Source organism: Candidatus Stygibacter australis, assembly GCA_030765845.1.
GTDB classification, from domain to species: domain Bacteria; phylum Cloacimonadota; class Cloacimonadia; order Cloacimonadales; family TCS61; genus Stygibacter; species Stygibacter australis.
The window spans coordinates 1-43,589 of the sequence record JAVCDJ010000179.1 but is presented as its reverse complement, the minus strand read 5'-3'; the positions used below and the strand labels follow the sequence as shown (position 1 = coordinate 43,589).

General features: G+C 40.1%; 36 protein-coding genes. 35 read left to right on the top strand and 1 reads right to left on the bottom strand.

Features of this window, described 5'->3' with window-relative positions; all coding sequences use genetic code 11:
• Positions 1-300: hypothetical protein (locus RAO94_09140; protein MDP8322501.1), on the bottom strand; the 300-nt coding region annotated here is incomplete at its 3' end.
• A 327-nt stretch (positions 301-627) separates the two neighbouring features.
• On the opposite strand from RAO94_09140, the gene RAO94_09135 reads away from it, so the two are divergent.
• The 35 genes from RAO94_09135 to RAO94_08965 all read left to right on the top strand — a co-directional run bounded on the left by RAO94_09135 (position 628) and on the right by RAO94_08965 (position 43,104).
• Positions 628-4,806 (top strand): carboxypeptidase regulatory-like domain-containing protein, encoded by a 4,179-nt coding sequence (locus RAO94_09135; GenBank protein MDP8322500.1) that lies wholly within the window; start codon positions 628-630, stop codon positions 4,804-4,806.
• A gap of 163 nt (positions 4,807-4,969) precedes the next feature.
• Positions 4,970-7,042 carry a PAS domain-containing sensor histidine kinase gene (locus RAO94_09130; protein MDP8322499.1) on the top strand — a complete coding sequence of 691 codons (2,073 nt, stop codon included), beginning with the start codon at positions 4,970-4,972 and terminating at the stop codon, positions 7,040-7,042.
• Between the two features lie 12 nt (positions 7,043-7,054).
• On the top strand, positions 7,055-9,040 hold the full coding sequence (uvrB, locus tag RAO94_09125) for an excinuclease ABC subunit UvrB (GenBank protein ID MDP8322498.1): 1,986 nt from the start codon (positions 7,055-7,057) through the stop codon (positions 9,038-9,040).
• Positions 9,041-9,235: 195 nt separating this feature from the next.
• Positions 9,236-9,535: a 4Fe-4S binding protein gene (locus RAO94_09120; protein MDP8322497.1), complete on the top strand. Its 300-nt coding sequence runs from the start codon at positions 9,236-9,238 to the stop codon at positions 9,533-9,535.
• A gap of 7 nt (positions 9,536-9,542) precedes the next feature.
• Positions 9,543-10,688 carry a 2-oxoacid:acceptor oxidoreductase subunit alpha gene (locus RAO94_09115; GenBank protein MDP8322496.1) on the top strand — a complete coding sequence of 382 codons (1,146 nt, stop codon included), beginning with the start codon at positions 9,543-9,545 and terminating at the stop codon, positions 10,686-10,688.
• Between the two features lies 1 nt (position 10,689).
• Positions 10,690-11,538, top strand: a complete 849-nt coding sequence (locus RAO94_09110) for a 2-oxoacid:ferredoxin oxidoreductase subunit beta (GenBank protein ID MDP8322495.1) — start codon at positions 10,690-10,692, stop codon at positions 11,536-11,538.
• A complete protein-coding gene (locus tag RAO94_09105) occupies positions 11,531-12,106 on the top strand; it encodes a 2-oxoacid:acceptor oxidoreductase family protein (GenBank protein MDP8322494.1) in 576 nt (191 codons plus the stop codon). The genes RAO94_09110 and RAO94_09105 overlap by 8 nt, the downstream gene beginning before the upstream one ends.
• Positions 12,103-12,510, top strand: a complete 408-nt coding sequence (mce, locus tag RAO94_09100) for a methylmalonyl-CoA epimerase (GenBank protein MDP8322493.1) — start codon at positions 12,103-12,105, stop codon at positions 12,508-12,510. Before RAO94_09105 ends, mce begins: the two co-directional genes overlap by 4 nt.
• Before the next feature lie 80 nt (positions 12,511-12,590).
• Entirely contained in the window at positions 12,591-14,141 is a 1,551-nt protein-coding gene (locus tag RAO94_09095) for an acyl-CoA carboxylase subunit beta (protein MDP8322492.1), read from the top strand.
• 12 nt (positions 14,142-14,153) lie between these two features.
• The gene (locus RAO94_09090) at positions 14,154-14,729 is read left to right on the top strand and encodes an OadG family protein (GenBank protein ID MDP8322491.1); all 576 of its coding nucleotides are present in this window, start codon (positions 14,154-14,156) and stop codon (positions 14,727-14,729) included.
• Positions 14,729-15,157 (top strand): biotin/lipoyl-containing protein, encoded by a 429-nt coding sequence (locus RAO94_09085; protein MDP8322490.1) that lies wholly within the window; start codon positions 14,729-14,731, stop codon positions 15,155-15,157. The genes RAO94_09090 and RAO94_09085 overlap by 1 nt, the downstream gene beginning before the upstream one ends.
• A gap of 16 nt (positions 15,158-15,173) precedes the next feature.
• Positions 15,174-16,331 carry a sodium ion-translocating decarboxylase subunit beta gene (locus tag RAO94_09080; protein ID MDP8322489.1) on the top strand — a complete coding sequence of 386 codons (1,158 nt, stop codon included), beginning with the start codon at positions 15,174-15,176 and terminating at the stop codon, positions 16,329-16,331.
• A 118-nt stretch (positions 16,332-16,449) separates the two neighbouring features.
• Entirely contained in the window at positions 16,450-17,202 is a 753-nt protein-coding gene (locus RAO94_09075) for an NYN domain-containing protein (protein ID MDP8322488.1), read from the top strand.
• A gap of 35 nt (positions 17,203-17,237) precedes the next feature.
• A complete protein-coding gene (locus RAO94_09070) occupies positions 17,238-18,056 on the top strand; it encodes a phosphodiester glycosidase family protein (protein ID MDP8322487.1) in 819 nt (272 codons plus the stop codon).
• A gap of 681 nt (positions 18,057-18,737) precedes the next feature.
• Positions 18,738-19,076, top strand: coding sequence for a metalloregulator ArsR/SmtB family transcription factor (locus RAO94_09065; protein ID MDP8322486.1), 339 nt, complete (start codon positions 18,738-18,740; stop codon positions 19,074-19,076).
• Positions 19,061-20,026, top strand: a complete 966-nt coding sequence (locus tag RAO94_09060) for a permease (GenBank protein ID MDP8322485.1) — start codon at positions 19,061-19,063, stop codon at positions 20,024-20,026. The genes RAO94_09065 and RAO94_09060 overlap by 16 nt, the downstream gene beginning before the upstream one ends.
• A 20-nt stretch (positions 20,027-20,046) precedes the next feature.
• Positions 20,047-20,283: a thioredoxin family protein gene (locus RAO94_09055; protein ID MDP8322484.1), complete on the top strand. Its 237-nt coding sequence runs from the start codon at positions 20,047-20,049 to the stop codon at positions 20,281-20,283.
• A gap of 2 nt (positions 20,284-20,285) precedes the next feature.
• Positions 20,286-20,981, top strand: a complete 696-nt coding sequence (locus RAO94_09050; GenBank protein MDP8322483.1) for a cytochrome c biogenesis protein CcdA — start codon at positions 20,286-20,288, stop codon at positions 20,979-20,981.
• 12 nt (positions 20,982-20,993) lie between these two features.
• Positions 20,994-21,395 carry a thioredoxin family protein gene (locus RAO94_09045; protein MDP8322482.1) on the top strand — a complete coding sequence of 134 codons (402 nt, stop codon included), beginning with the start codon at positions 20,994-20,996 and terminating at the stop codon, positions 21,393-21,395.
• Between the two features lie 119 nt (positions 21,396-21,514).
• Positions 21,515-24,844 (top strand): C25 family cysteine peptidase, encoded by a 3,330-nt coding sequence (locus tag RAO94_09040; protein MDP8322481.1) that lies wholly within the window; start codon positions 21,515-21,517, stop codon positions 24,842-24,844.
• Between the two features lie 407 nt (positions 24,845-25,251).
• Complete coding sequence (locus tag RAO94_09035) at positions 25,252-25,674, top strand: prepilin-type N-terminal cleavage/methylation domain-containing protein (protein ID MDP8322480.1); 423 nt, start codon at positions 25,252-25,254, stop codon at positions 25,672-25,674.
• Positions 25,675-25,687: 13 nt separating this feature from the next.
• The gene (locus RAO94_09030) at positions 25,688-26,743 is read left to right on the top strand and encodes a type IV pilus twitching motility protein PilT (GenBank protein MDP8322479.1); all 1,056 of its coding nucleotides are present in this window, start codon (positions 25,688-25,690) and stop codon (positions 26,741-26,743) included.
• Positions 26,744-27,217: a hypothetical protein gene (locus tag RAO94_09025; GenBank protein ID MDP8322478.1), complete on the top strand. Its 474-nt coding sequence runs from the start codon at positions 26,744-26,746 to the stop codon at positions 27,215-27,217. It abuts the gene before it with no gap.
• Positions 27,217-27,897: a hypothetical protein gene (locus RAO94_09020; GenBank protein MDP8322477.1), complete on the top strand. Its 681-nt coding sequence runs from the start codon at positions 27,217-27,219 to the stop codon at positions 27,895-27,897. The genes RAO94_09025 and RAO94_09020 overlap by 1 nt, the downstream gene beginning before the upstream one ends.
• Positions 27,898-27,912: 15 nt before the next feature.
• Positions 27,913-29,850, top strand: coding sequence for a hypothetical protein (locus RAO94_09015; protein ID MDP8322476.1), 1,938 nt, complete (start codon positions 27,913-27,915; stop codon positions 29,848-29,850).
• A 63-nt stretch (positions 29,851-29,913) separates the two neighbouring features.
• Positions 29,914-30,987, top strand: coding sequence for a type IV pilus assembly protein PilM (pilM, locus tag RAO94_09010; protein ID MDP8322475.1), 1,074 nt, complete (start codon positions 29,914-29,916; stop codon positions 30,985-30,987).
• A gap of 10 nt (positions 30,988-30,997) precedes the next feature.
• The gene (locus RAO94_09005; GenBank protein MDP8322474.1) at positions 30,998-31,597 is read left to right on the top strand and encodes a PilN domain-containing protein; all 600 of its coding nucleotides are present in this window, start codon (positions 30,998-31,000) and stop codon (positions 31,595-31,597) included.
• Positions 31,594-32,151, top strand: a complete 558-nt coding sequence (locus tag RAO94_09000; protein MDP8322473.1) for a hypothetical protein — start codon at positions 31,594-31,596, stop codon at positions 32,149-32,151. Before RAO94_09005 ends, RAO94_09000 begins: the two co-directional genes overlap by 4 nt.
• Before the next feature lies 1 nt (position 32,152).
• Positions 32,153-32,728 (top strand): hypothetical protein, encoded by a 576-nt coding sequence (locus RAO94_08995; GenBank protein ID MDP8322472.1) that lies wholly within the window; start codon positions 32,153-32,155, stop codon positions 32,726-32,728.
• 21 nt (positions 32,729-32,749) lie between these two features.
• Entirely contained in the window at positions 32,750-34,147 is a 1,398-nt protein-coding gene (locus RAO94_08990) for a secretin and TonB N-terminal domain-containing protein (protein ID MDP8322471.1), read from the top strand.
• Between the two features lie 2 nt (positions 34,148-34,149).
• Positions 34,150-36,645: a hypothetical protein gene (locus RAO94_08985; protein ID MDP8322470.1), complete on the top strand. Its 2,496-nt coding sequence runs from the start codon at positions 34,150-34,152 to the stop codon at positions 36,643-36,645.
• A 17-nt stretch (positions 36,646-36,662) separates the two neighbouring features.
• The gene (locus tag RAO94_08980; protein MDP8322469.1) at positions 36,663-38,369 is read left to right on the top strand and encodes an ATPase, T2SS/T4P/T4SS family; all 1,707 of its coding nucleotides are present in this window, start codon (positions 36,663-36,665) and stop codon (positions 38,367-38,369) included.
• Between the two features lie 33 nt (positions 38,370-38,402).
• The gene (locus tag RAO94_08975; GenBank protein MDP8322468.1) at positions 38,403-39,656 is read left to right on the top strand and encodes a type II secretion system F family protein; all 1,254 of its coding nucleotides are present in this window, start codon (positions 38,403-38,405) and stop codon (positions 39,654-39,656) included.
• A 71-nt stretch (positions 39,657-39,727) separates the two neighbouring features.
• Positions 39,728-40,492 (top strand): prepilin peptidase, encoded by a 765-nt coding sequence (locus RAO94_08970; protein ID MDP8322467.1) that lies wholly within the window; start codon positions 39,728-39,730, stop codon positions 40,490-40,492.
• Between the two features lie 164 nt (positions 40,493-40,656).
• A complete protein-coding gene (locus RAO94_08965; GenBank protein ID MDP8322466.1) occupies positions 40,657-43,104 on the top strand; it encodes a hypothetical protein in 2,448 nt (815 codons plus the stop codon).
• Positions 43,105-43,589: the final 485 nt, after the last annotated feature.

Below are 43,589 nucleotides of genomic sequence, written 5' to 3'. Positions count from 1 at the left end.
AAAAGCAACTATTATGCTGTCCATCACACCGCTGTAAGCCAGAGATACAGCGCCTAAATTGACTGCTATGGAATGTATTTCAAACTCTGAATTAAGCGGAAAATAACCAATTCCTCCTCCCATACCTTCTATGGCAAAAGTAAAGCCGTATTCCGAAATTCCCGGTAAATTTGTTTCCTGAATATCCATGACCCTGCCCTCAATTTCCGGATAGCTATCAACTACTATCATATCCTGCCCCCAGACCGATACTACGCTGCAAAATAACAATAAAATGATAAATAAAAATAAGTTTTTCATAATTTTATACCTCCATTAATAGATCAGAATCAATATGTTTGATAAACTAATAATTATTTATATTCAGGTCAACAAAAAAATACAATTTTATATAAGATCAATTAGTGAACTAAATAATCATGCTAAGCTGACGAGTTGTTGCGGGGGATAAGCGACATATAGATACTATAGGATTTATATGACCTATTAGAGGGATCGGGGATTATTTTGATTGACAATTATCTGGTGGGGGAAGCAATTTATTTCAAGTGGAATCCATGATAAATGAATTTTCAGTGAAAATGGAGAATCAAGGAATAAAATGACAAAAGATATTGAGGAGCAAGAATGAAGAAATTATTAATACTTTTTATTTTAATGAGTGGAATGATGTTATTTGCTGAATCTGCAAGAGGATTAACCTGCCGGGAACTATCAGAACCCAGCGATCCTGCCCTGGTAAATGCTGCAGCGTATCAGGGAGATGAAATAGAGATAACTCAAAGAATTGATGAAATTGACCGTGAGGGCTGGGAGCTGGCAGATTCAGTGAACATTAACACATTTTTACCTTCCGGAGAACATATAAGCGTGGAATACACGGGGATAACTCATGAGATGAACGTAAACGGATTGAGCAGTGAAGCGAGTGGAGTCGTGCTTGATGCAATTGATAGAGCACCTTTATGGATCCAGGCAGAGCTGGAGACCACGCTACTATCGCTTGATGAGGAATTGCAGGAATACTGGGCTAATGTGATCATTGACGTGGATGATCCCATCGTGGATGAGGTGGCGTTTTGTATAGCGACAGCTTCTACTGTGTATTTAAGCAGCGAGTGGGCATATCCGGAATTATATATCCAGAATGCGGAGATGATCTATGAATATGACCAGGAATTGAACTATGTGGAGGTTGTGGATTATGGTAATTCATTGATGGATGATGATTATTACAGCACAACGCGATACTGGACAAAGAGTAGTAATGGTGTTGTTCATCAGGTGGAAGTGCCCAGGGATATTTATTACTGGCATATAGTACATCCTAAGATAACAGATGAGATACCGGCATTTATTTCTCCTGACATAGTAGAGAGTAACGGGAGCCATACCACAAATATAGTGGGACCTGATGAGGGATATTTCTGGCGTGATTTTTTGTATAATTATGCTGATGATGATTATCCCTCACTGCGAAATTATCTGGTGCAGTGCGAATATGCCAATGATTTTACTACTGGGTATGATTCTGCAATAGGTGCCTGTACGAAATGGCTGGGACAGAGTCTGGTGTTTACGAGTAATTTTGAGCGACCTCATCAGCCGGTGCGGATATATCGCAAGCATATAGGCAGATGTGGAGAACATGCGGATATGCGGGTGGCAATCGGAAGAACAGCTCTGGTGCCTATGACCAGTATCGTATGCTTTACAGTTGATCATACCTGGAATGAATTCTGGGATGAAGAATGGATACATTGGGATGGTGGCAGTATTAATAATTTTTATATGTATGAGAATGGCTGGGGAAGTAATTTTGGTTCAGTGATCGATGTGCGATCTGATGGCGTGATGCGCAGTGTGACAGAAAAGTATGCTCCCAATTATGCACATATGATAGTTCATGCAACAGATAGCGCAGGTCAGTCTTTGGACGGAGCTCGTGTATTGATCGGATTGAGATTAAATGGTCAGGTTACGGGTGATATGGTGGGCTGGACAGGCAATGAAGGGGTATATGATTTTACGATTGGCGATGGACATGAATACTGGGTGCAGATGAGTACCGCCTGGGGCAGTGTGGAATATCAAATGGTTACGGAGAACACAGCAGGTGGAGATGTGTATGAAGTGGAGCTTCAGATCAATAATGAGATACCTCAGATAGCATATACAGAAATAGATATACCGGAAGATGATGAAGCGGATTATCGGCTGGTAGTGGAATATGAGGCAGACAGTCAAGCAATATATGGTAATATTGTGATGGATGACACCAGTGAAGATACCTGGTTTTATGACAGGCAGCAGCAGGGAGCAGTGAATTTTTTCATGTGTGATCTGGTGCAGTATTTCAGTTACGTGTCAAGCTTACCATTTGAGGGATTTAATACGATCAGCGAGAGTGATTTCGGGATATTCGCCTTTGATATGCCTTATCCTGATATGGGCAGCTGGTATGCAGTGCTTGATAATGGAAATAATATTGTCAACCCGCAATGGGTGACGGGCAGTGTGGCATTATACCGCTGGGAAGGTACCGGCGGAACAGGAACACTTACGGGTATTGTGAGTGATGCTGCAACCGGAGCAAATATTGCCGGGGCAGAAGTGATGGCCGGAGCATTTGTGACCGAGACTGGTGCTGATGGCAGTTACAATCTGGAAGTGTATCCTGGAGAATATACCGTGATCATGGATCATCCGCTGTATGAAAGAGTAAGATATGAGAATATTGAAGTGGTAGACGGTGAACAGGTTGCTTTGGATGGCAGCCTGGCAGATGATCCAATTGCGCCTTTAAACGTGGTGGTGAATGGAGATGATGAAACTGCAGCAGTAGTAAGCTGGGAAGCACCATCAAGTTTGATGAGCAGGTCGCTTACTGGTTACTGGGTATATCGTCTTCTAATCGAAGATGAATTCAATCAAGATAACTGGGTGCAATTGACCGGAGCACCAATTACTGAAACAAGTTTTATAGATGAAGAATGGCTTAGCCTGGAAGCTGGTGAATATCGCTACGCAGTGGCAGCACATTACTCTTCCTATAGTTCAGATTTTACGATCAGCCAGATATTACCTTTATATATGACCGCCCAGGTGAGTATAGATCTAACAACTAATTCAGGAGACAGTGCAGGCGGAGCAATGATAACGCTGCGAAATCTGGAGGGAGTGAACAGCCCTTATAATTATGAATTAAGCTATCCCGAGGAAGGCAATATCGTGCTTGATAATGTCTGGAAAGGCAATTATCAGATTTCTATTGCTTTGGAATTTTATGAGGGATTGACAAGTGAATTGGAGATATTGGCTGACAGCGAGTTGGCGTATGAATTAATCGAACTTCTGCCGGGAGTGCAGTTTGCCGGGGTATATGATTATTATCTGAGCTGGGATGCTGTGCCCCAGAATCGGGAATTTGAGAATTATGAGATATATCTGGATGGTGATACGGAACCGCTTGGGATAGTGGCTGAGCCGGGACTTGATCTTGCAGAAGCAGGAGTGGATGCTGGAGAGCACAGTATAGAGATAATAGCCAATTACAGTTCGGGTTTATCTGAGGCAGGGATGATACATTTTGAAGATGGCAGTTCACTGGAATATGAGCAACTGGCATATTTCCCCTTTGATGATGATTATAATGATATGATGAGTAACTGGCAAGGTTTGGGATGGTTAACAAGTATTGTGGAAACACCTTTTGGTAATGGTGTGGAATTTAATGGGGCGGGATATATCACAGTGTCAGCCAACGATGAACTCACCGAATCAGCTTTGCATTATACAACACTTTTCTGGATCAATGCAGATACTTTGAATACAGGCTGGAGAGGAATGATCGGGAGACCGGGACGCAATCAATGCGCGTGGTTGAATGCAGATGCAGACTATATTCATCACCGTTTTCATACTGAGTCAGGTGGCACAAATGATGGAGCTCCTAATACACCAAACGGGAGATTTCACTGGCAGGAATGGAACCAGGTGGCAATAGTAAATAATGGATTAACCGCAAAAACTTATATTAATGGTGAAGTATTGGCACAAGGTGCACTGGGCAGTGCCCTGATGGCTGACAGCACAGATATGTATATTGGCAAATCCCCTGACAGTCCGACTGCTGAAGGTTATTTATATGGAATAATGGATGAAGTGCGGATATGGAATAGAGGATTATCAGATCTGGAATTGCGGGAATTATATTTATCTGAAACCGAAGTTCTGGGCATGGGTACAATATCAGCTATGATCACAGATTCTGAAACAGGGGAAGGTGTTGATGGAGTAGTTGTGGAAATGGGGATATATTCAGCAGTTAGTGAGAATGGGGGAGTATTTGAGCTTGAATTGCCAGCCAGGACTTATGATATCAGACTGACAATGGGAGATTATCTGGAGCAGTGGGCAAATGATTTTATTGTGGAAGCTGATGTGATCAATGAATTTGATTTTGCCTTTGAGCTCACAGGAGAGACACCTGATGAGATAGCACCAGTAGAAATACTAAGTGTGAGGAATTATCCAAATCCCTTTATAAGCAGTTCTGCAAGAGCCAGTGGCACCACCTTTGAGATCCTATTCAATTACCAGGAAGATACTGAAATGGAACTGGGGATCTATAATATCAGGGGTCAGAAGGTCAAGAGCAGTGAATTAACTCTAATAGAAGGAATCAATAACTACTACTGGACTGGCAGAAATGATCAGGGAGAAAAATGTAGTGCCGGCATATATTTTTACCAATTAAAAGGCAGGGGTATGGAAGAAAGTGGTAAGTTATTAATATTAAGATAAGATAGGTACAATATTAGCGGGATAGCCCGTGCATGATAAACGGTGTAATCCGTTATATATTGGGAAGATACAGGTTTTATTAGTTAAAAGGCAGATAAGATAGAATGCTTGACAGAAAAAAATAGAATCAGGAATATGCGAGAAATAATTGCAGGGGAAGTGAATGTCTGAAGGCAGTAATTTTGTGAAGTACGATATAAATTTGAAAGAATGGATAAATAAGCTGTACGCAGATATTGATTCCATGCACAGCTTTTTAGAAAAGCACAGCTTCAATGTTACCCGAGCAGATTTAGATTTATCCTGTCATTTTGGAGAGAATAGTTTAGAAGAGCAAAACTATGACACCCTTGATCTTGAGCCAATCTTTAATGGTCATGACAAATGTACAGATTTTGCTATAATAAAATCAAGCCCGGGTTTGACGGAGAGAGAATTTTTTGCCGAGAAAGAAATAATTGGTAAACCCATCAGCAGCTTTATTGCTGATAATGATGATAAGTTACTGACATTTCTGAAAAACTCCTATCAATACAGAAAACCGATGATCAGTGAATATTTTCATCAGAGAAATAACAAATCCTACCGTATTATCACACAGCCGGGGAAAATATTAGTGGTGTTGCTCCAGGATATCACAATGGAACAGATCCATCAGCTGGGAGTGAAGCGGTATGAGAATCTGTTCAGCAAGGCACAAGAGATTTCCACAAGTGGATTTTTTCAATACAATACTTATAACCAGGAATTATATGTAACAGAAGGGGCATTGAATATATTTGAATGTCCAAGATCGATGAACGTTACGGAAAGGATCAAATTGAAGGATTATATTAGTTGCGTTCATGATGATGACAAAGAGCATGTTTTATCCGAGATATCAGATGAGAAGCTGACCTCAAATCTTGATTATGAGCATCGGATAAATCTGCGGGACAAAGTTAAATATGTCCATGTGCTGGGAGCAGCATTTTATGATCCAATTGAAGACAGTATTTCTCTGATCGGAACTGTGGAAGATATTACTCATCTGAAAGAAGTTAAACATGAGCTTAAAAGGGTAAAGGGAATCTTGAATGAGATAGAGAGAATCTCCGGGATAGCCTATTGGGAATATGATTTTTTAACTGATCAATTTACCGGTACTCCAGAAGCAGTTGAAATATTAGGGATAACTGAGAGTGATCTGCCAATCAGTTTTGGGGAATTTTTGAATCAGGTGCATAAAAAAGACCAGGAAGAATTTTATGAGGGATTTCATCAAAGTCTGGCAGAACAAAGGGACTGGGAAGGAGATTACCGGATAGTAGATAGATTTGGAGTGGAGAAAAAGGTTCATATAATCTGCCGGAATCGGTTTAGCTCAAAGCATAAGCCATTATCTTCCAAGGGATTTATATGCAATCAGACAGAATTGAAGAACTATAAGCATGATTCCCGGACATTGAAGCAGGTGAAAAAAGAGCTGAAGGAACTTAAGGAATTATTTAACGATAAGCTTAATGAGCAATTAACTGAAATCCGCAGTCAGGATAAATACCTGATCCAGAAATCAAAATATGCGGCGATCAATGACCTTTTATCTCATATATCGATCCAGTGGCTGGAAGTTTTAAATGCACTCAGCACTCAGATACATAACTGGGTGGAAGCCTATGAATGTGAAGAATTAACACCTGAGGGATTTCATCAGATACACCAGACTGTGGAAAATCAGATCAAGTATTTGAGGGATAAAGTACATTTTTTTAATCAATATCATAAAGCGGAGAGTTTAGCAAAAAAAGCTAATATTCACGATCTGATATCAGAATTGCAGACTGTCGTCCTGAAGGATGAAGAATCGAGCAATGTAAAGCTGAAAAATGAGGTTGAAAAAGATCTTGAGATCACAATTAACACAAATGAATTTAAGCAGGCATTACAGGAGATCATTAAAAATTCTTATGATGAATTTTTACTGAGAAAAATAGAAAAACCACAGATCAAGATCAAGTCAAAAATAATGGATAACAACTTGATAATCAGCATATTAGATAATGCGGGTGGGATTTCATTAGCTATAATGGACCGGATCTATGAACCATATTTCAGTTCACCAGATAAATCAGAAGCACCAGGTTTGGGATTATATATTAGTAAGATGATAATTGAAAAGGTACTAAAGGGATCAATCAAAGCCCGGAATCATAATTCTGGAGCATTATTTGAGATTTCTCTGCCGCTTGCAGAATAATTATATAATCTGATGGGTGAATTTAAGATAGTATCATCTTATCAGCCCAAAGGTGACCAGCCTGAGGCGATACGTGAATTGACCAGCGCAATTCTGGCTGGTGAAAGATATCAGACACTTCTGGGAGTGACAGGGTCCGGGAAAACATTCACCATTGCCCAGGTGATAGCTCAAGTTCAAAAACCTACCTTAGTAATTTCTCATAATAAGACACTGGCAGCCCAGCTATATGGAGAATTCATGCAATTATTTCCTGATAACGCAGTAGAATTCTTTATTTCATATTATGATTATTATCAACCAGAAGCCTATATCCCCGGTCGTGATATATATATAGAAAAAGATGCTGACATCAATAAGCAGATAGAGAAACTAAGATTACGGGCAACCATGTCACTGATGGAACGACGTGATGTGATCATAGTAGCCAGTGTAAGCTGTATATATGGATTAGGTACCCCTGAGAATTATCGGGAAGCACTTATTCGTCTGCGTAAGGGTGACGTGATCAAGCGGGATAAATTGCTGCGTCAACTGGTTAAAATACACTATGGTAGAAATGATGTAGCATTTGAACGGGGGACTTTTAGAGTTCGTGGTGATACTATAGAAATATATCCTGCTTATATGGAGCATTCCGTTCGGCTGGAATTTTTTGGTGATGAATTGGAGCAGATAACCCGCATAAATCCACTTGATAACAAAATCCTGGAAAATGTTGATGAATATCCAATTTATCCGGCAAATCATTTCATTACTACTTCCTCATCTTTGAACAGGGCAATAGGAACAATTAAAGAAGAGCTTAAACAGCGAGTGAATTATTTTGAAAACAATAATAAATTGATAGAAGCCCAACGGATTGAGCAGCGAACATTATTTGATATTGAGATGTTACAGGAATTAGGTTATTGTTCTGGAATAGAAAATTATTCACGTCATCTGGTGGGTACTAAGCCAGGTAATCCGCCCTATACACTTTTAGATTATTTCCCGGAAGATTTTCTGATGGTGATTGATGAATCTCATGCTAGCTTGCCGCAGATAAAAGCCATGTATAAAGGTGATTATTCCAGGAAAAAGAACCTGGTGGAATATGGATTCAGATTACCTTCCGCTTTTGATAACAGGCCTTTGAAGTGGGCAGAATTTGAGCAGAGAATGAAGCAGGTGATATTTGCTTCTGCCACACCTGCTGAATATGAGCTTGATAAATGTCAAGGGGTGATCGTGGAGCAGATCATCAGACCTACGGGTCTGCTTGATCCAGAGATAATAGTGCGACCAGTGGCAACGCAGGTGGACGATCTGATGGAAGAGATTCGACTGCGCAAACCTCTGCAGCAGAGAATACTGGTGACCACACTTACAAAAAGAATGTCAGAAGATCTTGCGACATACTTGAATAGGGCAAATATCAAAGCCCGTTATCTGCATAGTGAAATAAAGACAATGGAGAGATCAAATATTATCAGGGAATTAAGACTGGGTAAATTTGATGTTCTGATAGGAGTAAATTTATTGCGGGAAGGTCTGGATCTACCTGAGGTTTCTCTTGTAGCAATATTTGATGCAGATAAAACCGGATTTTTGCGATCAGTGCGTAGTTTGATCCAGACAGCAGGCAGGGCCGCTAGACATGTGGAAGGAAGGGTGATTTTTTATGCTGATAATATGACTGATGCAATTAAAACTGTATTGAATGAGACAAATCGCAGGCGAATCAAGCAACTTGCTTACAATCAAGAACATAACATCAAACCGGAATCTATCAAAAAAAATATTGACGAGATTATGACCTCCACAAGTGTGGCAGCCGGATACAGGGAAAAGAGTCCCAAAAAGGAAAAAGTAGATTTCAGAGAGTATCTGGAACTGAAATCAAAAGAGAATATTATCACCCTGTTGCGGAAGGAAATGAAAATAGCGGCTCGTGATCTTGATTTTGAACGGGCGGCAGAATTACGGGACAGGATAATCGAGCTTGAGGAAATTTAAGAACAGGAGTAAGAGGTTGATGGCATCTACAGATACTGAACCGCTGCTGTCCCCGACCAGAGGGGATTTTTTTTTAAACAGGAAAAGACCGGACAGGATCCGGGGCTTTTTTTTTGCACTACTGCTCCAATCTTAAATAACGCATTCAATTAACAACTATGAAATTAAATAATCCACGATAAATCGGAGGAAATCATGCCAGATAAGGTAGAAAAGAACCGCGATGGTCTTATCATCAAACAAGATGATACACCTTTGAAGATGCAGGTTGAAGTCAACGAAGTCAAATATGAAGGCGACTATCGCAAGACCCCAGTTTTCATTTTTCATGACTGGTGTAAGAAGTGCGGAATTTGTGTAGCATTTTGCCCCACGAAAACATTGGGTCGTAATCTTGACGGCTCACCATTTGTGGAGCATCCGGAAAAGTGTATTCACTGTGAAACCTGTGACAGACTATGTCCTGATTTTGCAATAACAGGAGCAAAAAGGTAAGGAAATTATGGAAAGAAACAAACCAGTATTAATGCAGGGAAATGAAGCTGTAGCACGGGGTGCCGTGGATGCAGGAATCAATTTTTTTGCAGGTTACCCGATTACTCCTTCAACCGAGATAACAGAATTCATGTCGCGGGAATTACCTCGCCGGGGTGGTGTATTTTTACAGATGGAAGATGAAATTGCCAGTATCTCAGCGATAATTGGTGCTTCATTAGCTGGTTCAAAAAGTATGACAGCGACCAGCGGTCCGGGAATTTCTTTGATGGCTGAGGGTATCGGCTATGCCAAAATGATTGAGCAACCATGTGTGGTTGTTAATGTAATGCGTGGCGGACCCAGTACAGGTTTACCAACTCAACCATCCCAGGCAGATATACAGCAGGCGCGCTGGTGTAACCATGGAGATGCTCCCGCAATCGCCCTTTATCCGCATTCTGTGCTGGAGTGTTATGAATTGACTATTCGGGCAGTAAACCTGGCTGAAAAATATCGTACCTGTGTGATGGTGCTATCTGATGCCATGCTGGGGCACATGCGTGAACCAGTATTATTACCTGATCTGGAAAAGGTGAAGATCATTGAACGCATCAAACCGACTATTCCTCCAGAATGGTATAAGCATTATCCTGATAATCCCAAATACAGGGCACCACTGGCATCATTTGGGGATGGTTATCGTTTTCATGTTACTGGTCTGGCACATGATGATCATGGTTTTCCCACAACACGACCAGATGAAGTTTCCGCAATGATGAATCGTTTAAAGAATAAAATTTCTCAAAATATAGATGATCTGGTACAGATAGAAGTATTTGGTGATGAAAGTGCCCGAGTGGCAATTTTTGCTGCAGGTATTACTGCCAGAGCAGCTAAGGCTGCCATAGAAATTGCCCATGATCATGGCAAAAAATTATTACTGGTGAGACCTCTCACAATCTGGCCCTTCCCGGATGAAGCAGTTCGCACATATCTAAGTGATAAAAAGCTGATCTTAATTCCAGAACTGAATCAGGGACAGCTTTCGATCGAGATCAAGCGAATATTAGGGAAATCGAAGAAAACTCGAAAAATAACGGAACTTCATAAGGTTACAGGGGAATTGATCACACCGGAAGAGATACTTACTGCCCTTAAGGAGGTGAATTAAAATGAAAAAAATACCTCAAAAAGAAATCCATAAATATTTACGGCATAATAAGAAATTTCCTCATGTCTGGTGTCCCGGATGTTCTGATGGCATAGTATTAGGTGCGACAATTAGAGCGATAGCAGAGATTGGCTGGGAAAAGGATGATTGTGCAATGGTTTCTGGTATCGGCTGTTCTTCACGGATGCCTGTTTATATAGATTTGAATACAGCTCATACTCTTCATGGCAGAGCATTAGCATATGCCACGGGTATCAAGATGGCAAAACCAGCTTTGAATGTAATCGTTGTTACAGGAGATGGAGATGCCAGTGCCATTGGTGGAAATCATCTGATACACGCCTGCCGGCGCAATATAAACCTTACTGTAATTTGCATAAATAACCATATTTATGGCATGACTGGCGGGCAGTATTCTCCCACTACACCCCATGGAGCCATAGCTACTACCATGCCCTTTGGCAACATTGACAATGAATTTGACCTCTGCAAACTCACGATTGGTGCCGGAGCCACTTTTGTAGCCCGTACAACAGCATATCATGCAATTGAGATGCAATCGATAATCAAAGCAGGATTTGAGCATAAAGGTTTTTCCTTTATAGAAGTAATGTGTGCCTGTCCAGTAATCTATGGCAAATTGAATAAACTGGGTAGTGCACCTCAGATGATGAAACAGTTAAGAGACAGCTATGTTCCGGTGAAGATATATGATAAATTGAATGATGATGAGAAAAATGACCAGTTGCCACGAGGAATTTTTAATAATGTAGAAGCCCCAGAATATTCCGAAAAATATGCTGAGCTGGTGAAATCGCTTCAACCTAAGCAAGGAGAGAGTGATGAGTAATCATAAAGGAACCATCAAGAAACAGGTAAGATTAAGTGGTAGTGGAGGACAGGGTTTATTAACAGCAGGTTTGATCCTCTCAGAAGCAGCGACCCTGCAAGGTTTAAATGTTACTCAAACTCAAAGTTATGGAGCTGCATCACGGGGTGGTTCTTCAAGATCAGATGTGGTTATCAGTAATGAGCCAATATTTTTTCCTGAAGCTACCCATTTTGATTCTCTGATAGCATTAACACAGGAATCCTGCGATAAGTTTTTTCCTAATTTGCGAGATGGAGGTGTACTGATCATTGATACGATTTTTGTGAAAAACTACACCATTACCGATCAGAAGATCTATGCACTGCCATTTACTCAAATTGCAATAGAAAAACTTGGTTCCAGTTTACCTACTAATATAATGGCTCTAAGTTTTCTTGTGAGAGTTACAAATATAGTAACTGAGAAGTACTTGAAGGAAGCTATAAAAGCGTTTAAACCTGAATTTAGTGAATCAAATCTTAAGGCTATGAAATTAGCATTTAAACTTGCTGATGAATATGGTGAATCCAATCAGGAAAAAGTATGATCAAAAAAGTCAGTCATATTGGAATAGCAGTAAAAAATCTGCAGGAAGCAATAGCAGTTTATCAAAAACTGGGACTGGAAGTAGAAGGAATTGAGACTGTGGAAAGCCAAAAAGTACGAGTGGCATTTCTACCGGTCGGTAAAGAAGTACGGATTGAATTATTGGAACCCACATCAGATGATAGTCCGATTGCCAAATTTATAGAGAAAAAGGGTCAAGGTATCCATCATATAGCATTGGCAACAGATAATATTGAGAATGAGCTGAAGATGGCAGAAGAGCAAGAACTGAGTCCATTGGATAAAGTACCCCGTCCTGGAGCGCATCATGCATCCATAGGATTTTTACATCCCAGAGCGATGAAGGGAGTCCTATTGGAATTATGTCAGGAAAAAGACGGTTAATATTCTCAAATAAAGACCAGTCTGATCAGCCTGGTCTTTTTTCTTAATTATAAATCAATTAGTGGATAATTGGAGGTAATATGGCAGTTGAAAATAAAATTGCCGACCTTAGAAGCCGGCGGGAAAAAGCAAAGCTTGGTGGAGGTGAAAAAAGGATCGAAGCCCAGCATGCAAAAGGAAAACTTACTGCCAGAGAGCGGATAGAAGTACTGGTGGATACTGACAGCTTCGAAGAATTTGATATGTTTATTGAACATACCAGCCATGATTTTGGGATGGAAAAGAAGAAATTTGCTGGTGATGGCGTTGTAACCGGCTGCGGAACAATAGATGAGCGAATAGTATTTATATTTGCTCAGGATTTTACGGTAACTGGTGGTTCTCTTTCCAAAACCCATGCCGAGAAAATCTGTAAAGTGATGGATATGGCAATGAAGATGGGAGCTCCCATGATCGGGTTGAATGATTCTGGTGGAGCGAGAGTGCAGGAAGGGGTAGATGCGCTTAGCGGATATGCATCCATATTTTATCGTAATGTACGCGCATCAGGAGTGATCCCTCAAATCTCAGCTATTATGGGTCCTTGTGCTGGTGGAGCAGTATATTCTCCAGCAATAACTGATTTCATTTTTATGAACCAGCAGACCAGCTACATGTTTGTAACTGGTCCTAAAGTAGTAAAAACTGTATTAAATGAGGAAGTTACAACAGATGCCCTGGGAGGGCCGGAAGTTCACAGTAGAAAAAGTGGCGTAGCCCATTTCGTCAGTGATACAGAAGAGGAAACCCTATTATTGATCAGGAAGTTGATCAGCTATATACCATCTAACAATATGGAAGAACCTCCCTATACCAAAACTCATGATCCGATAGACCGGAATTGTGATCAATTAGCCAGCATCATGCCTGAAAATGCCAATAAACCTTATAATATTCTGGATATTATTGAAACCATAGCAGATAATCATGAATTTCTGGAGGTTGCCCGTAATTTTGCCCAGAATATTGTAGTTGGTTTTGTTCGCATGAATGGACATTCTGTGGGAATAATAGCAAATCAGCCAAGAGTTCTTGCTGGAGTGCTGGATATTAATGCCTCTGTAAAAGCTGCCCGTTTTATTCGTTTTTGCGATGCCTTTAATATTCCACTGGTTGTCCTGGAGGACGTGCCGGGTTATCTACCGGGATCAAATCAGGAGCATAATGGGATAATCCGTCAGGGAGCTAAGATCCTCTATGCTTTTGCCGAAGCCACAGTGCCCCGTATTACAATTATTCTCAGGAAAGCATATGGTGGTGCATATTGTGTGATGAACAGTCGTGAGATGGGAGCTGATCTGGTTTATGCCTGGCCCACAGCAGAAATAGCTGTAATGGGACCTGCTGGTGCTGTGGAAATCGTTTTTCGTAAGGATGTTGCTGAAGCTGCTGATCCGGCAGGAATGAAAAAAGAGAAAGAAGATGAATATCGAGAGAAATTTGCAAATCCTTATGTTGCAGCCAGTAAAGGCTATATTGATGATGTTATAGAACCTTCCCAAACCAGATTCCGTATCATTCGTGCTATGGAAATGCTGGCTACCAAAAGAGGAAGTAATCCACCTAAGAAACATGGCAATATACCGCTATAGACAGGATAGTTTATGAAATGTAATAATTTTCTGATATTGTTAATGATATTGGTCATCTCACAATTTTTGCAGGCAGATGCTGAATTGAATAGTAGTATGACACTTATTCAAATTTCAGAAGAATCTGAAATCCCTGTAAGAAAGATGATTGAATATCTTGATCTGGATATTGATACAAATACTCACACTCCAATCAGAGACTTTAATTGCAGCAACAGTGATATTCAGAAGGCAGTAAAAATGTATTCTGAAGGTAGAAAAAGATACTATCTGGGGATTGTAATTGTAGGTATGGGAACAGTATTTGCCAGTTTAATTTTAGTGGCACTGATCATTGCCCAATTACGCCATCTGGATAGAAAGAAAGCTCATAAACCACAAGCGGTATCTGAATATTCTACTTCAGGACTGGGAACTATTGAAGAAGATAATATTATAGCGGCAATTGTCACTACTATACGTCTTCATGAACTGGAAGTTGAAGAAAATAATAAATTGCTGCTTACCTGGAAACGTGCCCCACTTAGTATGTGGAAAGCGTCAAACTATATACCAATGAATGAAGTTGATCCCTCAAGGAGGAATTAATGAAAAAGTATAAACTCACCATAAATGAAAAAGAATATGATACAAGGATTGTTGATTATTCATCAGATAGGGTGATTGTAAAAGTCAATGGTCATGATTTTGAAGTAGATATTGATACAGAAGCCCAGAAAGTAACTAAAATAATCCGTGCACCCAAAAAATCACCTGATCTGGAAATACTCAGTTCACATGAGAAAAAACCGGTATCAGTATCTCCTGGAACCGTAACTTCTCCGATACCAGGACTTGTGATCTCGATCAAGGTAGCCGTTGGTGATACGGTGGCAAAAGAAGATACAATTATTATTCTGGAAGCGATGAAAATGGAAAGTGAGATAGCATCTACTGCCTCTGGTACAGTGAAAAAGATATTTGTGAAAGAACAGCAGAGCATTCAGGAAAATGACCCGATCATCGAAGTCGGTTAAGAGCGGGAGCTAAATTATGTCCGAATTTCTCAGTTTCTTTTCTACTACCGGATTTTATCACTTATTCCAAAGTGACAGCTATCTTTATCTGATAATGATGGCTATAGGGATATTTTTTATTTACCTGGGAATAGCAAAAAATTATGAACCTCTCCTGCTGGTACCTATTGGTTTTGGAATTATCATCGGTAATATGCCGGGTGCTGGTGCATATGGCGTTTACACTGAAGGCTCAGTTTTCAATATCCTCTATCTGGGAGTTAAGCTGGGATTTTATCCCCCCCTGATATTTCTGGGAATTGGTTCCATGACGGATTTCTCCACTTTGATAGCCAATCCCAAGCTGATACTATTAGGTGCAGCAGCTCAGTTTGGTATTTTTGTCACTTTCATTGGCGCATTACTGCTCGAATTCAATGTATTTGAAGCTGGGGCGATCGGTATCATTGGTGGAGCTGATGGTCCCACATCCATATTCCTTTCCACAAAGCTGGCTCCCCATCTGCTGGGTCCGATTGCAATTGCTGCCTATTCCTATATGGCTCTGGTGCCAGTGATCCAGCCCCCAATAATTAAATTACTCACCACATCGAAAGAAAGAAAAATCCGCATGAAAACTCCCAGACTGGTCACCAAGAAGGAAAAGATATTTTTTCCAGTGATTGGCTTTATTATAACCATACTGATCGCTCCAGGAGCGGTTCCACTTCTGGGTATGTTGTTTTTTGGTAATATTCTCAAAGAATCGGGAGTTACTGAACGCCTGGCTCGCACAGCCAGTAATGCGATAATAGATATTGTAACCATACTGTTGGGTATTTGTGTGGGTGCCAGCACGCAGGCGATAAGAATGGTGAATGGGGTAAATATGGGATTTCTCACAGCCAACTCCATTAAAATATTTGCTTTGGGAGCTTTCAGCTTTTGCATTGCCACTGCTACCGGTGTGATATTTGCTAAATTAATGAATATTTTCCTCAAAGACAAGATCAATCCCATGATCGGTGCTGCCGGCGTGAGTGCTGTGCCAGATAGTGCCCGGGTAGTACATCATCTGGGTCAGCAGCATGACCGCAGTAATTTTCTGCTCATGCATGCAATGGCTCCTAATGTAGCCGGAGTGATAGGATCTGCTGTAGCTGCCGGTGTTTTTCTGGGGATTCTGGGTTATTAATAGATAAAATATACGAGACAGTAATGACCTGCCCTTATCATTTCAGACTACTAAATGCTTGCCAGATAATGGAGAATAATTAATAGTGCCTGAAGAAAATTTAATTGAGGTTTCAAGTATGAAAAAAGAACTTATGCTCGCTGTACTTATCGATGCTGATAATATCACATATAAAAATATCAAGGGTATGATACAGGAAATTGCCAAATATGGCGTTCCCACTTTCAAACGCATTTATGGTGACTGGACTAAACCAACCCTTAAGGGCTGGAAAACAGTACTTCTGGAAAATGCCATTACACCAATCCAGCAATATTCATATACAGTAGGAAAAAACAGCTCAGATTCAGCCATGATAATTGATGCCATGGATATTCTTTATTCCGGTAAGGTCGATGGTTTTTGCCTTGTTTCCAGTGACAGCGATTTCACTAGGCTGTCGATCAGGCTGCGTGAAGCCAGTATGTATGTGATCGGTATTGGTGAGAAGAAGACACCGGAACCCTTTATTGCTGCCTGCGATAAATTTATCTACTTGGAGATCATCACAAGAGATGAACCAGAGATAAGCAGCAGCACCAAAACAACTGCTCACGTAAAACCCAAAGAATCGATATCCAAGATAGACAGCAGACTGATAAAACTAATAGCAGGTTCAATTGATGATCTGGCAGATGATGACGGCTGGGCATTCCTTGGTGATGTAGGAAATCTCATCCTCAAAAAGAAGCCAAACTTTGATCCTCGTAATTATGGCTTCCTGAAACTTACACCGCTCATAAAATCACTGGGTAAATTCCAGATTGATGAAAGAACCACAGAAAACCGCAATATAAAACATGTCTTCATCAGGAATAAAGTATCAAAATAACCTGAGGGTGACAGATCAGAATCTACATTATTAATATGAAAAAGAAATACCAGATCATTTTCTTAATTTTTCTGACCTTGTTTTACTCTACCCTGATGCATGCTGTTGAATGGCAAAAAATCGGTAATGGTCTGGAATATGGCAAGTTCGAACTGGCAGTATCCAGCTCTTCTGGTAATTCCACCGTGGATATTGTGAGAATTGATCCTGCCCAATATGATTTTGATCTTCTCCTTGCCAGCGAACATGAAAATAAAAAGAGAACTATTGAAAACTGGGCTTTAGATTTTGGGTTTATCGGAGCGATAAATGCCGGAATGTTCCAGACTGATCACATTACTGGCACAGGCTATCTGACTAATTACCAACACAAAAATAATCCTTTCAGACACTCTACTTACAAGATGTACTTTGTCTGTAATCCCAAAGAAGAAGGTTTGCCCGAAGCACAAATGATCGACTGGCAGCAGCCGGGAGCTCCTGAATTGATAGGCAAATACAATTCTGCTCTGCAGTGCATTCGCATGATCGCATCAGGGGGCAAAAATGTCTGGAGTAAACAAACAGATAAGTGGAGTGAAGCTGCTCTCGGTCAAGATATAGAGGGCAATATCCTTTTCATCTTCTGTCGTTCTCCTTACACAATGCACGAACTGATCAATCTCCTGTTGCAGCTCCCTCTTGATCTTGATAAAATGATGCACCTCGAAGGTGGTCCAGAAGCTTCCAGTTATATCGAAACTGAAGAATTCCATCTCAGATGTGCAGGAACTTTTGAATCAGGTTTCTTTGATAACGAAGACCAGCAATCATTCTGGCAAATCCCCAATATAATAGGATTCAGAAAGAGATAGATCATTCATCAAGCTTTATCAGCTGAAAATTTGCATTTCCTAATCCAAATTTTTGAGCATATTATATAAGTGCATGTGCACCGCCGAGTATTTCCAGGTCCCTCCTTCGCTTACGCTGCCAAGGCTACGGAACGATCTGCGAGGGGTGCAGATAACGACCGTTGTCATCCAATCCCTGAAAATGTAATTTGCTGCTAATAACTGCCATAGTTCTCGCCCCTCTTCCGGGATACCACCCGCAGTGCAGGTCCTACTTAAATTGATTTACAAAATCCACAAAAATATGACCAATATGACATATAAGACCTATAAGTCCTGTAATTTGTATCTTCTTAGCCTTTAAAGCGGAAATGAAGCTGAACAACAAAGCACGTAGTGACATTTTAATGTGAGTACGTGCTTTGTTGTTCAGGGTTAGGGGTGGGACTTGTCTGGGAAGCAGGGAGGAGATGTGCGGTATGAGGGGATTTGGGCTGTCGTGATACATTTTATAAGGGGTGTTACACAATATGTTCAGTTTGGTGGATTTTGTGTCATGTGGGTTGGTTTTATTTGATCGACCATTGCGGAGGTGCAGGCACCATGCGCAAGGTCTTGGTTGGGTAAAATAAGAAAAGGCTTGACCTATTTGGTTAATTGACCAAATAGGTTTTTTTGTATTTATAGAACAAGGAGAGAATAATGGCTGAACATAAATGTGGATGTAGTGAAGGGACAGGAAGCTGCAGTTGTGAAAGTTATGAAAAGGAAGCCATGATATTTAAGGCAATGGGGCATCCCTCAAGGCTTAAGATGATCATAGCGCTATCTGAAGGTCGCAGATGCGTATGTGAATTACAGGAGCTGGTGGGATCAGATATATCTACTGTATCGCGGCATTTGAATGTGCTGAAAGAGAATGGGATAGTTAGTTTTGAGAAAGAAGGTAATTATTATTATTACCGTTTAATGATGCCCTGCATACTTGATTTCGTAAGTTGTATAAAAGACGAAGGGGGCTGCAATTGTTCAAGTGGTTAGAAAATCTTATCTGGCTGCTGGTAGAGAATGTATTTGGACTGGAGCGAGGCAGTAATCTGGCAGGGAGTGTACATTTCTTTTTTTATGATGTGATCAAGATATTGATCCTGTTATCGCTGATGATCTTTTTGATCTCTTATGTACGGAGCTATTTTCAGACGGAGCGTACTCGCCGGATAGTGAGCAAATTTCGCGGTATTCAGGCAAACTTCATGGCTTCGCTGCTGGGGATAGTAACACCCTTTTGTTCATGTTCATCGGTACCTTTATTTATAGGTTTTGTGGAAGGAGGAATTCCACTGGGGGTAACTTTTTCATTTTTGATCACCTCACCAATAGTAAATGAGGCGGCATTTGTGATCTTGCTGGCATCCTTTGGAGTGAAGACAGCTCTTCTGTATGTAGTGTGCGGAGTGCTGATCGGCACTTTGGGTGGATATTTGATCGGCAGGCTTAAGCTGGAAAGATATGTGGAAGAATATGTGTGGAAGCTGCAAATGGGGGTTGGTGAAGAGATCAAGCAGAATCAAAAGGATCGATTTGCCTTTGCCCTGTCGCAATTGAAGGAGATCGTGGGACGTATCTGGATATACTTATTAATAGGTATAGGAATAGGGGCGGCAATTCACGGCTGGGCACCTGAGGAAATACTGGCACGCTATGCGGGACCAGAAAATCCTTTAGCAGTGATAGTTGCGGTGATATGTGGAATTCCCTTATATTCCAATGCTTTGGGGGCAATTCCGATTGCTGAGGCATTGATAGGAAAAGGAGTGGGATTAGGAACCGCACTGGCATTTCTGATGGCAGTGACGGCATTATCACTGCCGGAAATGATAATCCTGCGGAAGGTGATCAAGGTGAAGCTGATAGGGGCTTTTTTAGTGATCACGGGAATTGGGATAATTCTGGTGGGCTATTTATTTAATGCGATATATCAATATTTATAATATATAAGGAGTAATAAATTATGGAAATCAAAATTTTAGGAAGTGGTTGCAAGAAGTGTCATCAATTGGAAAAGAATGTGAGGGATACAGTGGAGAAGCTGCAAATTGCAGCAGACATTGAGCATGTAAGTGATATTGAGAGAATAATCGGTTATGGTGTGATGAGCACCCCGGCATTGGTGGTGAATAATAAAGTGGTATCAACAGGTAAGGTACTTAAGGATAAGGAACTGGAAAAACTGCTGGGAAGTGAATAACTATGCTTGAGAATATTGCTGCGGCACTATATGGAGCACCAGTAGGGGCGATTTTTGCTTCACTGGTCTGGGGGATCATGAGCGTATTGCTAAGTCCCTGTCATCTATCGAGCATACCGCTGGTGATAGCATATATAAACCGTCAGGAAGGTCTGAAGCCCAGGGAAGGATTTATTATAGGATTGTTTTTTTCTTTGGGTATACTGGTTACTTTAGTGTTGATGGCAGTTTTATCTTTTCTGGTGGGGATACTGCTGGGTCCAGTACAGATAATTTTTCAGATATTCGTGAGTTTACTGCTGGTACTTGCAGGATTATATTTTCTGGAACTGCTGCCCTTTAGTATTGGAATGGAAATGATAGACCGGCGGATAACCAAAAATCGTTACTGGAATGGATTTTATCTAGGGCTATTATTAGGGATAGGACTGGGAGTTTGTGCCCTTGCCTTTATGGCACCAGTGCTGAGCATCAGCATCAGCAGTTTTGAGAGTATGCCCTTATTCAGTATTGGACTGGTGCTGGCATTTATTATTGGTCATTGCGGTATAATCGCAGGAGCAGGAGGATTTCTGGAAGTTATCAAGAAACTGCTGCGCTGGAATAATCAGTCATCCGGTACGACCTATATTCGGAGGATAAGCGGAATATTACTGATAATAGCCGGAATATTTAATGTGATAAAAAATGTATTTTAAAGGAGATAAGAGATGAGGCAGATAATATTACTGGTCTTATTATTTATAATGGCTGCTGTTTTATGGTCTGAGGAAGTTGCAATACAGGACACAGTAATGCAGGATACATTGAGTGTGGCAAAGCCAGTGGTGACATTTTTGGAATTTGGCTCAACCACCTGCATACCCTGCAAGATGATGGAAAAGGTGATGGAAGAAGTTCGAGTAGATTATGGGGATAAGGTGGAAGTGATCTTTCACAATGTAAATGAGGAAAAAAAACTTTCAGGTGAATATGGAATAAAGATGATCCCTACACAGATATTCCTTGACTCTGAGGGCAAAGAATTCCATCGTCACATTGGATATTATCCGACGGAAGAAATTGCCAAGGTATTATTAGAAAGAGGGATCGCACCAGACGAAAAGCAATAATTACAAAAAAATAATAATATCCTGGGAGAATATTTAGCAGGAGTATTGCAAGTATTGGAATGAATTATGCTTAAATAATGGAGTATGAGAAAAGAATAGAAATAAATCGGAGGGTAAGGATGAAAAAATCATTACTTGTTTTACTCATAATTTTCTTAACCTTAGTTATAAACGCTGAGGTAATAGAGATCAATGGCAATGGATTAAGCGTAAACGTAATCAATTCAAATGAAGCTTCCAGTGAATTAGAGCTGCAATTAGGCAGTTTTAATCGTGAAGCTGTAATGATCGATGGCGAGACGTGTTGGCGTGTAGGATTAAATGGAGAGAGTCGTACAAGTGAAGCCGGAAGTCCAGAAGTAGCTCGTATAGTGCGTAATCTGGCAATATCAGATGCTGGATTGATGGAAGTTAATGTCATATCAAGCGAATATGTGGAATATGAGATGAATATTGCTCCCAGCAGGGGGATAATGTCTCGTAGTATTGATCCTTCCACAGTTCCTTTTGAATTTGGTGCACAATATACTGAAGATGCCTTTTATCCAGAAAGCATTGCCAGTTTACAGACACCATATATATTTAGAGATGTGCGTGGGATAGCGGTTAATATAATGCCGATGCAGTATAATCCTGTAAGTGGAATACTGCGGGTGTACACAAATGTTACTTTTTCCATAGTCAATATTGGCACAGATACGGTAAATATTAAAGAAAGTCATATTTCTTTCCGTCCGGAATTCGTAACATTATATGAAAGAGAATTTATAAACTGGAATGAATATATCTCAACAACCCGTTATGATCAGATAAGTGAGACAGCAGGCAGAATGATCGTGATCAGTTATCCTGATTTTATGGATGAGATGCAGCCTTTTGTGGACTGGAAAAATGCCAAGGGAATTCCAACCACATTGGAAGATGTGAGTGTTATCGGTAATAATTCTACAAGTATTCAGAATTTTATTACTTCAGAATATGAAGCTGGAGATGGACTTGTGTGGATACTTTTAGTTGGAGATGGCACGCAATTAGCAACCAAGAGTTATTCAGGAGCTGGTGGAGATCCTCAATACACTTATTTAGAGGGAAATGATAATTATTCAGAGATATTTATAGGCAGATTTTCCGCTGAGACAGAAGCACAGGTGGAAACTCAAGTTGAGCGGTCAGTATATTATGAGCGTGATGTAATAGATGGAGACTGGATGCAGAAGGGTGTAGGAATAGCTTCTTCTCAGGGATCTGGTCAAGGACATTATGGAGAAGCAGATTACGTGCATATAGGATATATCCGTGATGATCTTATAGATTATGGATATCTGGAAGTAGATGAGATATATGATACTAATGGCGGAAATGCTACAATGGTGGCAAATGCCTTAAATGAAGGTCGCGGAATAATCAATTATTGTGGTCACGGCTCTAATACGAGCTGGGTATCTACAGGATTTTCTAATACTCATGTGAATGCCCTTACAAATGATTATATGCTTCCCTTTATAAGTTCTATTGCCTGTGTAAATGGTAATTTTACGTCTACTACCTGTTTTGCTGAAGCCTGGATGCGTGCTACTAATGGTGATGCACCTACAGGAGCTACTGCAATTTTTGCGTCTTCAATTAATCAAAGCTGGGCACCACCTATGTATGCACAGGACGAATCGATAGATTTGATGATTGCAGATGAATTGAACACCTTAGGTGGATTATGGTTTAATGGTGTATCATATATGATCGACGAAAGTGGTGATGTTGCCATGGCAAAGACCTGGCATATATTTGGAGATCCATCATTGCAGGTGAGGACAATGACACCTTTGGCAATGGAAATCGAGCATCTGCCTACAGCATTTATTGGTTTACCAGATTTTGAAGTAGTTACGGATGCACCTGGAGCCATGTATTGCCTGAGTTATGAAGGAATGATAATTGATAATGGATATGCTGATGAGAATGGAGAATTTGTGATTGATATGACAAATACTCCTGCCATGCCGGCAGACCTTGATCTTGTAATTACTGCCTATAATAAAATTACTTCTGAAGAGATTATTCAGTTGCTGCCTAATGAAGGTCCATATCTACTTTTACATTCCTTTGATATTAACAGCAATGGTGATGACGTGATCGATGCTGGTGATACAGTGGAGATTAGCCTTAATATCGAAAACCTTGGTAGCGAGCAGGCAACAAATACTGTAGTGAGTATTGCTATTGATGATGAGTATATCACGATAACTGATGGAGAAGAAGTATTAGGTGATGTAGCATCAGAGGAACTTTTAAATCTGGAAGATATTTTTAGTTTTGATGTATCTGATGATATTAATTTTGGTCATCCCTTTGAAGTAACAGTAACGATGAGCTGTGATGAAGCAGAGTGGATAGAAATTTATATGCTGGCGAGTTATGCACCTCCAGGACTTTGGATCACTCCGGGGGACCTTAATTTTGAGATCATTCGGGGAGAAAACGGAGAAGATCAGATAGAAATCTCCAATTACCGCACAGATCCCGTATTTTACAGTTTACGTACAGAAGCAGTTACTGGAAGAAGTATTGAAAACTCAGAAGTGACCTGTAATACACATCATTTTGAACCCGGCGAGATAATCACCTGGACATTCAGCGTTACTAATAACAGCGTTGATGATGAATGGGTACAGGGATTAATGATAGGTTTTCCTGATGGAGTGAATATAACCGGAGTAACTGATTTTGTGGGTGGCTCTGGCGGACCTTTGGAATGGGACGGCGTAAGTGGAGACGGAGTTGACGTAAACTGGTATGGTGAGACACAAAATGGATATGGCAGATTGCGTGATGGAGAAACAGCAACTTGTGATATAGATATTGAGATCAATCCTGGTTATACTGGTGGCATGATCCTTGAATGGCGTATAAATGGCGATGGCTATGGTCAAGAACCTCATGATCTGTTTGGTGAGATTGAGATGACATATCCTCTGAGCTGGATATTGTTAAGTGAGATAGAAGGTGAACTTGGTTATGGTGAGGCCTCAATTATCGATGTTACTATCAATACCGAGGACATGGAAATAGGTTTACATGAGTGTGAGATAGTTATCACTGATAACCGTTTGGAAACCAGAATTCCAGTTACCGTGGAAGTTCTCGAACCCATAGAGACAGATGAAGATGAAGTAAGTTCAGCTTTTGATATAGGAAATTATCCTAACCCATTCAATCCTGTAACAGATATCAAGTTTAATATGCAGGAAGCGGGAATAGTAAATTTAACTATTTATAATATCCGTGGACAAATCGTAAAAACTCTTATTTCAGGAACTCAGGAAGCTGGTGAGCACTCAGTAATCTGGCAGGGTAGAGATGATTCCGGAAAACCTGTAAGTAGTGGTGTATATTTTTATAAGTTCAGCACCAGTGATTATACAACTACGAAAAAAATGGTATTAATGAAGTAATAAAATTATCCTTGGAAATAGAAGCAGCCCCGTTCTGGAAAGGACGGGGCATTTTTATTGTCTACAAAATTGTCAACAAAACTTACAGGGTGTAAAGAAAATAATAGACAGAAAATATATAAAAGCGGGAAATTGTATAGCTGATCAATGAGAGGATTAGTAGTCAGGCAAGAGCTACTTAAAGTAAATTTTTATTGACAGCATTTCATAGATGTCCCTTAAATGGCATCAGGAGATAAGAGATATGAACTTAGAGTGTTGGAAAGAAGGTGAAGGTATGAAAAAGATAGATAAATTATTTCACTTCTATTAAAATTAAAGAGAATTTCGAAAAGTGGAACATATTCTGCTATAGAATATATTATATCAAAAAAAGAAAGTATCATCAATAAGGAGGAAGAATGTTGATGAAGTTCAAGAACCAAAAAGGATTTAGTTTGATTGAGTTGTTGGTAGTGGTAGTAATTATTGCTATCCTTGCCGCAATCGCAGTACCGATTTACATGAGTTATGTAAACAAGGCAAGAGCTACTGAAGCTCAGAGTGCTATCGCAGCAATCCGTAGTGCTTTTCGTGTACAGTATCAGACATTTGGCACAACAGAAGGTTATGCCGTAGAAGATGCATTAATTGACGCAAAATTAGGTAACGCAACCGAAAAGAACTGGGAATTTGAAGTTATCGGAAATCCCCCATCAAAGTACATAGGTACTTCTACAAGTGATTTTCCAGCAGGGGAAGGAAAACAGGTATGGTATGATGTAGAGGAAGCTTTGTATCACGGCTACGGAATCGATCAGGAAGAGCAAGAAGAAGAAAACATCGATTAATCGGAGGCAAGCTTTGACTATAAAGGAATTACTACAATTTACAGCAGATGCAGGAGCATCGGATCTTCATATTAGTGCTGGCTCCGTACCAATGGTGCGAGTTTATGGACGGATGAAGAAGCTGAATATGCCAGTAATGAGTCAAGATGATGTTGATGAGCTAATATTCTCAACCATGAATGAGAGTCAAAAGACCCTTTTTATGGAACGGCTGGAATTTGATTTTTCCACAAAACTGGATGATCAGACTCGATTTCGTGTAAATGCCTTTCATCAAGTGAATGGAAGGGCATGTGCTTTTCGAGTAATTCCGAATGAGATAAAAAGTTTGGAAGAGCTTCATCTTCCGGAGATATTATCAAGGCTTGCATTACGCCAGAAAGGTTTGATACTGGTTACGGGTCCGACAGGTAGTGGCAAATCAACCACATTGGCTACAATGATAGACCATGTGAATGAGAAGAAGCAGTGCCACATTATTTCTATTGAAGACCCGATCGAGTTTGTGCATACGAGTAAGAATTCGCTGGTAAATCAGCGTGAATTAGGTCATGATACATGGTCATTTACTGCAGCATTGCGTTCTGCCCTGCGTGAGGATCCGGATGTGATCCTGGTGGGTGAGATGCGTGATCTTGAGACGGTGTCTTTGGCACTGACTGCTGCAGAGACAGGTCATCTTGTAATGGCAACACTGCATACATCAAGTGCAACAAAATCAATAGACCGTATAATTGACATGTTCCCTAAAGAACAACAGGGGCAGATACGATCCATGTTATCAGAATCTTTGCAGGCAGTAGTGGCACAGACCCTATTACCCCGTAAAGATATTGATGGACGTATTCCTGCACTGGAGATCATGATAGCTAATGCAGCTGTGCGAAATCTGATTCGCGAAGAAAAAACATACCAGATACCTTCAGTAATCCAGAGTGGGACCAAAGAAGGTATGCAAACCGTAGATCAATCATTATACAATCATGTAATGAACGGATTGATCGATAGGACCGTAGCGGAACAGGTTGCAGATAATCCCAAGATGTTTGCGACCGGCGTAGGTTTCTAAATGAATAAAATAGTAGATATACGTAATGAATCTGGCTTTGGATTGATTCACGTATTAGCGGTGACGCTTATAGTATCAATAGCTATACTGGGATTGTTCATGTCAATTGAATACGCCCGGGCACAGGCGGATTTGCATTATCATACCCGCAGTGCTTTGCTAATTGCTCAAGGTTACCTTGAGGAAATCAAGTATAACAACAAGAGTAATGGTATTTACTCGAGACCAAGAGTACAACCAGGAACAGAATCTGTAACCCTGGAGAATTATAAGGGTAAGTTAACCACTGCAATCGTGACCATTGAATCATCAATAATTGGCAATCCCTACGGTTTAGTAGGATACAATCGCGATTATGTCAAGATTTATGTCAGGTGGAAAGAAAACCCAACCTCGAGTATGACCAGTATTCAGAACAAAAGCCATAGTATAATGATACAGGAAGATTACTACTGGAAAAGGAGTAGCATCTAATGTTTAATAAAATACATAACGAAAGTGGTATTTTGTTACCGGACATAGTTGCTTCGCTACCTTTAGGAGTTATAGTATTCGCAGTTTTGGCGATGTCAGTGCTTAATTTCACTGCAGCCTATCAGGACTTAAAAGAGTACACAAAACTCCAGGATGATCTTTTTCACGCGATTGAGACAATCCGATATGGCTATGTTCAACGTGGCATCAATACTAACAGTCAGGCATTGAGCGGATTATTATCCGCCAATCAAACGACAATAGGTGGCAATGGAAACTCGATAACCATGAAAATCGATACAAATCCGCAGTTTCCGATAGAGAGTCAAGTTTCTATCGATGGCAGTGGAGCAATGAAGATTCGTGGTAATTATGGTGCAACCATGTTTTCATCACCATTAACTAATTCCCGAGATATATGGATATTCCCTGAAGGGAGTACGCGAATAAACGGAGTGCTAAAATATCGAATAATAAATAATGACTCGGCTTTCACCCCACTGAAAGTTGATAATAATGGTAATGTACGCTTAATTGGAATCAATCTGGAAGCACAGGTACGCTTTCGCGAGCGTAGTAATGGTCAATCGGCGGATGATGATCTGCGCATGAATACAAAATCAATTAAATACAGCACAAAAGTATTCATGGGTAATACTCCCACCGAACTGGTCATTTAAAGGCAGGAGGCAAAAATGAAAAAACTTTTATTAAGTGAAAAAGGTGCTGTCCTGTTATTAAGTGCTTCTGTAATTGTAATTTTAATTGCGAGCATTTCCACGATCTCAATGATGGGTCTGATTCGTTTTGATAATATGAAGATACAATATGGAAATGATATACTTCAAGCGGAAACCTTGTTGAGATCAGAGCAAATGCGTACAAATATAATAATGCAGCTAAATCCTGCATTGTTTCCTAACAGTGATCATGATGTAGAAATTAAGAATGGAGAAAGGAGAACTACCTATAAAATTGATAATCAGCCAGTTTTCAACAATGGTAGAGTGCGGATTGGTCCAACCTTGATCAAGGTGAAACGTGGGCGTGCTTCTGAAAGCAGCAGCGACATCATGAAAAAGTCACCAGTTCGCAGATACGCTGAGAGTCAATTATCAGGTAGAAGTCTTGCTCAATATCAGTATTATACCATGTGGGAAGCATCTGAAAACGACGAATACACAGGACAGGATCACGTGAGATTTTATGGTCCTGACGTAATGAATGGACCAGTGCACAGTAATGATGACATCTGGATTCGTCAGACAACTGGTGGAAATAATGGTGGCTGGCCCACGTTCAATGCCCTGGTGACAACTTATGGCAGGATCATGGACTATTCCACTGGATTACCAGCAGTCAACTCAGCACCCATGGACCAAGTTTTCCCGGGTGGCTATGTTGAAAATGCTTCTTATATTAATATTTCTGCGGGAACCGCTATCGAGATCAGGACTAATGGTTATTTGCTGGATAGTTCTATTGATCGTGATATCTGTTTTGTGAAGATAAATGGTTCAAATGCAACCTGCAGATATGCTGATATCATCACTGAGCGTGATACATTTATGGTCCGTAACACATTCCCTGATAGAATTCCCCCAAATTTCTCAGTTGGAGATTCCATCTGGACGAATTATATTGATGTGAAAACAATTGAGTGGGATATTGGTACATTTAACATCCCTCTGGTAGATCAATCAGCGTTTGTGTATTGTCAACTGTGGATAGAAGGCAACGTAGCAGGCAAAATGACCTGGGGTTGCGCAGACACGATCTTTATCACCAGTGATTTGACCTATAGCAGCGTAGCACCTGGAGAACCTCCAGATGTGGGTGTGAATGTTGATATGTTAGGTCTGGTATCAGAGGAAAGAATTTACATTCAGTATAAACACTGGGATCCTGATACAGAGACAGTAAGAGCTGACAACTGCGAGGATATTTATCTTTATGGTTGTTTTGCCGCGATTGGTGATGGCGAAAGGGAACTTTATGGCAATCTGAATACACATTATGAGGGGATATTCTCCTTCAATTACCAGCATCCGCATGGATCGACACCTCCATTTGATCTTCCATTACCCAATGGAAATATCTGGCAGGTTGATTATCCTGATTTCCATAAGTTCATTTTCCCACCGTCTCCCTATTGGACCGGCAATCAGGGATTTCAGCTGCATGGCGGACCTCCAGTGCCAAACAATGGATTCACCACCTGTGGTTTTCCTGCAAGTGATTCACCTGCTTATGAAAGTCCATTAAATCCCCCAGATCTGGGAACCGACTGGCCCTGGTTAAATCCAGTGTGGCCCGAAGGTGTTAATGCTGGCATGGGAGAACGTGGATTCATTCGCATGTATGGTGGAGTTCAGCAATTCAGGCGTGGATTTGTGCACAGATCAGGAAATGATCCTGTTAATCATACAAGTGAGACGGAATGGGACCTCGACCACTGGCATTATGATGGAACTCATGGAACGACAGGATATGATAAAGATTATAACTGGGATAGTCGGATAGATAATGGTATGTTACCACCTGATTATCCACAAGTTTATGAAGGGCTTGGCAACTCAGATTTGTTCTACAGTTCAACTGGCTGGACAATGAAAGTGCCACCCGGAAATTAATATCGGTGGCGCTTAAGCGCCCAGAGAATATAATGAATTTTAATTTTAAAACAGGTGAGATATATGGCGAAGAAGAAAAAACTTAATAAGATTAAAGAATCAATAGGGCTTGATATAGGCACTCACAGCATCAAGCTGGTTCATCTGAGGCATGTTCATGAAGGTTATAAATTAGTGAATTATGCAATCAGGCCAACCATACCGGAAGGATTGGAGCATAATCAGTCAGACTTAATGAATGACCGATTTGCTCCAGTTTTAACCGGGATGCTGCGTTCGCTCAAGATCAATCCCAAAAAGGTGAAGCATCTGGTAACCTCTGTTGGAGGTGACAATACCAGCATTAAGCAGATCAAAACGATTTTTCTGCCTGAAGAGGAGCTGGAGTCTGCCTTGTTCTTTGAAGCAAAGAAGCATTTACCGATCAGTGGATCAGAAATGGTCCTTGATTATCAGGTATTAAATGTAGAAGAAAAGACGAATAATATGAATATTCTGCTTGCTTCTACCACGAAATCTTTGTTGAATGAGCATACTCAGATATTAGGCGCTGGAGGACTTCAACCGAATGTAGTGGATCTGGAGTCATTAGCCGTTGCCAATAGTTTTGCTCTAACAACCATAGATGAAGATGGTCTTTATGTACTTTTAAATATAGGTGCTTATAAGACCAATATGGTAGTTTACAGTAATAAGGCAAAATTCTTTACCCGTGATATCAGCTGGGGTGGCTATCACTATTCCAAGGATTTAGCAAAGCTTCACAAGTGTTCATTTGAAGAAGCTGAGAAGATGAAAAAGGAATTAGGTATGAAAGCCATGGATAAGGCTGGCAGTAAAGAATCACTTTTAGCACTTGACATTACAGAAAAGTCAGCAATCGAACAGATCGCGATGGAAGTTAAGCGTTCATTGAGATTTTATGTAAAGGAAGCCGGAGATAGTGATTTCCGGAAAATTCTATTAGTAGGTGGCACTGCAAAACTGAAAGGTTTACCTGAATATCTTTCAGAGCAATTGAATATTCCAACCGAAGTATTCAATCCTATGACGGAAATTGACGGTGCAGATAAATTTGCTGATGCACAGGATCCTCAGTTGGCGCTGGCGTTGGGTCTGGCAATGAGACCGGAATAGAGGAGATGATATGAACCAGCTATTTTTTAAGATTAACTTAAACAAATACGGTGAACTGAAGCAAGCTGTACTAAAAGAGCGTCGTACTTTCAGGACTACGGCGTTAGCATTTATAGTATTTACTGCAATTATTTATGGTGTAGTTCTATATTATAATGGTATAATGGCTCGCAAGGTTGATAACCGTCGTCAACTCCTCGCAGATATTAAATTAGAGATCAAGTCATATAAAGAGAATGATCAGTATTTATCCTCCAAGGACTTGACCAATATTGCAGAGATCAGTACTGATAGAATTTTCTGGTCAAAGAAACTTGTAGCCCTGTCAGAAAAGACAAGTGACAAGATTGCGATCACAAATTTTTCTTTCAAGAATGATGTTCTGAGTATTTTTGGTATCACCCGGTTAGATAAAAATGAGAAAGAGTTTGATCTGATCAATGAATTCGTCGAGAATCTGAAGAATAATTCCCAGATTAGCGGTGATTTTGATGAGATTTATTTCGTAAAATCAAATCGCGATTATGAAAAGGATGTAGAGATAATCAGGTTCCAGATTGACTGTGTTCATGAGGGATCAGACACTATAAAAAAGAGGAGGAGACGATGAGACAACATTACTTAATTTTACTCGCTATAATGATCATGGTCTCTATTCTGTTCTTCCATTTCAGCTCGCAGATCATAGCTGATAAGATTGGTCGCATTGATAAATATGATGAACGGATAAAGGTCGAGCAAGAAAAATTAAATAGTGCCAAAGTGCTCAATGAGCAGTTGCGTCAAGTATCCCGTGTTATCATGGGCAGTATCACAACTGATAAGAAATTTGATGCAGATGAAATTGGTACTTTTACCAAACAACTTTACGATATAGCTGAAAAATATAAATTCCCCATTGTAAGTTATTCACATAAAGACATATCAGCACTTGGTGGGAGATCTCTGGAACATCTATATACGATGGAATTGAATTGCACATTTGTGCAGTTAGGTAAATTTTTGACAGACATGGAGGCATTGGACAGCATAATTAAGATAAAAACTCTTGATGTGACTCCCTATCAAGCACGTGGAAAGTCAGAAATGATGGATGTTGGGGCTGATACCCGTTACAAGATAACAATTGAGCTTTCAACATTTAAGATTATAAAGGAGGCATAAAGTGGAACAAAAGTATTTGAAAGATTTTGTCATTGTACTTGTAGTAATTCTGCTTTTAGCCTTTGGGATCAAAACATCGTCTCTCTATAAAAAGATCGTAGACGTACCCGAAGATTCCAAGTATAAAAAGATGGGACTGGGAGAAAAGCTGCTGCAACAGATCCAGGAAATTGATTCCTCAATCAGCGATCGGAAAAATTTCTATTTCACGGTTGAGAAAGACCCGCTGGAACAGAATTTGATCGTTAAGACGCAGAAGGATCTGGAAAAGCAATGGCGTGAGAAAGTGGAAAATCTGGTTCGTCTGGAAATGACGATTTTACCAGAGATCGGCGAGAAGAAAGCCGCTATCAGCTATAAAGGGATGACTACTCTTTATGGAATTGGTGATAAGTTCGAATTGGGAGATGAATTTTCCTCAGGAGCAATTGGTCAGATTACTGACATTCAACCTGGAGTGATCACTTATAAGTATAATGGTAAGGATTATGACATGAAGCTGAGCAAGATACCTCCCAAACCCGAAAAACTTAAAACTGAAAACAAATCCAAATCAATAAGAGAATACAATTGGTAAATAAGTATCAAAGGAGTATAAATGAAATCATTCAACATTAAAGCATCGTTATCTTTTAGCATAATATTAATTTTGCTTACAGGGTCAGTATCACTATTTGCTGGTGCTGAATTATTAGATAACAAGATTAGCCTTGATGCAACGGATGGGAAGGTTTCCAATATTATCGCAACAATGGCTCAGATGAGTGACTGTAACATAGTTTTAGCCATGGCGACAGAAGAAAGTAGTGATCAGGATTCAGCTGCAGATAAGAAGATAACCATACATCTTAAAGATGTTCCCATTGAACAGGCACTTTCCCTGGTGGTAAAATCAGTAGGTTTGTCATACCGGCTGATTGGAGAAAATACCTTTATCGTAGGCGATAAAAAGAAGATTGATGAAGAAATAGGTGAACGCACTTATGTAGTTCATCTTAATTATGTGGAAGCAACCAAGATAGTGGATGCCATGAAGGGTATGCCAGGCATTTTTTCTGAAATAAAAGGACAGAATGCTTTAATTATAAGAGCTAATCCAAACACATATGCTGAAACTATCAAAAGAATAGAAGAAATTGATGTACCTCAAAAACAGATTGAAATTCGCGCCCGGTTGATTGAAGTGCATGTATCTGAAGCTGAAAAATATGGTATTGACTGGCAAAAATTAAACAAGCTTACTACCATCATTGCTGAAGATCCTACTAATGCTAATGGTGTTGGTTTACCTTATGGTTATACTGATGACACAGGAGCAATTCCGCACGGAAATCTGGAAGATTTTAATGTAGTGCCAGAAGATCAGTATTTCCAAAAATTAGACGGATTTAATGACATTGGTCATTTCTCACGTCAGCTTACAGCTTTTGATATTACACTTGATTTTCTGCTGGAAAACAATGCAGCTGAATTACTCACTGATACTCACATTACTGCTCTTAATGGAGAAGAAGGATATATTCATATAGGTGAAGTAGTACCTTATGTAGTGAGAGATGAAGATGATGAAGTTCAGGTGGAACGTGAAGAAGTAGGTATTATGCTGAGAGTTCGACCAAAGGTAAATCGTGACAATCAGATTACAACTACTATTGAACCCGAAGTAAGTTCCGTAACAGAACTTGTTCAAGGCAGGATTCCTCGCACTAAGGTGCGTAAGATCACCTCAACCGTGACAGTTCCCAACGGACATAGGATAATTGTTGGTGGTTTGTTATCTACTAATATAATTACTACAAACAGTAATCTGCCATTTTTAAGCGATATACCTTACATCGGTGGTTTATTCAAACACAAAAGCGTTTCAATGGAAAAAACTGATTTGATAATAGAAATTACTCCGCGTATTGTAGATATCAACGATGTTTACAACTACAAATTAACAGATGATCGACTGGACAAGCGAATTTTAAAAGAAGAAACCGAAGAGGAGTAAAAATGAATTTGAAGAAAGCAAGGGTAATACTTTTAGCTGTTATTATCCCGGCAATTCTACTGCTAACTGGCTGCGATTCTAGAGAAGGTGATGGGATCAATTACGATATCACTTCCATGACTGTAAGTCCCAATTCTCTGTATGCAGATCAAGAGATAATAACTTCTGCGGAAGTAAGAGTAACAGTAGAAGATAATCAAGGATTTCCTGCAGTAGGAATCTCGGTTTCATTTGAAGCCGATTTAGGATATATTCAGGGAAAAGTATATACAGATGATTATGGTGTAGCACTCACTTCGTTCAATGATAATGGACTGGTGGGAATGGCTCATATTAATGCCTCTGTTGAAGGTGGTCAGGTTGTGCGTGATTCAGTTGAGGTTCTTTCTAATCCTCATCTTAGTATTGTAAGGATCACTGCCAATCCTGGTACTATTTATCTTGATAATGGTATCACTTCCAGTGAAATAGAAGTTCTGGTTCAGGATCAGGATGGCTTTGCTGCAACAAATGAAGACGTGTATTTCAGAGCCAGCATTGGTAATATTATCTCTCATGTAACAACAGATTCCAGCGGAATCGCATCAACAAGTTTCTGGGATGCTGGTATCGAGGGAACCTGCGATATTGATGCCTTTGTGGGTGTTACTGATACTACTATTACTGTAGTGATCGCACCTCAGCCGGAAGTTATTGATTTGGCTCTGGATGTTGTGAGTAATGAGATCACTATTAACACTGTGCGTACGATTGATGCTTTTGCAGTCAATGTTATTGGTTCTGTGCCTAATGGAACAGCAATAACTTTTGAAACCGAGTTTGGATTTTTCCAGACAAGTGCTAGTGATAATACCTATCTTGGAAAATCTGTAACTACTACAACATCTAATGGATCTGCCAGGGCATTTTTAAATGCTGGAACTCAGGCAGGAACAGGTGTGGTGTCAGCAGAGATTGTTGCTTCTGTTGATAGTCTTGGTATTGAAACAATACTTTCTGATGAAGAAACCATGACTTTCATGGCTGGCAGACCTACACAAATGACATTAATACCCAAGAACGAAAATGAAGAACTTCAGAGCATTATTCCTGTGAATAGTCCGGAAGATCTTTATGTATGGGCATATGTACGTGACAGCTTTGGCAATCCAGTAAGAAATGATTATGTTGTATTATTTACCAGTGATTTGGGTACTATTATGAGCCCGGTTCCAATTACTGATGGTGGAATAGCAGTTGCTACATATTCAGCAGGTATTCAGGCTGGTGTAGCACAGATCACAGCAATTGTTGATTCAGCTACTGCTTCTACTGCTATCACTATTATTTCTGATGATGTCAATTCTATTCAATTTATTAACCAGGCTCAGATATCTATTGATGTTCAAGGTACTGGTGGTGTAGAATCAGCAGAATTGGCTGTTAATCTCTTTGACATGAATGGTAATATGATCGATGAATCTGTAGAAGTATGGTTCAAATTCCTGGTTCGTCCAGAAAATAACTATCCTGAGGGAAGTAATATTAATACCGAAGTTTATAACCTGTCGGATTCTACGAGTACTATTTCTTCAAATGGTATGGCAGTAATATCTGTCAATAGCGGTACTGAATCTGGTATTATCAAGATTCAAGCCTGGTGTAGAAACCTCGAAGGTCAAAAGATTTCAGCTTCCAAACCAAATATAATTGTCCAGTCAGGACCAGCAGATCAATGTGAATTTGCAATAAGTGGAAATGATAGCGGTGAAGATATGGATGGTGGAATGTGGAAAGTGCAGATTGCCGCTCTTATTACTGATGAATGGGGTAACCCGGTTGGTAATGGAACAGCAGCATACTTCTCACTTGATCCCAATCCGGATTACGCTTCCGTTGAAGCAGCAGATGCTTTTGTGGGAAATGAAAATTCTAATGGAGATTCACTCTCAGGAACTGCTTTCTCATACTTGATCTATGATGGCACCTACACCAATGAAATGGTTAATGTCAACGTAGATGTTGGTAGTGAAATCGAATTTGATGGTGAACTGAAACTTCCCCTCCAGAACGGTGAGATTACCATGGTCTGTACTCCTATACATTGTGACTGGGTAATTTTAGATGATTGGGAAGATAAGGAAACACAATGCCGTGTGACTGTTCATGACAGTCAGCAAAATCCTATCAGTAATCAGAGGATTATATTTACTTCTTCAATAGGTGATCCTACTGATGATGGCATTCATCCAATCGAATCTGATATCACAGACCCGATTATTCTCCAGTCATATGACTGGGATGGTCTTAATGATGACGATGATCCTCATGATGGGTTTACTGGCTGGTATGATGGTGATCTTGGAGTGCTCTTCAAAAGTGTGATATTCCATAAATATGAATGCCTCCCTCCCGGACCTGGTGGACCTGGCATGGCAACTGCAGCCGTTACAGCAAATATCTTTGGAACTAATACTTCTTTAAATTCGACAATTACACTGTGGAGATACACAGATTAAAAATAGGAGCTGCATAAATGTCTTTTAATCCCCAATTTGCCCGTTTAGGTGAGATCCTGGTACACATGGGTAAGGTTTCTGAAGATCAGATCAAAGAAGCCCTTGTGAAGCAGAACAATTTCAGACTTAAGATAGGGGAGACTCTGGTTAAATTAGGATACCTGACCGAAAGGGATCTTCTGAAAGCTTTGGAACAACAGCTTGATATTCCGGTAGTAGTAGAAGATGATCTGCTCGAACTGAAAGTTTCTGTTGTGAAGATAATTCCAGAACCGTTTGCGGTTGAAAATCGGTGTATTGCCGTAAAGAGAACAGATACTACTCTGTTTGTGGCTATGACCGATCCTGAAAATATTGTAATTCTGGATAGTTTAAAAAAGATTATTGATTTACCGATCACCCCACTTTTGATTGGTGAAAGTGTTCTTACAGATACTCTGGAAAGATATTACAAGTCTATCAGAACTTCTTCCCAGGTGGAAGATGCTGTCGGTAATTTTGAATTTGTGGCTGTTGATGATGAAGAAAATGAGATCACAATTGACTCTAAGGGAGATGAAGATGCTCCTGCAGTGAAACTGATCAATCTTATTATCACAGAAGCCATTAAATCAGGATGTACTGATATTCATATTGAACCTCTTTCAAAGAGTTCAAGAGTTCGATTCAGGGTTGATGGAGCTCTGCGTGAAGTTATGGCTCCGCCTATCAGCATGCATCCGGGTCTTGTATCTATTATTAAGGTTATGTCTAAGCTCAATATTGCTGAAAGAAGATTGCCCCAAGATGGTCATATCTCCTTGAAAACAGCGATGAAGAGCGTGGATGTTCGTGTTTCAATAACCCCTACCGTAGTGGGTGAAAAAGTCGTGATGAGACTCCTTGACAAGGGAGAATTTGGATTTACTCTCACTAATCTGGGATTTACTGAAGATAACCTTGATATGTTTAAAAAGTGGATCAAGAGACCCTACGGAATAAATATTGTGTCAGGTCCTACTGGTAGTGGTAAATCCACTACTCTCCATGCTGGTCTCAAAGAAATCATGGACATTGAAAATAATATCGTAACAGTTGAAGATCCTGTGGAATACCGTTTGGATGGTATCTGTCAGATTGAAGCTAATTCTAAGATAGGGCTTACCTTTGGTAAGGCTCTTCGCTCAGTTTTGCGTCAGGACCCGGATATCGTTTTGATTGGTGAGATTAGAGATCATGAGACGGCAGATATTGCCATTAAGTTCTCACTTACCGGTCATCTGGTGTTCTCCACACTTCATGCAAATGACGCACCTTCCACTGTTACTCGTCTTATCGATATCGGTATTCCTCCCTATCTGGTAGCCAGTTCTTTAAATCTGGTGATGGCACAGAGACTTGTTAGACGGGTCTGTCCACATTGTGTAAAAGACTATAAACCATCAGATGAAGAGTTGAAGGGTATTGACATGAGTAGGGAAGTTGCTGATAAGATCAATTTCAAGAAAGGAGCTGGTTGCGTCCATTGTGACAATACCGGGTATTCTGGTCGTACAGGTATCTTTGAGATGCTGGAAGTAACACCCAAGATCAGACACCTGATCTTTGACGGTGCTAATCAGGATTATATCCGTGATGCTGCTCTTGAAAATGGAATGCTTTCACTTCATGAAAGCGCCATTATTAAAATGAAAGAAGGTAAGACTACTATCAACGAAGTAATCAAGTTTACTGTCGTTGAATAGTCAGGCTTATAAAATCAGGCAGAAGGAAAATATATGGCTGCTTTTCAATATATAATTAAGGATGTCAAAGGGGCTCGCTCCGAAGGTATCATCAAAGCAACTTCGCTTGATGAAGCCGTGGATAAACTTGCAGCGGAAGGTAATATCGTTATATCGGTAAAAACTGCTGCTGAAGGTTCATTCCGTGGCAAGATGTCCCTGTTTGACAAATTGATGCTGCAAATTTATAAGTGGCGTACCGGTGTGGGATTGAGAACCCTCGTCTTTTTCACTCGCCAGATGGCTACGATGTTCTCGGCTGGACTAACCATCGAGAAATCGATAACCAATCTGGAAAAAAGTGAGAAAAACAATAAGTTCCGTAAAGTGTTGGTGAAAATTGCTAATGACATTAAAAAAGGATTTAGCTTATCTGAAGCACTGGAAGAACATCCGGGTATTTTTAATCCTCTCTATATCTCGCTGGTGAAAGCTGGTGAGGTTTCTGGTACCCTCCATACAATTCTGGATGAACTCGCTGTTTATCTTGAGAAACTGGAAGACACAAGACGTAAGGTTTCCACAGCGCTTACATATCCTGCATTTATTCTCTGTTTCCTGGTGATAGTTTCATTTTGTTTATTCTATTACATTATCCCCATGTTTGCCAGAGTTTATGAAGATTTTGACGCTGATTTACCTATACCTACTCAGATTGCTATTTTTATTGCTGACTGGATAGGCGCAAATGTCTTCTATTTCTTCTTGATAATCTTAGCAGTGATAATGACAGTTTTTCTCATTTACCTCAGCGATCGTGGCAGGTTTATTATAGATAAAATGACCCTGCATGTTCCGGTTATTGGCGGATTGATGAAAAATTCCATTCTCAGTAAGTTTGCCAGAACATTTAGCATTCTGATGACAGCTGGTGTACCCATTATGGATACACTGGAGCTCAGTCAGGATGTGGTACAAAATGCAGTTGTCGAGAAGGCAGTTGCCGACGCCCGTAATATGGTAAAAGAAGGTTACACAGTTGCTGGAGCGCTCAAAAGAACCGGGGTTTTCCCTTCTACTCTTTTGCAGCTCGTGGCTACCGGTGAAGAAACAGGTGATATGGATAGACTGCTTGCCAAGGCTGCTGAGTTTTATGAAAAACTCGTGGACTCGGTTATTGACAGACTGTCATCACTTATCGAACCTCTTCTTATTGTGCTTATGGCAGCTGTCGTGGGTTCTATTGTTATTGTGATTTACTTACCAATATTCAATCTTGGTCTTGCCATCTCTTCTGGTGCCAAATAACAGGATCGAATACTGGAATATAATTAAATGCTCGGGTCAAGTGACCCGAGCGTTTTCTATATGGTGATATAATGGCTATAATCTATATCTTTCTATTTATTACTGGGGCAGCTTTTGGCAGCTTCTTTAATGTCTGTATCTGGAGAATCCCTCTTCATCAGTCAATCATTTCACCTGGCTCAAGATGTCCGCATTGCCTGAATAATATCAAGCCCTGGCACAATATTCCTATTCTCAGCTACCTGCTCCTCAAAGGTAAATGCGCCTATTGCGGAACGAAGATAAAAATGAATTATATGCTGGTGGAATTGATCACTCCCATTATCTGGATCACCTTATTCTGGCACTTTGGCAGCACTTTTAACTGGGTTTTTGCCAAATACCTGATCTTTTATAGTATAGGTATAATGATTTTCTTTATTGATGTTTATCATAAGATCATTCCTGATGTACTTTCATTACCTCTTATAATTATTGGACTCGCTATTTCTTGCCTTAATGCGGTGGATCTGCCTATTCTCTCAGCTCTCACTGGTTCTGCTACTGGTTTCTTTTTCTTCTATCTGCTTGCACTTGCCATTAGCCACTCCCTCAAAAGAGAAGCTCTTGGCGGTGGCGATATCAAATTTATCGCTGCCATTGGGGCATTTATCGGCATCAAAGGTGTGCTTTTTACCATATTTATCTCCGCTGCTATTGCTCTTCTGGTGGTTATACTATCAGGTAAAGACAAAAGCAGTGAAGTCCCTTATGGTCCCTTCCTCATCCTCGGTGCATTCATCTATACCATAGCCGGGAACTATATGCTCTATTTCTATCTCAATTTCTTTTACTAAATGGATAACTACTAACATTTTATAATATAAATCTCGTTAACAATGTTCACTTTGTTAACTTTGTTCACAGAAAACATTCTTATTGTAAATTATACTTGACAAAGTGATTGCTTATCTTCTCTATTGGTTTGTTTAGTTCAAAATGAACGATAGAGGAGTTTATTATGCGTTATCACACAGTAATTATCAGTTTTATATTTATTCTCATGATCAGCTTTCTGCTGATATCCTGTGATTCCAGAGAAGACGGGATTGATTATGAGATCAGTTACCTGTCTATTATCCCGGATACACTTTATGCCGATAATAATGATGAAACATTTTCAAATATAGTGATACTTGTCACTGATAATAATGGCAATCCTGTTCAGGGGAAATTAGTTTACTTTGAATCTGATCTGGGAAATATTCAAGCTGAAACTACATCCTTAGAAGATGGACATGTCTATGCAGTATTCCACGATAATGGAATTCCAGGGACTGCTCATATTTCCGCCAGTCTGAAGAATGAGAGCCAGACATTCACAGATTCTTTGGAGATACTTCCTTTACCAATTTTGATTACTTCTCTGAATATTACACCCGATATGCTCTATGCTGATAATATCATGGATACATATTCTGAAGTAAATTTAACTGTTCAGGATGAACAGGGTTTTCCCGCTTCGGGTATTCCTGTTCATCTCTATACAGATTTAGGTCTTCTGCAAAGTGTGGTATATACAGACGATTCCGGTTCTGCTAATACTAATTTTTATGATACCGGTCTGCCGGGTATGGCTCATATCTCTGCCTGGATAGATGAAGCTTATGGGCAGGTACTATGTGATTCAGTTGAGATATTTCCTGATCCTTATCTTAAAATTGTAAGTATCAGTGCCAATCCTGATACTATATATTTTGATAATGGTATCACTTCAAGTGAGATCGAAGTTCTGGTTCAGGATCAGGATGGCTTAGCTGCAACAAATGAAAGCGTTTATTTTAGTGCTTCTATCGGGAATATAATTGCTCACGTTACTACTGATGCCAATGGTTGGGCTACTTCATCTTTCTGGGATAATGAAACTACCGGTATTGCCTTGATACATGCTTATGCTGGCACTGCTGATACCACGATCATCGTGACTATTATCGATAGTGATGTCATAGAAATCAATCTTGATGAATTGCCCTCTGTATCTGCTGTCAATAATGTTATTTCTGTTTCTGCTTCTGCTTTAAATGAAATCGGTGCAGTTCCTGATTGCTCAGAGATCACCTTCTCCACAGAACTGGGCTTCTTTCAGGCAAGCGAAATTGATATTACACCCCTGGGAACAACTACTGTAGCCTATACTTATAATGGCTCTGCTTCTGTATACCTGAATACAGGTAACCAAATGGGCTTAAATCACATTACTGCCCAGATCACTGCTGATCATGCCGGAAATGTATTAACCGATTCTGCTGAAATGGAAATTTTGCCTGATGAAGTTGACCATCTTAATTTTACATCTCAAACTATTACCCTGATTGCCTGTGACGATAATAGTGTCTTTTCTGAAATTTGTCTGGAACTTAGAGATACTAATGAAAATCTGGTGCTTTCTCCCTGCCAGGTCTGGTATAAATTTCTCACTCGTCCCGAGGGAAGCAATATAGAAAATATAGTTTATAACTATACTGATTCCACCAGCGTTATTTCTACTGCTGGAGAAGCGCGTGTTCATGTATTCAGTGGCACTCAAACAGGTCTAATCATAGTGCAGGCATGGATAAGAAATACCGATCATCAAATGATCTCTGCCGTTTTTGAAGATATTATGGTTAACCCTGGTCCACCTTCTGCCTGCCAGCTCAATATTTCCGGAATGGATGAAGCAGAAGATTTGGACGGTGGCATGTGGTTAATAGAGACGTCTGCATTCCTCACAGATGCCTTCAATAATCCGGTTATGGAAGGCATTATGGTCTATTTCAGTCTTGATCCTAATTCTGATTATGCCAGTATCGGGTACACCGGATGTGTTGGCGGTCCAAATCAGGCTGGAGAATCTCTCCCAGGCACTGCCTTTGGCACTATGGTTTATGACGGAGCTTTTACCAATGAAATGATAAATCTCAAAGCAGATATATATGATGATATTACTTTTGAACAGGAATTTGTATTGCCTCTTCAGTATGGTGAATTATCCATGGTTTGTATTCCCATCCACTGTGACTGGGTTGAGGAGGGTGATGAAGAAGATAAACTCACCCAATGCAGAATAACTGTACATGACGGGCAAAACAGCCCCATAAATAACCAGCGTGTAATGCTGGTAAGTTCATTAGGTGAAACCACTGATGAAAATATCCATCCCATAGAATCCGATATTACTGATCCTGTAATTATGGATCTATATGACTGGGAAGGGCTTAATGAAGATGATGATCCCTATGATGGCTTCACTGGCTGGTATAACGGTGAGCATGGTCGGCTATATAAATATGTAGGTTTCCATAAATATGAATGCCCTCCACCCGGACCTGGTGGACCTGGCATGGCAACCGCAGCCGTTACAGCAACTATCCATGATACTCAGATATCAGTAATTCAAACCATCACTCTATTTAGATATGTAGATTAAATGGTAATTGGTGATGTGCTTAGCACCGTGAGTCTACGGAGTATCTTCGATTAGACGAAAAAAATACATAGAACACGGATTTTGCGGATTACGCTGATTAACGCTGATAATGCTTCGCACAGTGATTGGTGATTTGTGATTAGTGATTGGAAATTTTAAAAACCGGTCAAGCTTACGGATCACCTGATAGTAAATTTTGTTCGCGTTTGTTCGGTTTGTTCGCGGCAGAAAATCTTACATTACATTCTCTGTGACCTCTGTGGTTGAAAATCTTACATTGATTTCGTGAGAAGTGAGACGTACTCCTCCGCATAAAGCTACGGAGTATCTTCGATGAGACGAAAAAAATACATAGAACACGGATTTTGCGGATTACGCTGATTAACGCTGATAATGCTTCGCACAGTGATTGGTGATTTGTGATTAGTGATTGGAAATTTTAAGAACCGGTCAAGCTTACGGATCACCTGATAGTAAATTTTGTT

Bases quoted from the DNA above. Each gene is read 5' to 3' on its own strand.
- RAO94_09135 (MDP8322500.1), top strand. From the start codon at position 628: ATGAAGAAATTATTAATACTTTTTATTTTAATGAGTGGAATGATGTTA.
- RAO94_09130 (MDP8322499.1), top strand. From the start codon at position 4,970: ATGTCTGAAGGCAGTAATTTTGTGAAGTACGATATAAATTTGAAAGAA.
- uvrB (MDP8322498.1), top strand. From the start codon at position 7,055: ATGGGTGAATTTAAGATAGTATCATCTTATCAGCCCAAAGGTGACCAG.
- RAO94_09120 (MDP8322497.1), top strand. From the start codon at position 9,236: ATGCCAGATAAGGTAGAAAAGAACCGCGATGGTCTTATCATCAAACAA.
- RAO94_09115 (MDP8322496.1), top strand. From the start codon at position 9,543: ATGGAAAGAAACAAACCAGTATTAATGCAGGGAAATGAAGCTGTAGCA.
- RAO94_09110 (MDP8322495.1), top strand. From the start codon at position 10,690: ATGAAAAAAATACCTCAAAAAGAAATCCATAAATATTTACGGCATAAT.
- RAO94_09105 (MDP8322494.1), top strand. From the start codon at position 11,531: ATGAGTAATCATAAAGGAACCATCAAGAAACAGGTAAGATTAAGTGGT.
- mce (MDP8322493.1), top strand. From the start codon at position 12,103: ATGATCAAAAAAGTCAGTCATATTGGAATAGCAGTAAAAAATCTGCAG.
- RAO94_09095 (MDP8322492.1), top strand. From the start codon at position 12,591: ATGGCAGTTGAAAATAAAATTGCCGACCTTAGAAGCCGGCGGGAAAAA.
- RAO94_09090 (MDP8322491.1), top strand. From the start codon at position 14,154: ATGAAATGTAATAATTTTCTGATATTGTTAATGATATTGGTCATCTCA.
- RAO94_09085 (MDP8322490.1), top strand. From the start codon at position 14,729: ATGAAAAAGTATAAACTCACCATAAATGAAAAAGAATATGATACAAGG.
- RAO94_09080 (MDP8322489.1), top strand. From the start codon at position 15,174: ATGTCCGAATTTCTCAGTTTCTTTTCTACTACCGGATTTTATCACTTA.
- RAO94_09075 (MDP8322488.1), top strand. From the start codon at position 16,450: ATGAAAAAAGAACTTATGCTCGCTGTACTTATCGATGCTGATAATATC.
- RAO94_09070 (MDP8322487.1), top strand. From the start codon at position 17,238: ATGAAAAAGAAATACCAGATCATTTTCTTAATTTTTCTGACCTTGTTT.
- RAO94_09065 (MDP8322486.1), top strand. From the start codon at position 18,738: ATGGCTGAACATAAATGTGGATGTAGTGAAGGGACAGGAAGCTGCAGT.
- RAO94_09055 (MDP8322484.1), top strand. From the start codon at position 20,047: ATGGAAATCAAAATTTTAGGAAGTGGTTGCAAGAAGTGTCATCAATTG.
- RAO94_09050 (MDP8322483.1), top strand. From the start codon at position 20,286: ATGCTTGAGAATATTGCTGCGGCACTATATGGAGCACCAGTAGGGGCG.
- RAO94_09045 (MDP8322482.1), top strand. From the start codon at position 20,994: ATGAGGCAGATAATATTACTGGTCTTATTATTTATAATGGCTGCTGTT.
- RAO94_09040 (MDP8322481.1), top strand. From the start codon at position 21,515: ATGAAAAAATCATTACTTGTTTTACTCATAATTTTCTTAACCTTAGTT.
- RAO94_09035 (MDP8322480.1), top strand. From the start codon at position 25,252: ATGAAGTTCAAGAACCAAAAAGGATTTAGTTTGATTGAGTTGTTGGTA.
- RAO94_09025 (MDP8322478.1), top strand. From the start codon at position 26,744: ATGAATAAAATAGTAGATATACGTAATGAATCTGGCTTTGGATTGATT.
- RAO94_09020 (MDP8322477.1), top strand. From the start codon at position 27,217: ATGTTTAATAAAATACATAACGAAAGTGGTATTTTGTTACCGGACATA.
- RAO94_09015 (MDP8322476.1), top strand. From the start codon at position 27,913: ATGAAAAAACTTTTATTAAGTGAAAAAGGTGCTGTCCTGTTATTAAGT.
- pilM (MDP8322475.1), top strand. From the start codon at position 29,914: ATGGCGAAGAAGAAAAAACTTAATAAGATTAAAGAATCAATAGGGCTT.
- RAO94_09005 (MDP8322474.1), top strand. From the start codon at position 30,998: ATGAACCAGCTATTTTTTAAGATTAACTTAAACAAATACGGTGAACTG.
- RAO94_09000 (MDP8322473.1), top strand. From the start codon at position 31,594: ATGAGACAACATTACTTAATTTTACTCGCTATAATGATCATGGTCTCT.
- RAO94_08990 (MDP8322471.1), top strand. From the start codon at position 32,750: ATGAAATCATTCAACATTAAAGCATCGTTATCTTTTAGCATAATATTA.
- RAO94_08985 (MDP8322470.1), top strand. From the start codon at position 34,150: ATGAATTTGAAGAAAGCAAGGGTAATACTTTTAGCTGTTATTATCCCG.
- RAO94_08980 (MDP8322469.1), top strand. From the start codon at position 36,663: ATGTCTTTTAATCCCCAATTTGCCCGTTTAGGTGAGATCCTGGTACAC.
- RAO94_08975 (MDP8322468.1), top strand. From the start codon at position 38,403: ATGGCTGCTTTTCAATATATAATTAAGGATGTCAAAGGGGCTCGCTCC.
- RAO94_08970 (MDP8322467.1), top strand. From the start codon at position 39,728: ATGGCTATAATCTATATCTTTCTATTTATTACTGGGGCAGCTTTTGGC.
- RAO94_08965 (MDP8322466.1), top strand. From the start codon at position 40,657: ATGCGTTATCACACAGTAATTATCAGTTTTATATTTATTCTCATGATC.